Genomic DNA, 57,671 nt, shown 5'->3' with positions numbered 1-57,671 from the left:
GTGGAACAGCATGCCCATGCCGCGCGGGCGGTCGAGCGCGGCACCGCACACCACCATCTTCTCCGCGATCAGGCCCTCGGGGATGTGTACGCGTTGCGATGCGTAGGTGACGCCGACCTGAATCTGATCTTCCCTGGGCCTGCCGAATCCCCACTCCTCCAGCCAGACCGGCAGGCGGCTGCCACGGCCGGAGGCCTCGACCACCAGATCGGCTGCCACGGTTTCACCGTCGTCGAGCACCACGCCCGTCACGCTCCGGGTCGCGGGGTCGAACCGGGGTTGGGACACCACCTGCCGCGCGACGCTGACGTTCGGGATGCTCAGGACGCGGTTGCGGATCTGCCATTCCAGGTGTCCGCGGCTCGGCACGTAGGCGGTGAACTCGCCGAGCATCTGCTGGCCGGTGCCAAGCACATGGCCGGCCGCGGAGAAGTGAATCGACTCGGGCCGGTTCTCGATCACCGGAACGCCGGCGTCGACCATGTCCGCGAGCAACCCGGGGAACACCGATTCGAGCTCCTGGGCCCCGCGGGCCATCAGGAGATGGACATGCAGACCCTGCGGAATCGCACTGCGGTTGACGGGTTCGTCGGGCAGTTCGTCACGTTCGTAAATCGTGACGCGATCAAAGTGATCGGATAGCACCCGGGCGGCGCACAGGCCTGCAATGCTGCCACCGATGACAACTGCATGGTGGGAACGGGACTGAAGATTACGACGCATCGGTGTCGACAGTAATGGATTCAATCCCCAGATCGGGTCAACGATGAGAGGTGGCGTCAATTATGGCCTCACGGTGGCGGACCAAGTCCGTCGAACAGTCGATAGCTGACACCGACGAGCCGTCGACGCGATTACGCAAAGACTTGACCTGGTGGGATCTGACCGTGTTCGGCGTCTCGGTGGTGATCGGGGCAGGCATCTTCACCATCACGGCGTCGACCGCGGGTAGCCTCACGGGTCCGGCGATTTCGATCTCATTCATCATCGCCGCAATCGCATGTGGATTGGCTGCGCTGTGTTACGCCGAGTTCGCATCGACCCTTCCGGTTGCCGGCAGCGCGTACACGTTTTCCTATGCCACCTTCGGTGAATTCATCGCGTGGGTGATCGGCTGGGATCTCATCCTGGAATTCGCGGTGGCCGCGGCGGTGGTAGCCAAAGGCTGGTCCAGTTACCTCGGGACGGTGTTCGGCTTCGGCGGCGGCACGCTGAGCATCGGCGGATTCGAGGTGGACTGGGGCGCCCTGCTGATCGTCGCCGTGGTGACACTGCTGCTGGCACGCGGCACCAAACTGTCGGCGGAAGTGAGTCTGGTGATCACCGTCATCAAGGTGGCGGTGGTGTTGCTGGTGGTCGTCGTCGGAGCGTTCTACATCAAGCCGCAAAATTATTCGCCGTTCATCCCGCCCGCGGAGACCGGTACCGGCGGCAGCGGTGCCGACCAGTCGCTGTTCTCCTTGATCACCGGTGCGACCGGCAGCCACTTCGGCTGGTACGGCGTGCTGGCTGGGGCGTCGATCGTGTTCTTTGCCTTCATCGGCTTCGACATCGTCGCCACCACGGCGGAGGAGACCAAGAATCCGCAGCGCGACGTGCCGCGGGGCATCCTCGGCTCGCTGGGGATCGTGACGGTGCTCTACGTGGCGGTGGCCATCGTGCTCTCGGGGATGGTGTCCTACCGGGAGCTGCGCGGCTCCGACGGCCATTCGGCGAACCTGGCGACGGCGTTCGCGGCCAACGGCGTGCACTGGGCTGCCAAGGTCATCTCGGTCGGGGCGCTGGCCGGACTGACGACGGTGGTGATCGTGCTGATGCTCGGGCAGACCCGGGTGCTGTTCGCGATGTCCCGGGACGGTCTCATGCCGCGCCGGTTGGCCAGGACCAGCCCGCAGGGCACGCCGGTACGGATCACAGTGATCGTCGGCGTGCTGGTCGCCATCGCCGCGACGATCTTCCCGATGGGCAAGCTCGAGGAGATGGTGAACATCGGCACGCTGTTCGCCTTCGTGCTGGTCTCGGCCGGGGTCATCGTGTTGCGGCGGACCCGTCCGGATCTGCCGCGGGGTTTCCGGACGCCGTTGGTGCCGGTGCTGCCCATCGCCGCGATCGCGGCCTGTGGATGGCTGATGCTCAACCTGACCGGGCTGACCTGGATCCGGTTCCTGATCTGGATGGCCATCGGGCTTGTCGTGTACGCGCTGTACGGGCGCAGGCACTCGGTGCTCGGGCAGCGGGAGTCCGCCGCCACGAGGTAGTCCATCGCCGGGCGCCCGGCAGCGACAGAAGGGCGATACCGCGTTGCGGTATCGCCCTTCTGTTTGCGCGTCGACGGCCAGAGTGCTTTACAAAATGACTATGTATGTCTAGACAGGCGACATATAGCCATCTATAGTCAAGTCATTGCAGTGATCGCTCTCACACAAGGAGGTATGACGTGGCGATAGACAGCTCAGCCCTATCCGACGGCGCACAGGTCGCGGAGGTGCAGTGGCGAGACAAGAAGCGGTACCTGTGGTTGATGGGGCTGATCGCCCCCACCGCCCTGTTTGTGATGCTGCCCATCGTCTGGGCGGTCAACCAGGCGGGTTGGCACACGGCGGCACAGCTGCCGTTGTGGATCGGCCCGGTCCTGCTCTACGTGCTGCTACCGGTGCTGGACCTGCGGTTCGGTCCCGACGGGCAGAACCCGCCCGATGAGGTGATGGAGCGGCTGGAGAACGACAAGTACTACCGGTACTGCACCTACGTCTACATCCCGTTCCAGTACGCGAGCGTGATCCTGGGTGCGTACCTGTTCACCGCGTCCAACCTGAGCTGGCTCGGGTTCGAAGGTGGGCTGGGCTGGCTCGGCAAGATCGGCGTGGCGTTGTCGGTGGGTGTGCTCGGAGGGGTGGGCATCAACACCGCACACGAGATGGGGCACAAGCGTGACTCGCTGGAGCGCTGGTTGTCGAAGATCACCCTGGCACAGACCTTCTACGGCCACTTCTACATCGAGCACAACCGTGGTCACCACGTGCGGGTCGCCACCCCGGAGGATCCGGCGTCGGCCCGGTTCGGCGAGACGTTCTGGGAGTTCTTGCCGCGCAGCGTATTCGGCAGCCTGCGGTCCTCGTGGGAGCTCGAGGCGCAGCGACTGCGCCGGATGAACAAGTCGCCGTGGCACTGGTCCAACGATGTGCTCAACGCATGGGCGATGTCGGTGGTGTTCTTCGGCATCCTGATCGCGGTGTTCGGTCCGGCGCTCATCCCGTTCGTCATCGTCCAGGCCATCTACGGGTTCAGCCTGCTGGAGTCGGTCAACTACCTGGAGCACTACGGCCTGCTGCGGCAGAAGACCCCCAGCGGTCGCTACGAGCGCTGCGCCCCGGTGCACAGCTGGAACTCCGACCACATCGTGACCAACCTGTTCCTGTACCACCTGCAGCGTCACAGCGACCACCACGCCAACCCGACCCGGCGGTACCAGACCCTGCGCAGCATCGACGGTGCGCCGAACCTGCCCAGTGGCTACGCGACGCTGATCGGGCTGACCTACCTGCCACCGCTGTGGCGCAAGTTGATGGATCACCGCGTGCTCGAGCACTACGACGGCGACATCACGCGGGTGAACATCCAGCCGCGGTTGCGCGAGAAGGTGTTGGCCCGTTACGGAGTCTCTGACGAGCGCTTGCGCGAGGAACCGAGGGCTGCTGACGAGCGCTTGCGCGAGGAACCGAGGGCTGCTGACGAGCGCTTGCGCGAGGAACCGAGGGCTGCTGACGAGCGCTTGCGCGAGGAACCGAGGGCTGCTGACGAGCGCTTGCGCGAGGAACCGAGGGCTGCTGACGAGCGCTTGCGCGAGGAACCGAGGGCTGCTGACGAGCGCTTGCGCGAGGAACCGAGGGCTGCTGACGAGCGCTTGCGCGAGGAACCGAGGGCTGGAGCGTGAGCGCCTACACATGCCCCGGATGCGGCTACACCTACGACGAGGCCAAGGGCGCGCCGCGGGAAGGATTCCCGGCAGGCACACCGTGGGACCAGGTACCTGATGACTGGTGCTGCCCGGACTGTGCGGTGCGCGAGAAAGTCGATTTCGAGGAAATAGGAGTGACGAAATGACCGACGAGCGCTTGCGCGAGGAGCCGACCAGCACAGAGCCATACAAGCTGTTCGTCTGTGTGCAGTGTGGATTCGAATACGACGAGGAGAAGGGCTGGCCCGAGGACGGTATCGCCCCGGGGACCCGCTGGGACGACATCCCGGACGACTGGAGCTGCCCCGACTGTGGCGCTGCCAAGTCCGACTTCGAGATGATGGAGATCGCCCGACCGTGACCGCAGCGCGGATCAGCACGACGGGAACTGCGGGAAGCCCGATTGCGGCGCCGGGAGCGATTAGAGTCGCGCGTGTGAGTCGACCGAGTGACAGGCGCATCCCGTACGCCGAGGCGTCCAGGGTGCTGCTGCGCGACTCGATTCTCGACGGCATGCGCGAGCTGCTGCTGACGCGGGACTGGTCGGCGATCACGCTGTCGCACGTGGCCACCGCGGCCGGCATCAGCCGTCAGACCATCTACAACGAGTTCGGCTCCCGGCAGGGGCTGGCCGAGGGGTACGCGATGCGGCTCGCCGACAGGCTGGTGGACGCGGTGGACGAGGCCATCAACCACAACGTCGGCGAGGTGCATGCGGCGTTCCTGGAGGGCTTCCGGGCGTTCTTCGCCGAGTCGGCCGCCGATCCGCTGGTGACCTCGTTGCTCACCGGAGCGTCCAAACCCGACCTGCTGCAGATCATCACCACCGGCAGCGGCCCCATCATCAGCCGGTGCTCGGACCGGCTGACGGGGACGTTCCAGAACAGCTGGATGAAGGCGAGCGATCAGGACGCCGGGGTGCTGGCCCGCGCGATCGTGCGACTGGCGATGAGCTACGTGTCCATGCCGCCGGAAGCTGATCATGATGTGGCCGGTGACCTGGCCCGACTCATGACGCCATTCGCTGAGCGCTACGGTGTGATAGATACCCCTTAGCTGTCAGAGCGCCGCCGCAGTAAAACCGCATGAGCGCCTGTCCCGCGAGCCCGCAGGCTAGAGGTATCTGCATGTGGCGTCGCGCCGTGCGCGCACCCGTGTGCTGGCAAGCAATCACGACTGAAAGAGGGCTCTACATGACCGAGTTGAAGGCGGATAGCCTCAACGGGATCGATTTCAAGGTCGCTGACCTGTCGTTGGCTGACTTCGGCCGCAAGGAGATTCGCCTGGCCGAGCACGAGATGCCCGGCCTCATGGCACTGCGCCGCGAGTACGCCGACGTGGCACCGCTCAAGGGGGCACGCATTTCGGGCTCGCTGCACATGACCGTGCAGACCGCGGTGCTGATCGAGACGCTCGTCGCGCTCGGTGCCGAAGTCCGGTGGGCGTCGTGCAACATCTTCTCCACCCAGGACCACGCTGCCGCGGCCGTCGTCGTCGGCCCGCACGGCACCGAAGAGGCACCCAAGGGTGTGCCGGTCTTCGCGTGGAAGGGCGAGTCGCTCGAGGAGTACTGGTGGGCCGCCGAGCAGATGCTCACCTGGGACGGCGAACCCGCCAACATGATTCTCGACGATGGCGGTGACGCCACCATGATGGTGCTGCGCGGTGCGCAGTACGAGAAGGCCGGTGTGGTGCCGCCCGCCGAGGACGACGATCCCGCAGAGTGGAAGGTCTTCCTTTCGGTGCTGCGCAAGACCTTCGAGAACGACAAGACCAAGTGGAGCACGATCGCCGAGGCGGTCAAGGGCGTCACCGAGGAGACCACCACCGGTGTGCTGCGGCTGTACCAGTTCGAGGCTGCCGGCGAGCTGCCGTTCCCGGCGATCAACGTCAACGACTCGGTCACCAAGAGCAAGTTCGACAACAAGTACGGCACGCGGCACTCGCTGATCGACGGCATCAACCGTGGCACCGATGTGCTGATCGGTGGCAAGAAGGTGCTGATCTGCGGCTACGGCGACGTGGGTAAGGGTTGCGCGGAATCGCTTGCGGGCCAGGGCGCCCGGGTGTCGGTCACCGAGATCGACCCCATCAACGCGCTGCAGGCGCTGATGGACGGCTTCGATGTCGTCACGGTCGAAGAGGGAATCTCGCAGGCCGACATCGTCGTCACCGCGACCGGCAATAAGGACATCATCACCCTCGATCACATGAAGGCGATGAAGGACCAGGCCATCCTCGGCAACATCGGCCACTTCGACAACGAGATCGACATGGCCGCCCTGGAGCGCTCGGATGCCAAGCGGCTCAACATCAAACCGCAGGTCGACCAGTGGACGTTCGACAACGGCAAGTCGATCATCGTCCTGTCGGAAGGTCGTCTGCTGAACCTGGGCAACGCCACCGGCCACCCCTCGTTCGTCATGAGCAACAGCTTCTCCAACCAGGTGATCGCCCAGATCGAGCTGTGGACCAAGAACGACGAGTACGACAACGCCGTGTACCGGTTGGCCAAGCATCTTGACGAGAAGGTGGCCCGGATCCACGTCGAGGCACTCGGTGGCACGCTGACCAAGCTCACCAAGGAGCAGGCCGAGTACATCAACGTCGACGTCGAAGGCCCGTACAAGCCGGAGCACTACCGCTACTGAGATAGCCGGAGTCGATACGAAATCGCCCAAACCCCTTCGGGTTTGGGCGATTTTGTCGGTGGTTTCGCGCACCCGCTGGTGCCCCGACGCCGGGGTCGGGCGGTGCCCGATTGCGCAACCCGGGTTCGGCGGATAGAGTGACGCGCGGCACACTTCGAGGTTGAAGTGGCTCACAACTCAAGACGCCGTTGAGGCGTGGCGGGAGAGTCCCACCCCCATCCAGTGGGCGGGCGCCGCAGGAGCAAATCCTCCCCGGGAATCTCTCAGGCAATCGATACCGCCGCGACTAGGCACCTCTGGAAAGCAGTCAACCACTACCGGTTTGGCTCACCGAAGGGGCAAGCGGACCGTCGCACGACTCAGTCGGCGGTTCGTGAAAACTCTCAGGTCCAATGGACAGAGTCGGGGAGGCGCCATAGTCCGCGCTCTCCATCGCGCCTGATCCCTGAGGATGTTGTGACCCAATCCAATGATCTGACTGTTCCAGTAGCGCAACCAAATCTGTCGTCCGGCGAGCCGCAGCTCTCGCGCCAGCTCTCCAACCGCCATATCCAGTTGATCGCCATCGGTGGCGCGATCGGCACCGGGCTGTTCATGGGCTCCGGCAAGACCATCAGCCTGGCGGGCCCGTCGGTGATCTTCGTGTACATGATCATCGGCTTCATGCTCTTCTTCGTCATGCGGGCGATGGGCGAGCTGCTGCTGTCGAACCTGCACTACAAGTCGTTCGCGGATTTCGCCGCTGACCTGCTCGGTCCGTGGGCTGGTTTCTTCACCGGCTGGACGTACTGGTTCTGCTGGATCGTCACCGGGGTCGCCGACGTCGTGGCGATCTCCGGCTACGTGCAGTACTGGTGGCGCGACCTGCCGCTGTGGATCCCGGCGCTGGCCGCGGTGGTCCTGCTCATCGGGTTGAACCTGCCGACTGTGAAGGCGTTCGGGGAAACCGAATTCTGGTTCGCGCTGATCAAGATCGTCGCGATCGGCGCGTTGATCGTGGTCGGTCTGGTGATGGTGCTCAACCACTTCCAGGCTCCCGGTGGAGCCCACGCCAGTTTCGCCAACCTGTGGAATGACGGCGGGTTCTTCCCCACCGGCCCAATGGGATTCGTGGCCGGCTTCCAGATCGCCACGTTCGCGTTCGTCGGCATCGAACTGGTCGGCACCACCGCGGCCGAGGCCAAGAACCCCGAGCGCAACCTGCCGAAGGCCATCAACTCGATCCCGGTGCGCGTGATGCTGTTCTACGTCGCCGCGCTGGCCGTCATCATCTCGGTCACCCCGTGGCGCGAGATCAGCGCCGACCGCAGCCCGTTCGTCGCGATGTTCAGCCTCGCCGGCCTGGGCATCGCGGCCTCGGTGATCAACTTCGTGGTGCTCACCTCGGCGACCTCGTCGGCCAACTCCGGCATCTACTCCACCTCGCGGATGGTCTACGGCCTGGCCCAGGAAGGCGATGCGCCAAGCCGATTCGGCAAGCTGACCTCGCGACGGGTGCCCGCCAACGCACTGTTCCTCTCGGGCGTGTTCCTGCTGGCCGGTGTGGTGATGGTGGCCGTCGGTGACTCGATCATCGAGGCGTTCACCATCGTCACCACCATCTCGTCGCTGTGCTTCATCTTCGTTTGGACGATCATCCTGAGCAGCTACCTGGTGTACCGCCGGAGGCGGCCGCACCTGCACGAGGCGTCGAAGTTCAAGATGCCCGGCGGCATCGCGATGTGCTACGTGGTGCTGGCGTTCTTCGTGTTCCTGGTGTGGGCGTTCACCCAGAAGCCCGACACCCTGCACGCGCTGCTGGTCACCCCGGTGTGGTTCATCGTGCTCGGCATCGCCTGGTCCGTGCTGCGGCGTCGGCCCACGCACGTCGCCCGCGAAGCCAAGTTCCGTGCTGAACTGAACGACACCACGGTCGACTGACGGTGCCGCAGGCCGGCGGTGCCGCACATGGGCGCCGCCGGCCATGCACGGTCATTACATCTGCAGGCTGATCTGTTAACCTTGCCGACCATGCGTCGGCTGTGGGGGGCTTTGTGCGTGCTGCTGCTTTTCGGAAGTGTGGGTGTGATACCGCGAGCGCACGCCGACCCCGACCCGACCCTGCGCAACCATGACCCGATCTTCAACGAAGATCAGTACGCCGAGTTCTACACTCCACCCGACCCGCTGCCACCCGGCGCGCCCGGAGACCTGATTCGCACCGAGCCGTCCCGGTTGGTGCTGGAACCGTCCGGGCAGCTCGGTGCGATCATGGCCGCCGGCACGCGAATCATGTACCGCAGCACCGATTCTCGGGGAAACCCGATGGCCGTGACGGGCACCTACTTCGAGCCCCAGAACGACTGGCCCGGCAAGGGGCCGCGGCCGCTGATCGTCTACGGTCCCGGCACTCAGGGGCAGGGTGACCAGTGTGCGCCGTCGCGGCAGTTCAATCAGGGCATCCACTGGTCGCCGTGGCTGGATATCGCCTTCAACTACGAGGAGCTGTTCGTCGCGACCATGGTGGCCCGCGGTTTCGCCATCGTGATGACGGACTATCAGGGACTGGGAACGCCGGGCCTGCACACCTACGTCAACCGCGTCGCAGAGGGCAACGCCATGCTCGACGCGGGACGCGCAGCTCTCAAACTTCCCGGCACATCGCTGGATCCCCATGGGCCCGTGGCATTTTGGGGCTACTCCCAGGGCGGCGGCGCAGCCGCGTCGGCGGCCGAGCTGGCTGCCTCCTACGCGCCGGACCTCCACGTGGTTGGCACCTACGCGGGCGCGCCACCCGCCGACCTGAAGGAACTGTTCCCCTACGCCGACGGCAGTGCCCTAGTCGGCGTGGTCGGGTACGCCATCAACGGAGTTCTGCAAGCGTATCCCGAAGCAGCGCAGGCGATTCACGACAAGCTCACTCCCCGCGGGGAAGACCTGCTCAACAAGGTGGCCGGACAATGCATCGCCGAGACCATCGCAAAGTTCATGTTCCGGCATCTGCAGCCGTACTTCACCGAAGACATCCACCAACTGGTCAACGAGGAGCCGTTCAGCGGCCTGTTCGACCTGCAGAAGATCGGCCGCTACCGCCCCGACGCTCCGGTGCTGATCAACAGCAACCGCTACGACCCGCTGGTGCCCTGGACGGCGGCCAATCAGTTGGGCCGGGACTGGTGTGACAAGGGTGCCGACGTGGAGTTCCGCACCAACGAGGAACCTCCGTTCCTCAACAAGCTGGTGATCAACCACGCGCTGCCGATGCTGGTCGACGGCGAAGCGGCCATGCAGTGGATCGCCGACCGGTTCAACGGAATACCGACGGCGCCCAACTGCGGGCAGTTCTGAACCGACGCGGCAGCGATACGCTCGCTGGGTGCCCCCCGCGATCCGCGCCGTCATCGCCATCCTGGTCAGCACCGTCCTGGTCGTGACCGGCTGTACGAACGGGCACGACGCGGACATGCAGCGTCCGTTCCCCGCGGCGACCGGACGGGGACCGTGCGATGTGACCACCGAGCACGACGTACCGGCCACCATGCGCGACGGCACCGTGTTGCGCGCCGACGTCTACCGTCCCAAGACCTCCGACGCGGTGCCGGTGATCCTGATGCGCACCCAGTACGGCAAGTCGGCGGCACAGACGGACGTGGACCGCTTCGAGCCGCCCGATTGGTTCGCGTCGCACTGTTATCTGGTTGTGGTGCAGGATATTCGGGGCCAGGGCAACTCGGGCGGCGTGTTCAGCGAGTTCACCCACGACATGGACGACGGCTATGACTCGGTGGAATGGGCGGCCGCCCTGCCGGGCTCGAACGGCAAGGTCGGCATGTACGGGTCGTCCTACGTCGGGGCCACGCAGTGGCTGGCAGCGGTGACCACGCCCCCGCACCTGGCGACCATCGTCCCCGCGAACACCGCATCGGACTACTACGACGGATGGAACTACGAGGGCGGGGAGTTCCGGCTGGGGTTCGTGTTGCCGTGGGCGATCGAGGACATCGCCACCACCGCCGCGATCAACCGGGATGACAAGCAGGCCGTGGCGCAGTTGAAGGCCGCTGCCGCCGATCCGACCCGGTGGCTGAATTACCGCCCGTTCAAAGACCTTCCACCGATGCAGCCCACCAACCCCGTGGTCGCGCCGTGGTATTTCGACTGGATCCGGCACAGCACCCGCGACGACTTCTGGCGCCGGTTCAGCATCAGGGACCGTTACCCCGCGGTGAAGATCCCGGTGCTGCACATCGAAGGCTGGTACGACGCATTCCTGGCCGGTGGTATCGAGAACTTCACCGGGATGACGACCCATGGCGGCAGCGATGTGGCCCGGACCAACCAGCGGCTGGTCATCGGGCCCTGGGACCACGTCGGTTGGGGCAGGCCCGATTCGGTGGCCGCGCCGATGCTCAAGGACATCGGGCCAGTGGCCAACAGTCCCATCAACGAACTCCAACTCGCCTGGTATGACCACTTTCTCAAGGGCGAGGACAACGATGTGGCAGGCCCGCCCCGCGTCGACTACTTTCTCATGGGCGCCAATGTCTGGAAGACCGCACCGAATTGGCCGCTGCCGCAAACACACTGGACCAACTGGTATCTCTCCGGGTCCGGCGGGTTCGCCGACCGGGAGGGGCAACTCACGACCCAGCCGCCGGCTGCGCAACCGCCCGACAGTTATCTCTACGATCCGGCCTTCCCCGCGCCCAGCCTTGGCGGGCACTCCTGCTGCGGGGCGTTGAACGGCCCGCAGGGGCCCTACGACCAGACTCCCGTCGAGCAACGCTCCGATGTGCTGGTGTACAGCTCAGCACCGCTGACCAAGGACACCGAGGTCACCGGCCCGGTCACGGTCACGCTGTGGGCCCAGTCCACCGCCGTCGACACCGACTTCACCGCGAAACTCGTCGTCGTCAAACCCGACGGGCAGGCGATCAACCTCAACAACGGCGTCCTGCGGACACCGTTCCGGGATTCGCTGGCCGATCCGACGCCGACGACTCCCGGGCAGCCCTACCAGTACCGGATCCAGGTCTGGCCCACCAGCTACCTGTTCCGGGCCGGCGACCGCATCAGGTTGGAGGTCTCCAGCAGCGACTACCCGCAGTTCGCGCCCAATCCCAACACCGGGGCACCGTTCGGCCAGGACACCAGGACCGTGCAGGCCACCCAGACCGTGCTGCACGACCCGGCCCACCCGTCCACGATCACCCTGCCGGTCATCGGCTGAGACCCGCGGGGAACAATCAGGCGCCGCTGCGCGACTATAGGGGGGTGAACTGCGAGGTGGCGCGCGAGGCGCTGTCGGCCCGGCTGGACGGTGAGCGTGAGCCCGTGCCGTCGGCGCGCGTCGACGAGCACCTGCGCGAGTGCGCCGACTGCCGCGCCTGGCGCGACGCCGTCACCGATCAGACGCTCGACCTGCGCCGCCTGGCCGAACGCCGGCCCACGCTCACCGCGCTCGAACACTCCGTCGAGCATCCCCGGCGAGCGTGGCTGGGCTGGCGGCGCGGGGCGCTGCTCGCGGTCGGCGTGGTGCAGATCCTGCTCGCGGCCGTCCAGGGCCTCGGGCTGAGCGTCGGGCTGGTCCACGACCACGGCATGGGCGGCGGGCACCTGCTCAACGAGTCGACGGCGTGGTCGGTCGCGCTCGGCGCGGTGATGATCGGCGCGGCGCTGCGGCCCGTCGCGGCCGCCGGCCTGGCAGGAGTGTTGAGCGTGTTCGCCGCGGTGCTGACGGTGTACGTCGCCGTCGACGCGACGATGGGCGCGGTCACGCCGGTGCGGATGGTCACGCATCTACCCGTGTTGCTCGGTGCGGTCCTCGCGGTTCTGGTCTGGCGGGATGCGTCGACATCAGGACCGGAACCCGGACGGCATGCGGCCGAAGCGGATATCACCTTGCCGGACAACGCTTCCCGAGGCCGTCGGCGTGGCCATCTGTGGCCGACCGACGGCGCTGCCTAAAACTCGGTGAATTTCGAGTAGCGGACTACGCGGGACTGCGGTGTGCCCGCAGGCCAAGACTGATCGGTGTCGACGGGTCCGGGCACAGGGACTCGGCTCAATCACCTGCTCGACAACGACGGCTCGGAGGGCGTCATGTCGAAAAAATTTGTCATCACACCGGGTGGCCGGCGCGCCGCGGACGTCGTGCACCAAGTCGCGCCGGACTCGGTGGTCCACGTCGCCGACGGCAGGATGCGCCATGTCACCCGGGCGGGGGAGATGCTCCGCGATGTCGGGCCGGTGCCGCCGCACGAGCCGGGGGTACCGCTGATGCCCGCGAACGTCATGCAACCACCCGAGCAGCTGCCCGACTTCGGAACGGGCTGGATCACTTTCGCCAACTTTCAGAGCGGCACACCGCTGAAGTCGTTCCTCACGACATGGGTGGTGCCCGGTGCGCCGCAGACGCAGAACGGGCAGCTGCTGTACCTGTTCAACGGCCTGCAGAACAGCTCGATGATCCTGCAGCCCGTCCTGCAGTGGGGCGACAACGGCATCTTCGGCGGTGACCACTGGTGCGTCGCGAGCTGGTATGCCGACGGCCAGGACGGCGCGGCCTCCTACACCGCGCCGGTAACAGTCCAGGTCGGTGACACCCTGGTCGGCCGGATGACGCGGGTCACCGGCACCAGCGGCCTACCGCTGGGCGCGGTCTGGACATGCGAGTTCGTCGGGATCGCCGGCAGAGCAAGCTGACCATCCTCACCACCGACGAGCTGCTGGACTGCGTGCAGACGCTCGAGTGCTACTCGATCACCCGGGCTTCGGACTACCCGAGCTCGACCGACACCCGGATGCGGGCGATCGCCATCACCGACAGCGACGGCTCGGCGGCCCCGCTGAGTTGGAGTCCCGTCGACAAGATCACGGACTGCGGCCAGCACACCGTCATCGTCGACAACTCGCCGACCCACGGCGAGGTGCAGCTGTGGTACCGCGACGACATCCTGCCCGGACCCGCAGTGGCACAAGGCCGCTGGAAGACGATCCTGCTCACACACCAGTTGATCCCGATGCATGACGGCAAGGTGCTGGACTGGGTGCCCGGCGACGGGACGTGGCGGCTGTGGAATTACGACGCGACGAGCACGCATGACGTGCTGCCGGGTAACCCGGTGGCGAGCGGGCAGTGGCAGACGATCCGCTCCGGTCATCAGTTGATCCCGATGCATGACGGCAAGGTGCTGGATTGGAAGCCCGCTGACGGGACGTGGCGGCTGTGGAATTACGACGCGACGAGCACGCATGACGTGCTGCCGGGTAACCCGGTGGCGAGCGGGCAGTGGCAGACGATCCGCTCCGGTCATCAGTTGATCCCGATGCATGACGGCAAGGTGCTGGATTGGAAGCCCGCTGACGGCACGTGGCGGCTGTGGCACTACGACGCCACCCACGTCCACGATGTGCTGCCCGGCAATCCGGTGGCCAGCGGCACGTGGAAGACGATCGTCTCGGGGCACACCCTCGTGCCGATGCACGACGGCAAGGTGCTCGACTGGGTGCCCGGCGACGGGACGTGGCGGTTGTGGAATTACGACGCCGCCAGCGTGCACGACGTGCTGCCCGGCTCGCCGGTGGACATCGGCAACTGGTTCAGCATCCAGGTGCCCCAGCAGCTCATCGTCATGCACGACGGCAAGGTGCTCGACTGGGATCCGCTGACCGGCGACTGGCGCCTCTGGCGCTACCAGCCCTAGTTACAGCATCACCCCGAACATCACCGCCATCCCAGCGGCCATCATGGCCTGGCACGCGGTACCGAACTGAGGATGAGCCGGATCAGCCTGGCGCGCAGCGAAATACCGGTACAGCCACCACACGGCAGCGGCCGCGAACACCACAGTGCACAGCCAGTCGACGGCGTCGATCCAGCCGGGATAACCCGGGCCCGACGACGCCCCGGCGGCGGCGGACATGTCCATGCCGGGCATGTCCATCGCCATCGCCGACGCCGGGGCGTCGTGATGCCCCGACATCGGCTGACCCGGCAGCAGTCTGCCGTTCATCACGGCGTACATCCATGCCATCGCCAGCATCATGAACGCGTGATACCCGGCGACGGCGCGGTGCCTTGCCGTCGCGACCGTGATCGCCACGAACCACACCGTGGCCGCGGCGAAGAACACCATCGGGCCCGTGGTCGGCAGCGCCGCGCCGCGCGGCCACGCCATCACCGCCATGGCCACCGCCATGACGAAGTGCAGCAGATGCCCCACCACATGTGTCCAGGCCCGGTGGCCCGTGACGATGGCATACCCGCATTCCAGCGCGCTGACGACGAACAACGCCGTGACGATCCAGCGCAGGAACAAATCCCCGATCACTGCCGCACCTTCCGGGCCTGCCGCCGGCCCAGCGCGGCGTCGACGGCGACGAAGGCCACCAGGGACACCCCGAACAGTGGTGCGAAGTAACCGAAACCGGCCAGCGCGAGGGTTACCAGCACCGCCTCATGAGGCCGTAGCCCCGCCAGCACGCCGCGGCGCGGACCGGTGGGCAGCGCCACCCCCGGCGCACGAGTTGGTCTGCGGCGCCACCACATGCGGTATCCGAGGACGATGGCCACGATCAGCGCGATGGCCACCGCGGCCAGCAGTACCTGGTTGACGATGCCGAACAGGATTCCCATGTGGGCCCCGACGATCCAGTCGGCCAGCTTGGCCATGAACGGCCAGTCGGCGAAATCGACGCGGGCGGTCACCGCCCCAGTCTGCGGGTCGACGGCGATGGCGTCGTAGCGCGTCGGCCAGTCCCGCTTGTTCTCGGCAACCTGCCAGCCCTGGGTCGCCGCCGCCGGCGGATACATCCAGATCGGATTGCTCAGCGCCGCATCGTGTGCGGCGCGCAAGGCCGTGTCAGCACCGCGTAACGCCTGCGAGTCGTCGAATCCGGCTGCAGCTGTTGGCGTTCCGTGATGCGCGACGACCGTGCCCGGTTCGCCACCGGGCAGCGTGGTGTCCACCGATGGCGTCGACCAGGTCACGTGCGAGCGGATCTCGCTCACGTTCGCCCCCGCGAAACGCGACCACGTCATGCCCGACACCGACAACAGTGCCAGGGCGGCGATGATCCAGACGCCCAGTGCGCCATGCCAAGACAGCAGTCTGCGGCGGCCGGTCACACCGGTGTCGGGGGAGGCGATCCGGCGCAGTTTCCCGGTGCCGAGCCGATGCCCGATCCACAGCAGCAGACCGGCAGCGGCGATCACCCACAGCCAGCTGGCCGCGAGCTCACTGTAATTGCGCCCGACCGCCCCGAGATGAAGGTTGCGATGCAGCTCGTCGAACCAGGCCCGCAGCGGCAACCATTGCCCATACGTCGTCAACGCGCCGCGAATCTCGCCGGTGTAGGGGTCGACGAACACCGTTCGGGCGTAATCGGGCGGCACGTCGGCGACGTTGAGCGTGACCCACGTCGTCTCGTCGGCCGCGGCCGGCGGCCGGATGCTGGCCACCGTGCCTTCGGGGTGTGCCAGGCGCACGGCGGCGATCTGATCGGACAACGGGAGCCGGCGATCGCCGACGTGTTCGACGGTCAGTTCGTGCCGGTTCACGAACGTGTCGATCTGTGGGATCAGCGCGTACAGCAGGCCGGTGAACGCCGCGATCAGAATGAAGGGCGCGACGAACAGCCCGGCGTAGAAATGCAGGCGCACCAGGACCGGGCGGAATCTGGCCCATGCCGAGGCGGGCGCCGGATTCGAGTTCGGCGCAACGGGCCCGTCGCGGTCGACGGGATCTTCCAGCGGAGTGTGGCTCACGTGTGCATTGGTCGGTCAGGGTGGGCCGATAGTTCCCGCGGCCGTCAATCTCTACGACGGGCGGTCGTAGACTCGTCGGCGAATACCTGTCTCCGACGGAGGGCGTCACCCCGGTGCAATCAAGCCAGAAGCGCCCGCGGGCGAACAGCGCCGCGGCGGCGATCGTGGCCGCGCTGGCCGGCCTGGCCGCCTACGGCCTGACCGGACGCGCAGGCGTCTACGCGGCCACCGGCGACTCCTATCCCGGGGCGCTGACCGCGGCGGCGCTGCCGGTCGGACAGTTCATCGCCACGCTGTGCGGCGCCGCCTGCCTGGGCGGCCTGCTCTACGTCGTCACCACCGCCCGGCCCGACACCACCGGCGTGATCGATGAAGGAACGTTCCGGGTGCACGTGCTCGTCGAGCGTGCCGCGGCGCTCTGGGCGGTGACGGCGCTGCTCATGATCGCGGTGTCGGCCGCCAGCGCCGCCGGTGCCGACGCCCTACGACTGATGTTGAGCGGCGCCGTGATTCCCGCGGTCGCCGCATCGGAGACCTCACGGGCATGGATCGTGGTGGCCGCTGCGGCAGCTCTCGTGGCGATCGCCGCACGATTGTCGGTCAAGTGGATCACCCACGTGGTGCTGCTGGTGCCCGCCGTCGTGGCGGTGGTGTCCGTCGCGGTCAACGGCAACGCCGGCCAGGGACCCGACCACGACTACGCGACGAGCACCGCGATCGTCTTCGTCGTCGCGCTCGCTGCGCTGGTCGGCTTCAAGCTGGCAGCGCTCGTCGGCCCGCCCGCTCCCGAACTGGCGCGCCGGGTGCTGCTGCTCGAAACGCTCACCGGCGCCGTCGCACTCGGCTACGGCGCGATCCTGCTGGTCCTGCTCGCCGGATCGGCGCTACCGACCGACACCGGCTACGGCCGGGCCGGGCTGGGCGCCGGTGTGCTCCTGCTCGCGGTCTGGCTGGGTGACGCCATCACCGTGTGGCGTCGTGACCTGACGCGCGCGAAGGACATGATCGACGCGGTCGCCCTGATCGGGATGATGGCCCTGGTGGCCGCGATGGCCACCCAACCAGCGCCGCGCCTGCTGGCGCACCGGTTCACCGCCTGGGACGTGTTTCTCGGCTACGAACTGCCCGAACCGCCGAGCGTGCTGACGCTGCTGACCGCGTGGCGGTTCGACACGTTCATCGGCGTGGGTGCCATCGTCCTGGCCGGGCTGTACCTCGCCGGATACCTGCGGCTGCGCCGGCGCGGCGACAGCTGGCCGGCCGGACGGCTCGTGGCGTGGCTGGCCGGATGTGCCCTGCTGGTCTTCACCACCGGTTCGGGGGTGCGGGCCTACGGGTCGGCGATGTTCAGCGTGCACATGGCCGAACACATGATCCTGAACATGTTCATCCCCGTGCTGCTCGTCCTCGGCGGTCCGGTGACGCTGGCGCTGCGGGCACTTCCCGCCGCCGGTGACAGTCGGCCACCCGGCCCCCGCGAATGGCTGCTGTGGCTGGTGCATTCGAAAGTCACGGCGTTCCTGGCGAATCCGATGATCGCGTTCATCCTGTTCGTCGCGTCGCTGTACGTCGTGTACTTCACGCCGATCTTCAACACCCTGGCCCGGTATCACTGGGGCCACGAGCTGATGAGCCTGCACTTCCTGCTGGTCGGTTATCTCTTCTACTGGGGCATCATCGGCATCGACCCGGGGCCGCGCAAGCTGCCGTTCCTGGGCCGGCTGGGACTGTTGTTCGCGGCGATGCCGTTCCACGCCTTCTTCGGCATCGCGACCATGACCATGACCTCGGTGATGGGTGGACCGTTCTACCGCAACGTGGGCCTGCCGTGGTTGGCCAGCATCGAGGACGACCAGCATCTCGGCGGCGCGATCGCCTGGGGCTCAAGCGAACTGCCTGTCATCATCGTGGTCGTCGCCTTGGTGGCACAGTGGGCCCGCCAGGACCGCCGCGCCGCGTCCCGCTCCGATCGCCACGCCGACTCCTCGTACGCCGACGACGAATTGGACGCCTACAACGCGATGCTGCGTGAGCTGTCCCGCGATCGGCGTTGACATCTAGGGCCCGGGAACCACAGGCGGCTTCGGTGCGACCAGATATGCGGACGACGAAATCGGCTGAGGGGGAAGGAGGATCAGCAGTGGCGGGCGACGCATTCATGGACACCCTGCGGACGATCGAAGGCCGTGTGCTCGACGAGGTGTGGATGGGGCGGTGGCGGTTTGCCGCCGGTGTCCTGGCTGTGCTGGTGCTCGTGGTCGGCGCGGTGACGTGGTGGTGTGTCGCGGAAAGCGGTGCGGCGCACAGCGTTCCCATGGTCGGCCTGGTGATGTTCGCACTCGCAGGTGCCGCATCCTCGGTGGCGCTGGCTCGGCGACGCTACCGCTGGTGCTGCGCCGCGGCGTATTTGAGCGGGTTGGCCACCGTCGTCGGCGTCGGCGCACTGTGGTGGCTGCGCACCGGACACCACGCCACCGGGCTGGGATGGCTTGTCGCTGCCGACCTGGCCGTCATGGCATTGGCGGGCCACTGGTTGGCGCTCGTCTTCACGCCCATCGAACAATCCCAGCCGGACATGCGCACTGGCGGTCGGTAAGGGGCCAAGCGCTATCGCGTGTGTGAATCCTCTGCGATTGCGCGGCCGATTTTTCGCAGAGAATGCACGCTCGCGGCGGGAGTGGCCGATTGCTAGTCGATGCACGGCATAGGAGCCGTGCCGTGGAGTGACTATCGACCGAAGTTGCGCAACCGCAAGCTGTTCGACACCACGAAGAACGACGAGAACGCCATCGCCGCCCCGGCGATCAGCGGGTTGAGCAGCCCGGCCGCGGCGATGGGGATGGCCGCCACGTTGTAGCCGAACGCCCACACCATGTTGACCCTGATGGTGCGCATGGTGGACGCGGCCAGATCCAGCGCCAGCGGGACGACGTCGAGATTGTCACGGACCAGGATGATGTCGGCCGCGCCGATCGCCACGTCGGTGCCGCGGCCGATGGCCATGCCGAGATCGGCGCAGGCCAGGGCGGGCCCGTCGTTGATGCCGTCGCCGACCATCGCCACGACGCGGCCGCGGTCGCGCAGTTGCTCGATGACGTCGACCTTGCCTTCGGGCAGCACGTCGGCGATCACCTCGTCGATGCCGACGCGGTCGGCGACCGCGGCGGCCGACGCCGGGTTGTCCCCGGTGAGCAACACCGTGCGCAGGCCCCGTCGGTGCAGCGCGGCGACAGCGTCGGCGGCCGAGTCCTTGACGGCGTCGGACACCGCGATGACCCCGCACGCCTCACCGTCGACCTCGACGTACACCACGGTGTCACCGCGTGATTCGGCGTTGCGGCGGCCCGCGGTGAGGGTCGGCGAATCACACTGCGGGGCGATCCAGGACGGTTTGCCCACCCGCACGGCCCGGCCGGTCACAGTACCGCTCACGCCGCGGCCCGCGACCGCCCGGAAGTCGTCCACCGGTTCGCCGCGGCCGCCGGCGGTGGCGATGGCCAGCCCCACGGCGTGTTCGGATGCCGACTCCACGGCCGCGGCCAGCGCGAGCACGTCCTCGGGCCGCCACCCCGACACCGCGACGACCGTGTTGACGCTGAGCCGTCCCGTCGTCAGGGTTCCCGTCTTGTCGAAGACGACGGTGTCCACCGCCCGGGTGGCCTCCAGCGACTGGTGGCCCTTGAGGAAGATGCCCAGTTGGGCGCCGCGACCGGACGCCACCATCATCGCCGTCGGCGTCGCCAGACCCAGCGCGCACGGGCACGCGATGACCAGCACCGCCAGCGCCGCCGAGAACGCACGGTCGGGCCCGCCGCCGGCGAGCAGCCACGCGACTGCGGTCAGCGTGGCGAGCACGAACACCGCGGGCACGAACACCGACGCGACCCGGTCGGCGAGGCGTTGCGCGTTGGCCTTCTGCGTCTGGGCGTCCTCGACGAGCCGGACCATCCCGGCGAAGCGGGTGTCGGCGCCCACCGCGGCGGCCTCCACGATCAGTCGACCGTCGAGCACCACCGTGCCGCCGATGACGTTCGAGCCGGCGTCGGCCCGCACCGGCCTGGCCTCACCGGTCATCGCGCTCATGTCGACCGCGGCAGAACCCTCGATCACCAGCCCGTCGGCGGCGATGGTCTGCCCCGGGCGCACTACGAACCGCTGCTGCTCCTTGAGCTCGTCGGCCGGGATCAGCATCTCCGAACCGTCGGCGAGCAGCACGGTGACGTCCTTGGCCGACAACGCGGCCAGCGCGCGCAGCGCTCCGCCCGCCTTCGATTTGGCCCGCGCCTCGAAATACCGCCCGGCCAGCACGAACACCGTCACCCCGGCGGCGACCTCGAAGTAGATGGCGTCACTGCCCAGCAGCGCCTGCCAGATGCCTCGGCGGTCGGTGGTGTGGTGGGTGCCGAACAGGGTGTAGAGCGACCAGACGGTGGCTGCGGTGATGCCGACGGAGATGAGCGTCTCCATCGAGGCGCTGCGATGACGCGCGTTGCGCAGCGCGACGCGGTGGAACGGCCACGCCGCCCACGTCACCACGGGCAGCGCCAGCGCGGTGAGCACCCACGTCCAGCCGGCGAAGCGCGTGCTGGGCACCACGGCGAACATCACCGAGAGATCGGCCAGCGGCACGAACAACACCGCCGCCACGGCCAACCGGATCAGCAGACTGTGCGCGTGATCGGCGTCGGGATCCCCGCCATCGTCGACGCCGGCCTTGCGGGGTTCGGCTTCATATCCCGTCCGTTGCACAACCGCGCACAGCTCCTGCGGGCCGGTCTGCTCATCGGCGTCGATGGTTGCGACCCGGGTGGCGAAGTTCACCGAGGCCCGCACACCGGGCAGCTTGTTGAGCGCTTTTTCCACGCGGTTGGCGCACGCGGCGCAGGACATCCCGCTGACATCCAGTTGGATCCGCTGCACGCCGACCACGTCGTCGCATACCGGTGCCGAGCTCGACATCGTGTCCGTTACCTCCTTGAACCCCCGAGCCGACTCCGAGAAACCTGGGCCGCCGGACTCTGCCCATGCGCCTACTGGTCGGTGCAACGCGGCGAAAAGTTCCCGGGCGCGATGGCCTAGGGTGACTAGCCGTGGCGACAGGTGACGACGACCAAATTACCCACCTCGCCAAATCCGCGGGCCGCGGCGACCAGGCCGCACTGTCCCAGTTCATCGAGGCCACCCAGCGGGACGTCTGGCGCACGGTGGCCTACCTCGCGGACCCCGGCAGCGCCGACGATCTGACCCAGGAGACGTTCCTGCGGGCCATCCGCTCGCTGCCGAGATTCAGCGGCCGGTCCAGCGCCCGCACGTGGCTGCTGTCGATCGCCCGGCGGGTGGTGGTGGATCAGATTCGGTACAACACGAGCCGGCCGCGCACCGTGCACGTGATCGATCTCGACGACGTCACCGGGGCCGGCGGACGTGGCGCGCGCATCGAGAACATGGTCGAGATCCGGATGCTGCTGGCAGACCTGGATGCCGACCGCCGCGAAGCGCTGATCCTGACGCAGGTGATCGGGATGTCCTACGCCGAGGCCGCCGAGGTGTGTGGCTGCCCGGTCGGCACGATCCGGTCGCGGGTGGCGCGCGCACGCGACGACCTGATGCGCGCCGCGAACGCCGACGACCGCGCCGGATAGTTAGGCTCGCGGCGTGCTGATCGCGATCGAGGGCGTCGACGGCGCCGGCAAACGCACTTTGACCAACGGGCTGCGGGCGGCGTTCGAGTCCGCGCACAAGTCCGTCGGCACCCTGGCGTTCCCGCGCTACCACCATTCCGTGCCCGCCGACCTGGCCGCCGAGGCGCTGCACGGCGCGCACGGCGACCTCGCCGAGTCGGTGCATGCCATGGCGGTGCTGTTCGCGTTGGACCGCGCCGGTGCGCGCGAGGAGATCGAGCATCTGTGCGCCGCCTACGACGTCGTCATCCTCGACCGGTACGTGGCCTCCAACGCCGCCTACAGCGCGGCGCGGCTGCATCAGGGCGCCGACGGTGAGGTGGTGTCCTGGGTGCGTGAGCTCGAGTACGACCGGTTGAAACTGCCGAGGCCGGACTGGCAGGTGTTGCTCGATGTGCCCACCGAGCTGGCCGCCGAGCGCGCCGAGCACCGGGCCAACACCGAGGTCGACCGGGCCAAGGATGCCTATGAGCGCGACGGCGGGCTGCAGCGCCGCACCGGTGAGGTGTACGCGGCGCTTGCCGCCGCCGACTGGTGCGGGCGGTGGGCGCTCGCGGGCCCCGACGTGGACCCGGCGGCGCTGGCTCTGCGGTTCGGCTGACCCGGTCGCTCGTCGAGCACGACGCGCGAGGGTGAATCCGCTGCGAAAAGTGGCCCGAACTGTCGCAGCCTTTTCACGTTCGCAACAGGGCCGGATCGGGTACACGCAGACCAACCCAAGATCACCGCGTGTGGTACCCGAGTTTTATCGCATTCTGGTGACACCATGGACTCCATGAGGCAAAGGATCCTTGTCGTAGACGACGACCCATCGCTGGCCGAGATGCTCACCATCGTGTTGCGTGGTGAGGGTTTCGACACCGCGGTCATCGGCGACGGCAGCCAGGCGCTCACCGCCGTCCGCGAGCTGCGACCGGATCTGGTTCTGCTGGACCTGATGTTGCCCGGTATGAACGGCATCGACGTCTGCCGCGTGTTGCGCGCCGATTCCGGTGTGCCGATCGTGATGCTGACCGCCAAGACCGACACCGTCGACGTGGTCCTCGGGCTGGAGTCCGGTGCCGACGACTACGTGATGAAGCCGTTCAAGCCGAAGGAATTGGTGGCCCGGGTGCGGGCGCGTTTGCGCCGCAACGAAGATGAACCCGCCGAGCTGCTGTCGATCAGCGACGTCGAGATCGACGTTCCGGCCCACAAGGTGACCCGGCAGGGTGAGCAGATTTCGCTGACACCGCTGGAGTTCGACCTGCTGGTGGCCTTGGCGCGCAAACCGCGGCAGGTGTTTACTCGTGATGTGCTGCTCGAACAGGTGTGGGGATATCGCCACCCCGCTGACACCCGTTTGGTGAACGTGCATGTCCAGCGGTTGCGGGCCAAGGTCGAGAAAGACCCGGAGAACCCGCAGGTGGTGCTGACCGTTCGAGGAGTGGGATACAAGGCCGGACCCCCGTGATCTTTGGTTCCAGACGGCGCATTCGTGGGCGCTGGGGAGGTTCCGGCCCACTATTGCGCGGATTGGGGACGCTGGGCAGGGCTGTCGGTCTGATTTGGCGCCGCTCGCTGCAGTTGCGGGTGGTGACGCTGACGCTTGGGCTCTCGCTTGCCGTCATCCTGGTGCTGGGATTCGTGCTGACCAGTCAGATCACCGACCGGATCCTGGAAGTCAAGGTCAAGGCCGCCACCGAAGAGGTCGAGCGTGCCCGAAACACCGTGAGCGGCATCGTCGGTGGGGAAGAGTCGCGGTCCCTGGACAGCAGCCTGCAGTTGGCGCGCAACACCCTCGTCGACCGTAAGGCCGATGTCCGCGGTGATCTCGCCGGAGCGTTCGACGCGGTACTGGTGGTCCCGGGCGACGGACCCCGCGCGGCCACCGCGGCGGGCCCGGTCACCCAGGTGCCCAACGCATTACGTGACTTCGTTAAGGCCGGGCAGGTCAGCTATCAGTACGCCACGGTGCGCACCGAAGGGTTTTCCGGGCCGGCCCTGGTCGTCGGCACCCCGGCGTCGTCGTCGGTGCCCAATCTTGAGCTGTACCTGATCTTTCCGCTGAACAACGAGGAAAGCACCATCTCGCTGGTGCGCGGCACCATGGCCACCGGCGGCATCGTGCTGCTCGGTCTGTTGGCGGCCATCGCGTTGCTGGTGGCCCGTCAGATCGTGCAGCCCGTGCGGTCGGCATCGCGGATCGCGGAACGGTTCGCCGAGGGCCACCTCACCGAGCGGATGCCGGTGCGCGGTGAAGACGACATGGCGCGCCTGGCGGTGTCGTTCAACGACATGGCCGAGAGCCTGTCCCGGCAGATCCAGCAGCTCGAGGAGTTCGGTAACCTGCAGCGCCGCTTCACCTCTGACGTGAGCCACGAGCTGCGTACCCCGCTCACCACGGTGCGGATGGCGGCCGATCTGATCTATGACCACAGCGACGATCTCGATCCGGCCCTGCGCCGCTCCACCGAGTTGATGGTCAACGAACTCGACCGGTTCGAGACGCTGCTGGCCGACCTGTTGGAGATCTCGCGGCACGACGCGGGTGTGGCCGAACTGTCGGTCGAGTCGGTGGATCTGCGCGGCACCGTGCGCAACGCGTTGGAAAACGTCGGGCACCTGGCCGCCGATGCCGCCATCGAACTGGATGTCGACATGCCGGGCGCGGAAGTGATCGCCGAGGTGGATCCCCGTCGGGTGGAGCGCATTCTGCGCAATCTCATCGCCAACGCGATCGACCACGCCGAACACAAGCCGGTGCGGATCCGGATGGCGGCCGACGAGGACACCGTCGCCGTCACCGTCCGGGACTTCGGCGTCGGGCTGCGCCCCGGCGAAGAGAAGCTGGTGTTCAGCAGGTTCTGGCGGTCCGACCCGTCGCGCGTGCGGCGTTCCGGCGGCACCGGTCTCGGCCTGGCCATCAGCATCGAGGATGCCCGGCTGCACCAGGGCAGGCTCGAGGCCTGGGGCGAGCCGGGCAAGGGCGCCTGCTTCCGGTTGACCCTGCCGCTGGTCCGTGGGCACAAGGTGACCGCGAGCCCGCTGCCGCTCAAACCGATTGAACCGCAACATAACCCACGCCGTCCGGTCAGGGAAGAGGAGAACGTGTGAAGCGCCTGCTGGCCGCGGCGGTCGCAGGCCTGGTGGTGCTCACGTCCGGCTGCGCCGGGATTCCCAACACGTCCTCACCGCAGGCGATCGGGACCGTCGACCGCCCCGCTCCGCAGAACCTGCCCAAGCCGTCGCCCGAGATGGACCCCGACGTGTTGCTGCGGGAATTCCTCAAGGCCACCGCCGATCCCGCCAACCGCCATCTCGCGGCGCGGCAGTTCCTCACCGAATCGGCGTCGAGCTCATGGGACGACGCGGGCAGCGCCCTGCTGATCGACCGCGTGGTGTTCGTCGAAACCCGTAGCTCCGACCGGGTTTCGGTGACCATGCACGCCGACATCCTGGGATCGTTCTCGGATCTCGGCGTGTTCGAGACGGGGGAGGGCGCGCTGCCCGACCCGGGCCCGATCGAACTGGTCAAGACCAGCGGCGGGTGGCGCATCGACCGGCTGCCCAACGGGGTTTTCCTTGACTGGCAACAGTTTCAGTCGACCTACAAACGCAACAACCTGTACTTCGTCGACCCGACCGGCAACACCGTCGTGCCGGATCCGCGCTACGTCGCGGTGTCCGACCCCGACCAGCTGGCCACCGAACTGGTCTCCAAGCTGATCGCAGGCCCGCGCCCCGAGATGGCCAAGTCGGTGCACAACCTGCTGGGCGCCCAGCTCAAACTGCGCGGGCCGGTCACCCGCGCAGACGGCGGCAAGACCGGTGTGGGCCGCGGATACGGGGGCGCCCGCGTCGATCTGGAGAACCTCTCGGCCCGAGACCCGCACAGCAGGCAACTGCTGGCCGCGCAGATCATCTGGACGCTGGCGCGGGCCGGCATCAGCGGGCCGTACGTGATCAACGCCGACGGCGCGCCGCTGGACGACCGGTTCGCCGACGGCTGGGAAACCTCCGACGTCGCCGCCACCGATCCGGGGGCCGCCCCGGGCGCAGCAGCGGGCCTGCACGCGCTGGTGAGCGGATCACTGGTGTCACTGGAGGGCCAGGAGGCGCCGCGGGTCGCGGGTTCCTTCGGACTGGCCCCCAACCAGGTCTCGGCCTCGGTGTCGCGCAACGGCCAGGAGGCCGCTTCGGTGGTGGTCCTGCCGCCGGGCGCACCCAACGCCCCCGCCACCCTGTGGATCGGCCCGCTGGGCGGCGCCGCGGCGCAGGCCATGGAAGGCCGGACGTTGTCGCGCCCGAGCTGGGCCTTGGACCAGGCGGTCTGGGTGGTGGTCGACGGCATCAACGTGGTGCGCGCGATCCAGGACGCTTCCGGCGCCCCGGGCCGGATCCCGGTCGACACGACCGCGGTGGCCACCCGCTATCCCGGTCCGATCACCGACCTGCAGCTGTCCCGGGACGGCACCCGGGCAGCCTTGGTCATCAACGGCCAGGTGATCCTGGCCGGTGTCGAGCAGAACCAGGACGGCCAATTCCAGCTGACCTATCCGCGCCGGCTCGGCTTCGGGATGGGCAACACCGTGGTGTCGCTGGCCTGGCGGACCGGCGACGACATCGTGGTCTCCCGCACCGATCCGCAGCATCCGGTGTCCTACGTCAACATCGACGGAGTCAACTCCGACGGCCCGAGCCGCAACCTGGTGATGCCGGTGACCACCGTCGCGGCCAACCCGTCGACGGTGTATGTGGCCGATCAGCGTGGCGTGCTGCAACTTTCGGCGTCGGCGAGCAGCGACAACCCCGGCTGGTCGGAGGTGCGCCCGTTGATGGTGCCGGGCGCGATACCGGTGCTGCCGGGCTGAGCCGGCCGGGCTGTCGGTGCCGCCGCGCACACTGCGGACATGCTCGACCTGATCCTGCCGCTGGAGTGCGGCGGCTGCGGTGCCCCGTCGACGCGGTGGTGCCCGGCGTGTGCGTCGGCGCTGGCGGTGCGCGCCGACGAACCGCACCTCGTCACCCCGCGCACCGATCCCGGCGTGCCGGTGTTCGCCCTGGGCCGGTACGCGGGCACCCGGCGCCGGGCCATCGTGGCCGCCAAGGAGCAGGGCCGCACGGACCTGCTGGTGCCGCTGGCGGCTGCGCTGCGGGCGGGTCTGGGCAGGCTGCTGGCGTGGGGTGTGGTCGACGCGCCGCTGACCGTGGTGCCTGCCCCCACCCGCAGGCTGGCCGCTCGCCGCCGTGGTGGCGACCCTGTCACCGCGATGGCCGTCGCGGCGTGCGCGGGCCGCCCCGGGGTGCGGACCGTGCCGGCGTTGCGGCTGCGGCCGTGGGTCCGCGATTCCGTCGGCCTGTCGGGCCCCGCCCGGCAACGCAACATCGCCGGACGGGTCCGGGTGGTGGCGGGTGTGACCGGTGAGGTCCTGCTCGTCGACGACATCGTGACGACCGGTGCCACAGCTGCCGAGTCGGTGCGCGTACTGCGAAGTGCCGGGGCGGATGTGGCCGGTGTGTTGGTTGTCGCGCACGCCTGACACGGGTGGCAATTACCCCGCAATCAAACAGAAATGAAGAACTGCAAACATGTCGTCGAAATTGGTGGCACGAACCGGTGAACACGGACTACCGTCGGCACCAACCACCCGTGAACACCTCACGGCGACGCTCCATCACAGCGTCACTTCACCGCGCACCGGTAGGAGGTGAGTACTCGACACCTTGCGCCGATGGGGAGAGCAACAAAACCCTGACCCATCGCCGCGATTCGTTAGAGCCCGGCACGCAAATCGCGTGCAACGAGTGAGAGAAACGAGTTGCCAAGTATGTCAACCAATTCCCTGGATTCAGGCCCCGCGATGGTGGTCGAGGATCATGACACAGGCGCCAACCCTGAGCCCAACGCAGAAGTTGTGGTCAAGGGGCGCAATGTGGAGGTCCCCGACCATTTCCGAATCTACGTCTCGGAGAAGCTGTCACGCCTGGAGCGATTCGACCGGACCATCTACCTCTTCGACGTCGAACTTGACCACGAACGCAACCGACGACAACGCAAGAACTGCCAGCACGTCGAAATCACTGCCCGTGGCCGCGGCCCCGTTGTCCGCGGTGAGGCGTGTGCAGACAGTTTCTATGCGGCCCTCGAATCCGCAGCCGGAAAGCTTGAGGCCAGGCTGCGCCGCAGCAAGGACCGCCGCAAGATCCACTATGGCGACAAGACCCCGGTGTCACTGCACCAGGCGACCACCCCCGACCACCTGACCGGGGAGACCGCCGCCGAGCAGGTGGTCGACGCCACCGAACCCGCGGGCCTCGACGATCACGAACCCGGCCGGGTGGTCCGCACCAAGGAGCACGAGGCCAGGCCCATGACCGTGGACGACGCCCTCTATGAGATGGAACTGGTCGGCCACGACTTCTTCCTCTTCCATGACAAGGAGAGCGACAAACCGTCGGTGGTATACCGACGGCACGCCTACGACTACGGCCTCATCCGACTCGCCTGATTCGTCGGAGCGGCCAAAAACGCACCCCGGAGCGATCCGGGGTGCGTTTTCGTCTTCGCTCAGTGAGTACAAGCAGGTATTTCGACGGGTCACCTACGATGGACCACGATCAACACCGAAAGATCCATCGATACCCACAGGGGAAATAGCGTGCTGTCGAAGTTGCTCCGTCTCGGTGAAGGCCGCATGGTCAAGCGCCTCAAGAAGGTGGCTGAGTATGTCAACACCTTGTCCGACGACGTCGAGAAGCTCTCTGACGCCGAGCTGCGAGCCAAGACCGACGAGTTCAAGAAGCGGGTCGCCGACGGCGAGGAGCTCGACGACCTGCTGCCCGAGGCGTTCGCGGTGGCCCGCGAGGCGGCTTGGCGCGTGCTCAGTCAGCGGCACTTCGACGTCCAGGTGATGGGCGGCGCGGCGCTGCACTTCGGCAACGTCGCCGAGATGAAGACCGGTGAGGGCAAGACCCTGACCGCGGTGCTGCCCGCCTACCTCAACGCGCTGAGCGGCGATGGTGTGCACGTCGTCACCGTCAACGACTACCTGGCCAAACGCGACAGCGAGTGGATGGGCCGGGTGCATCGCTTCCTCGGCCTGGACGTAGGCGTCATCCTGTCCGGACTTACCCCCGAGGAGCGCCGGGTCGCCTACGCCGCCGACATCACCTACGGCACCAACAACGAGTTCGGCTTCGACTACCTGCGTGACAACATGGCGCACTCCACCGAGGACATGGTGCAGCGTGGCCACAACTTCGCCATCGTCGACGAGGTCGACTCGATCCTCATCGACGAGGCCCGGACGCCGTTGATCATCTCCGGCCCGGCCGACGGCGCCTCGAACTGGTACACCGAGTTCGCCCGCCTGGCGCCGTTGATGAAGAAGGACGTCCACTACGAGGTGGACATCAAGAAGCGCACCATCGGCGTGCACGAGCTGGGTGTCGAGTTCGTCGAGGACCAGCTCGGTATCGACAACCTGTACGAGGCCGCCAACTCGCCGCTGGTCAGCTACCTCAACAATGCGCTCAAGGCCAAGGAGCTCTTCGAGCGTGACAAGGAGTACATCGTCCGCGACGGCGAGGTGCTCATCGTCGACGAGTTCACCGGCCGTGTGCTGCTGGGCCGTCGCTACAACGAGGGCATGCACCAGGCCATCGAGGCCAAGGAGCACGTCGAGATCAAGGCCGAGAACCAGACGCTGGCCACCATCACGCTGCAGAACTACTTCCGTCTGTACGACAAGCTGTCGGGCATGACCGGTACGGCCGAGACCGAGGCCGCCGAGCTGCACGAGATCTACAAGCTGGGCGTGGTGCCGATCCCGACCAACAAGCCGATGGTCCGCGCCGATCAGTCCGACCTGATCTACAAGACCGAGGAAGCCAAGTACATCGCTGTCGTCGACGACGTCTCGGAGCGCTACGAGAAGGGCCAGCCGGTCCTCATCGGCACCACCAGCGTCGAGCGCTCCGAGTACCTGTCGCGGCAGTTCACCAAGCGCAAGATCCCGCACAACGTGCTCAACGCGAAGTACCACGAGCAGGAAGCCGGCATCATCGCCGAGGCGGGCCGGCTCGGCGCGATCACCGTGGCCACCAACATGGCCGGTCGCGGTACCGACATCGTGCTCGGTGGCAACGTCGACTTCCTGGCCGACCAGCGGCTGCGCCAGCAGGGGCTGGACCCGGTCGAGACTCCCGAGGAGTACGAGGCCGCCTGGGACGACACCCTCAAGAAGATCAAGGAAGAGGCCAACGAAGAGGCTGAGAAGGTCGTGGCAGCCGGTGGCCTCTACGTGCTGGGCACCGAGCGTCACGAGTCGCGGCGCATCGACAACCAGCTGCGCGGCCGCTCCGGTCGTCAGGGTGACCCCGGCGAGTCCCGGTTCTACCTGTCGCTGGGTGACGAACTCATGCGGCGGTTCAACGGTGCGACGCTGGAATCGCTGCTGACCAGGCTCAACCTGCCCGACGACGTGCCGATCGAGGCCAAGATGGTGACCCGCGCCATCAAGAGCGCGCAGACCCAGGTCGAGCAGCAGAACTTCGAGGTCCGCAAGAACGTCCTCAAGTACGACGAGGTGATGAACCAGCAGCGCAAGGTCATCTATGAAGAGCGCCGCATGATTCTCGAGGGTGAGAACCTGCAGAAGCAGGCCCACGACATGCTGGTCGACGTCATCACCGCCTACGTCGACGGCGCCACCGCCGAGGGCTACGCCGAGGACTGGGACCTGGAAACCCTGTGGACGGCGCTGAAGACCCTGTACCCCGTCGGCATCGATCACCACGATCTGGTGGATTCCAGCGCCGTGGGTGAAGCCGGTGAGCTGACGCGCGACGAGTTGCGGGACACCCTGATCAAAGATGCCGAGCGGGCCTACGCCGAGCGTGAGAAGGAGCTGGAGGCGATCGCGGGCGAGGGCGCCATGCGTCAACTGGAACGCAACGTGCTCCTCAACGTGATCGACCGCAAGTGGCGTGAGCACCTCTACGAGATGGACTACCTCAAGGAGGGCATCGGCCTGCGCGCGATGGCGCAGCGCGACCCCCTGGTGGAATACCAACGCGAGGGCTACGACATGTTCGTCGGCATGCTCGACGCGCTCAAGGAGGAGTCGGTCGGCTTCCTGTTCAACGTTCAGGTCGAGGCGGCCCCGGCTCCGCCCAGCGCCGCGGTGGCCCCGGTGGCCGCTCCGCAGGGCCTCGCGGAGTTCGCCGCGGCGGCTGCGGCCAAGGCGTCGGAGTCCTCGGAACCCGCCGCCGAGCCTGCCGCGGTGGCCACCAAGGAGCGTCCGGCCGCACTGCGGGCCAAGGGCATCGAGGACAGCGCTCCGCCGCTCACGTACAGCGGGCCGTCGGAGGACGGCTCGGTCGAGGTGCAGCGCTCGGGTAACGGTGGCGGCCGCCATGCCGCGCCGACCGGCGGCAGCCGTCGGGAGCGTCGGGAGGCGGCGCGCCGGCAGGCCAAGACCGGCAAGCCGACGCGCTCGCACCGCAAGGGCTAACCCACCTGCAGGGCAGTCAGTTGCCAACGGCCGCTGTGTAATTCGACCCTGGCGGCGATGGCGTGCACCCGTGGCCCGCGAGTGAAGGTGGCGAACACCTCCGCGGCGCCGGGCCCGGGTGCGGCGCGTAGCCGCACCCGTTTCAGGGTGGCTGCCGCGGCCTGCCGGGCCGGCGGGAGTGCCAGCACCGTATCGAACACCTGCGGGCTGATCAGCGGGCGTAATTGCGCGGGTGGCCTGCGCCGGTCGACGACCTCGAGCACCCGGCGCAGCACCGCCTCGGCGAACCGGGTGGCCTCGGTGTGCGGCGGATGATCGGCATGCTCGACCAACCGCAACCGGCGCGGGCCCGGCCGGTGCAACGCGGTGGGTGTCGGGCAGGTCTTTGCCCTGGACACGGCTGCGGATGGCGGGGCAAGTAGGTACGCGGGCGGCTCGCAGTCGATCACCGGCGACGTCAACGACGGCGGGGCCGGGGTGGTTTCGGGAACGGGCACGGCAATCTCCAGCGGTGGTCAGGTACAGGACACATCTGCTGGAGAGGTGCAGACCCGTTCATCATCGCATGCCGAATCGGTGCCCCGAGCGCCCAGTTTCGCCGGATACCGTTGCGGTGTCCGACGGACGGGGGCAGAGATGGTTCAACCCAGCATCGATTGGCCCGGCGAGCCGCTGCGTTCGCTGGTGTGGACACTGCAGGCGTGGGTGATCACCTTCGTGGTGTTCCTCGCGGTGGCGGTCGTCGTGGCCCGGTGCACCCGGTGGGGACAACAGTTCTGGCGGGTCAACGCCCCGTTCTTCACCGGCAGTTGGCGCACCTGGGCGCTGCTGGCATTCATGCTGTGGCACACGGTGTATTCGGCGCGGGTGGTGGTGATCTTCACCTACCAGTACGCGGACCTGATGAACGCCGTACAGGTCGGTGCGGAGGCGCTGGCCACCCATGACGCGGACAAGCTCGATGCCGCGCGTCATGCGTTCATGACGTCCTTTGCGATCAGCGGGATTCTGGTGCTGCTGACCGTGATCTACACCGTGGTGGACCTGTTCCTGCGCCGGGTCTTCGCGATCCACTGGCGCGTCTGGCTCAACACCCGCCTGGTCGACGACTGGATGGCCGAGGATGCGTTCTACCGCAACCGTTTTCTGCACCCACCGGTGGAGAACCCGGATCAGCGGATCCAGACCGACGTCGAGACCGTCACCACCAAGTCGGTGGACATGAGCGTCGGCGCGGTGAACAAGTCGTTGCTGATCGTGATGTTCACGGGCGTGCTGTGGCAACTGTCCGGCCCATTGCAGTTGGGGGGCTGGGTGATTCCGCGGGCCATGGTGTTCGTGGCATTCGTCTTCTCGATCACGGTGACGCTCATCGCGTTCTGGATCGGCCGCCCGCTGGTGCGGCTGAACTTCCTCAACGAACGGTTCAGCGCGAGTTTCCGCTATGCGCTGGTGCGCTTGCGGGACAACGCCGAACGTGTCGCGTTCTACCGGGGTGGGGAACGTGAGCGGCAGCTGCTGCACTCCCGGTTCGCCGAGATCATCGCCAACATGTGGCGCATCGTGTTCGCCCAACTGCGGCTGGGTGGCTGGAACCGCGGCGTCGGCGACGTCACGACCGGCATGATTCCCTACCTCGTGCAGGCGCCCCGGTTCTTCGCCGGGCAGCTCACCCTCGGTGGCCTGCTGCAGACCGTTGCCGCGTTCGGAAACGTCTGTGGCGCAATGTCGTTCTTCCGGGACAGCTATGACGAATTCACCGTCTACCGGGCCGCCCTGATGCGCATCGACCAGATGCTCGCTCATGATCACCGCGCGCGGGAGCTGCCCCGGATCAGCGTCGGCACCGCACCGGATTCGCTGGCGCTCACCGACGTCGGGGTCAGCGATCTGCAGGGCAATCCGCTGATCGCCGATCTGACGATGGTGTTGACCGCCGGTGACAGCGTGGTGGTGAAGGGGCCGTCCGGGTGCGGGAAGACCACACTGCTGCGCAGCCTGGCCGAATTGTGGCCGCAGGCAACGGGTCTGGCCCGTTATCCAGCCGGATGGGCGACGCTGTTCCTGCCCCAGTTGCCGTACCTGCCGCTGGGGGATCTGCGGGCCGCGGTGGTGTACCCACTTCCGATTGCCGACGTCACCGATGGCGAACTGCGGGACACGCTGCGCGCGGTGGCCCTCGGGCATCTGACCGAACGCCTCGACGAGGAGGCGGACTGGGCGTCGGTGCTGTCGCTGGGTGAGCAGCAGCGGGTCTCGTTCGCGCGGGTGCTGTTGGTGCGGCCCCGGGTGGTGTTCCTCGACGAGTCGACGTCGGCTCTGGACGAGGGGTTGGAGGACGCCATGTACACGCTGCTTCGCGAGCGGCTGCCCGACTGCGTGGTGGTCAGCGTGGGCCACCGGTCCACGATCGACCGCCATCACCGCTCTCGGCTGCAGTTGACCGGTGGCGGGCGCTGGGAGCTCTCGGCGCTGAGCAGGGCCGCAGCACCCGTGATGCGCGCTGCCAGAAGGGCCGGTTACCGTGACGGGGATCATGGCGACTGAAGGGGAGGTTGGCGCCGCATGGTGAGCAGGCTGTCGGCGTCCGACGCAACGTTCTTCCACTTGGAGAACACCTCGACCCCGATGTATGTGGGGTCGCTGGCGATCTTGCGCAAACCCCGTGCCGGACTGAGCTATGAAACGCTGCTGGCGACCGTCGAACAGCGGCTGCCGCAGATTCCGCGCTACCGGCAGAAGGTGCGTGAGGTGACGTTGGGGCTGGCCCGGCCGGTCTGGGTCGACGATCGTGATTTCGACATCACCTATCACATCCGCCGCTCGGCGCTGCCGTCGCCGGGCAGCGATGCGCAGCTGCACGACCTGGTCGCCCGGCTGGGCTCGCGTCCGCTGGACAAGACCCGTCCCCTGTGGGAGATGTACCTGGTCGAGGGGCTCACCAAGAACCGCATCGCCATCTACACCAAGACCCACCAGGCGTTGGTCAACGGGATGACGGCCCTGGAGATCGGCCATGTGATCGCCGACCGTACCCAGAAGCCGCCGGAGTTCGGCGAGGACATCTGGATTCCGGCCCGCGAACCCAGCGACCGGCAGTTGGTGCTTGGCGCCATCGGGGAGTGGATCGCCCGGCCGACCAGCCAGCTGGCCGCCGTCCGGGAAGCGGTCTTCGATCTGGCCACCAACAGCGGTGAGCTGGCGGCAGTCGGTCGGCGGGTGGCCGATGTGGTGCGCACCGTGGCCCGCGGTACCGCGCCGAACAGTCCGTTGAACACCACGGTTTCGCGCAACCGCCGGTTCTCGGTGGCCGAGCACCGGCTGGAGGACTACCGGTCGGTGCGCGCCCGCTACGACTGCGACATCAACGACGTGGTGCTCGCGGTGGTGGCCGGGGCGCTGCGCAACTGGCTGCTGTCCCGCGGAGAGCCGGTCACGCCCACCACCACGGTGCGGGCGATGGCGCCGATGTCGGTGTATCCCGACGCCGAACTGGATTCGACCGCGCCCGGGCAGGCGATCAGCGAGGTGTCGCCGTTCCTGGTCGACCTGCCGGTAGGGGAGGGCAACCCCGTCGTGCGGCTCTCCCAGATCGCCCACGCCACCGAATCGCATTCCACCGCGGCCAGCCTGGTCGACGCGCGCACCATCGTCACGTTGTCGGGGTTCGCCCCGCCGACGTTGCACGCCATGGGAATCCGCGTGGCCACGGGTTTCTCGGCCCGGTTGTTCAACCTGCTGATCACCAATGTTCCCGGCGCGCAGAAGCAGATGTACGTGGCCGGGACCAAGCTGCTGGAGACCTATGCGGTACCGCCGCTGCTGCAGAATCAGGTGCTGGCCATCGGCGTGACGTCCTACAACGGCATGCTGTATTTCGGGATCAACGCCGACCGGGACGCCATGAGCGATGTCGACGTACTGCCCAGCCTGCTGCGCGAATCGCTGGAGGAATTGCTCGACGCAGCCAGATGAGCGCCGACATCCGCCCACGGCGCGGTCCGCGCAGCAACGGCACTGCGCGCACCTAGAATTCGCGCATGAGTGCAGCGTCGAATGACGGACCGGCCGGCGGGCAGAAGCGCAACGGCAAGCCGAAGCTCTCGAACAAGGTCTATGAGGCCGAGTTGTTCCGGTTGCAAACAGAGTTCGTCAAGATGCAGGAGTGGGTGCGGCACACCGGCGCCCGCATCGTGGTGGTGTTCGAGGGCCGCGACGCCGCGGGCAAGGGCGGCACCATCAAGCGGATCACCGAATACCTCAGTCCGCGTATCGCCCGGGTGGCGGCGCTGCCCGCGCCCACCGAACGCGAACGCGGGCAATGGTATTACCAGCGCTACATCGCGCATCTACCCGCCAAGGGGGAGATCGTGTTGTTCGACCGGTCCTGGTACAACCGGGCCGGTGTGGAACAGGTGATGGGTTTCTGCACGCCCCACGAGCATCAGCTGTTCCTGCGGCAGACACCGATCTTCGAGCAGATGCTGCTCGAAGACGGGATCCTGTTGCGCAAGTATTGGTTCTCGGTATCCGACGATGAGCAGCTGCGCCGATTCCGGTCGCGCAAGGACGATCCGGTCCGGCAGTGGAAGCTTTCGCCGATGGATCTGGAATCGGTGTACCGCTGGGAGGACTACTCGCGGGCCAAGGATCAGATGATGGTGCACACCGACACGCCGCAAAGTCCTTGGTACATCGTCGAATCCGACATCAAGAAGCATGCCCGGCTCAACATGATGGCGCATCTGCTGTCCACCATCGACTACCACGACGTCGAGCGGCCGGATGTGACACTGCCCGATCGACCCGTGCTGACGGGCGACTACCGGCGCCCGTCGCGGGATCTGGCGCGATACGTCGACGACCATGTCGCGACCCTGATCGGGGACCGCGAGTAGAACACCGCTCCCGACGGCTAGTCTCGCGGGGTGCGCGTGTACATCCCGGCGACTCTGGCCGGCCTGCAGCAGCTCGTCGCCGACCGGTTCCTGCTCGTGACGAACGGGACCGCGTTCGCGGTCACGCCGACACTGCGGGAGGCCTACGCCGAGGGCGACGACGACGAGCTCGCCGAGGTGGCGCTGCAGGAGGCGGCATTGGCCTCGCTGCGCCTGCTGGCCTCCGGCGGTGATACCGGGCTGCCGCCGCGACGGGCGGTGGTGGTCGCCGAGGTGGCGTCGGCGACGCCGCGGCCCGATCTCGACGACGCGGTGGTGCGGCTGTCGGGGCCCGTGCCCATCGACGACATCATCGCGGTCTACGTCGACAACGCCGCCGCCGAATCCGCTGTGCTCGCGGCAGTGGAGGTGATCGATGACGCCGACCTGGGCGACGAGGATGCCGAGCTCACCGTCGGAGACGCCCAGGATCACGACCTGGCCTGGTATGCGTCGCAGGAACTGCCGTTTCTGCTCGAACTGCTGTAGCTACGGCGGAGCAGCCGGGAAGAGGGGAAGCCGAATGCGACATCTGCGCCTGGCTGTTGTGCTGTCCGTCGTTCTCGCGGGTGTCGCGTGCTCGTCGGGCGGCGGACAGTCGGCTTCGAGCAGCGCGCCCCCGCCTGCGGGACCGCCACCGGCCCAGCCGCGCCCGGCGCCGACGCCCGGGCAGAAGGCCCCCACCCAGGTGGAGTTTCGCAACGTCCGGATCTTCGACGGGCACAGCGACAAGCTCTCGGCACCGTCGAACGTGCTCGTGACGGGCAACCGCGTCCAGAAGATCTCGACGGAGGCGCTGCCTGCCGGACCGGACACCACGGTGATCGAGGGTGGCGGCCGGACCTTGATGCCGGGTCTGATCGACAACCACTGGCACACGATGCTCGTGCGGCCGCCGGTGACACAGTTGACGACCGCGGATCCGGGGTACCTGAACCTGTTGGCGGGTGCCGAGGCGAACGACACTCTGATGCGTGGGTTCACCACGGTCCGTGATCTGGGCGGTCCGAGTTTCGGTCTCAAGCGGGCCATCGACGAGGGTGTCGTCAACGGTCCGCGGATCTTCCCGTCTGGCGCCATCATCACGGTGACCAGCGGCCACGGTGACTTCCGCACACCCGCCGACCTGCCGCGCACTGCGGGCGGTCCGGTGTCGCGTCAGGAGGAACTCGGTGCCTCCGTGGTCGCCGACAGCCCCGACGAGGTGCGGATGCGCACCCGTGAGCAGCTGTTCCAAGGTGCATCGCAGATCAAGCTGACGGCCGGGGGTGGCGTGTCCTCGCCGCACAGCCCGATCGACGTGATCACCTTCACCGAACCCGAGGTGCGCGCGGCGGTCGAGGCGGCCACCAACTGGGGAACCTATGTCACCGTGCACGCCTACACACCGGCCACCATCACGCAGGCGATCCGCGCCGGGGTCACCTGCATCGAGCACGCCCACCTGATGGATGACGCGACCGCCAAGGAGATGGCCGACAAGGGCGTCTGGTTGAGCACCCAGCCGCTGCCGGAGGAGATGATCCGCGCGTTTCCGCCCGGCTCGGAGGAGGCTGCCAAGGCCAAGGAAGTGATCGACGGCGTGGTCAACGTCTATCAGCTGGCCCGCAAGTATCACCTCAAGACGGCGTTCGGCACGGACATCCTGTTTTCCCCGCAGCTGGCGCCGCAGCAGGGTGCGCTGCTGGCGAAACTGGGCACGTGGTTCTCCCCGGCCGAAGTTCTCACGATGGCCACGGGTACCAACGCCGAATTGTTGGCGATGTCCGGCAAGCGCAGTCCGTACAGCGGCAAACTGGGTGTGGTGGAGCCGGGCGCGCTCGCCGATCTGCTGCTGGTCGACGGTGATCCGCTGAGCAATCTGCAGTTGGTTGCCGATCCAGGCCGCAATTTCAAGGTCATCATGAAGGACGGCAAGGTCTACAAGAACTCCCTGGTCTCGTAGTCGCCGAACCGGTTGATGTGGAGGAGAATCAAACCCATGATTTATGCCGCTCGCCGGATGCTACGACTAGCTACGGCACCGTAAGTTACGGTACCGTAGGTTGTCATGGCCAAGAACTCCATCAAAGTCTCGGCCAATGTGGCCGACACCATCCGTCCCACTGTCGCGGGTGCCAAGGAGCGTCCCGGCTGGCATGCTCTGCGCACCATCGCGGGCCGGATCACCACACCGCTGCTGCCCGATGACTACCTGAAGTTGGCCAACCCGCTGTGGTCGGCCCGCGAGCTGCGCGGACGGGTCGTCGAGGTACGGCAGGAGACGCCCGACTCGGCGACGCTCGTGGTCAAGCCGGGCTGGGGATTCTCGTTCGACTACGAGCCCGGACAGTACATCGGCATCGGCGTCCTGATGGATGGCCGGTGGCGCTGGCGCTCCTACTCGCTGACCTCCGTGCCGGACAAGCATCCGATCGCCGGTCAGCGGACCATCGCCATCACGGTCAAGGCAATGCCCGAGGGCTTCCTGTCCAGCCACCTGGTCAACGGACTCGCGCCCGGCACCGTGGTGCGGCTGGCCGCCCCGCAGGGTAACTTCGTCATGCCCGATCCGGCGCCGGCATCGGTGCTGTTCCTCACCGCCGGTTCCGGCATCACTCCGGTGATGTCGATGCTGCGCACGCTGGTGCGTCGCGATCAGATCACCGACATCATCCATGTGCACTCCGCACCGACGGAGGCGGATGTGCTGTTCGGGAGCGAGCTCGCCCAGCTGCACGACGCGCATCCCGGTTACCGGCTGCATCTGCGCAGCACCCGCACCGAGGGGCGGCTCGATCTGTCCCGGCTCGCCGAGGTGGTGCCCGACTGGCAAGAACGCCAGGCTTGGGCGTGTGGGCCGGAAGGCATGCTCAACGACGCCGAAAAGGTCTGGGCGGCGGCCGGGATTCCCGAACATCTGCACCAGGAACGGTTCGCGGTGTCGCGGGCCGCGGTGCATGGTGTAGGTGGCACCGTGACGTTCGAGCGCAGCGGCAAGTCTGTCGAAGTCGACAGTGCGACGCCGTTGATGGACGCGGGCGAACAGGTCGGCATCCGGATGCCCTTCGGGTGCCGGATGGGTATCTGCCAGTCCTGTGTCGTGGGTCTGGTCGGCGGACATGTCCGCGACCTGCGTACGGGTGTCGAATATGAGCCCGGCAACCGGATTCAGACCTGTGTTTCGGCGGCTTCCGGCGATTGTGTACTCGACGTTTAAGCTTTACTGACTGGTAACCTACGGCATCGTAGGTTACGCTACCGTAGGTAAGAGAGAGGAGGCTGACGATGGCTATCACCGACGTTCCCGCGTTCGCGCATCTGACCGATGCCGATATCGAGAACCTGGGCATCGAGCTCGATGCGATCCGTCAGGACATCGAAGACTCCCGTGGTGAGCGCGACGCGCGCTATATCCGCCGCACCATCGCCGCCCAGCGCGCCCTCGAGGTGTCGGGCCGGTTGATGCTGGCGGCGAGTTCGCGCCGTTCCGCCTGGTGGGCAGGTACCGCAACTTTGGGCGTGGCCAAGATCATCGAGAACATGGAGATCGGCCACAACGTCATGCACGGCCAGTGGGACTGGATGAACGATCCCGAGATCCACTCCTCGTCGTGGGAGTGGGACATGAGCGGGGCGTCCAAGCACTGGCGGTTCACCCACAACTTCATGCACCACAAGTACACCAACATCCTGGGCATGGACGACGATGTGGGCTACGGCCTCATCCGGGTCACCCGCGATCAGAAGTGGAAGCCGTTCAACCTGCTCAACCTGTTCTACAACACCATGTTGTGCACGTTGTTCGAGTGGGGTGTGGGGCTGCAGCACCTGGAGCTCGGCAAGATCTTCAAGGGCCGCGACAACCGCAACGCCACGTTGATCAGGGTCAAGGAATTCGGCATCAAGGCCGGCCATCAGGTGGCCAAGGACTATGTCGTCTGGCCGGCGCTGACGGCACTGTCGCCCGGTGCGACGTTCAAGTCCACCCTGAAGGCCAACGCCGTGGCCAACATCATCCGCAATGTGTGGGCCAACGCCGTGATCTTCTGCGGCCATTTCCCCGACGGCGCGGAGAAATTCACCAAGACCGACATGGTCGGTGAGAGCCGTGGCCAGTGGTATCTGCGGCAGATGCTGGGCAGCGCCAACTTCGAGAACGGCCCGGTGCTGCGGTTCATGAGCGGCAACCTGTGCCACCAGATCGAGCATCACCTGTACCCGGACCTGCCCAGCAACCGGCTCTACGAGATCTCGATCCGGGTCCGGGCGCTGTGCGACAAGTACGACCTGCCCTACACCACGGGTTCGTTCCTGGTGCAGTACGCCAAGTCGTGGCGCACCATCGCCAAACTGTCTCTGCCGGACCGGTTCCTGCGGGACACCGCCGACGATGCGCCGGAGACTCACAGCGAGCGGATGTTCCTCGAGCTCGACGCCGTGGATGGCGGATTCGGCCAGACCGATCCCGTCACCGGGCGCCGTCGCGGCCTCAAGACCGCGTTCGAGACGGCACGCGAGTGGCGTCGTGAGCGCCGGGCGGCCAAGCGCGCCGCGTAGCTGAGACGTCGACACTGCGGTGAGATCGCGGTCCCTCCGGACCGACGGTCTCACCGCAGTTGTCGTTTCCGGTTGAAGTGGACCGAACTGTCCGGTTTACAGTTGGGTGGTGTCCGAACAGCAGCCGGTGGCGCGCCGACGGTTGACTGCCCGCGGCGCCGCCACCCGCGGCAGGATTGTGGCGGCGGCCGCGGAGTTGATGTACGTCAAAGGCGTCGCGGCCACCACCATCGACGAGGTGCTCGCGGCCAGTGCGGCCAGCAAGTCGCAGTTCTACCAGCACTTCGAGGACAAGTCGGAGCTCGTCTACGAAGTCATCACGCTGCAGGCCGGTGAGGTGCTGTCCTGGCAGCGGCCGCGGCTGGAGAAGGTGGACACGCTGCGGGGTCTGGACCTGTGGCGGGACGCCATGGTCCAACGGTGCGCGCTGCGCCGGGGATTGTGGGGCTGCGAGTTGGGGTCGCTGGCCGCCGAACTCTCGGACAGCGACGACCGTGCCCGCGTGGCCTTGGCGCAACACTTCGCCCAGTGGCGGGATCTGCTTGCCGACGCGCTGGGACGTATCCGCGACACCGGGGTCCTGCGCGCCGACATCGACACGAAAGACTTGGCCACCGGCTTGCTCGCCGCGGTCGAGGGTGGCTACCTGCTGTCGCAGACCGCGCACGACCCCCGCTTGATGCAGTCGGCGCTCAACCTGGCCATTGCCCAGATCAAGTCGTATCAGACTGGCGCGCAGGCGGTTTAGTGGCCGCCCTTGCCGCCGCCGGTCGGAGGTGCCGGGGTCACGACGTGCGTCGGGGTGAACAGGTTCCCGCCGCCGGGGCTGATGCTCTTCTCGGTGGGCTCCACGCTCGGTGCCGTTGTCGTCGTCGTGGTGGTCGTCGTGGTCGTCGGCGTACTCGGGGCCTTCTCGCCTGACGTGCCGCAGGCCGCGGTGAGTCCGCCCAGGGTGACCAGGGCTGCCAGGCCTGCGGTTGCGGCGAGTCGGCGGGGGAATCGGCCTGTGGTCATCTCGATGTCCTGTCTCTTGGCGAGCTCAACGAAATTGAACTTTATCGTCCAGTTTGCCTGTGGTCAACGTGACTAGCAGCTGGTATGCGGATGATCACGCGAACGCGCGGACGAAGGAGTCCAAGCTGTGAGGATTCCAAGCAACCGTGCGACGTATTCCCAGAGTCTTGACAGCTATCCCACATAACCTCAGTCCCTCACTGTGAAACGTCTTGGAGGATGGGATGAAGAAGCTGGTTGGTATGGCTGCCATAGCAATCGGTACGTCGGTCATTCCGGTGGGAATCCTGGCGACCGGCGTGGCATCCGCCGATGACTACGCGGGCAAGACCTACGCCGACGCGCAGTCGGCACTGTCCGATGCCGGGATGAAGGGCGTCATCGCCACCCGCTCCGGGGACACGCAGCCCGACGACAAGTGCGTGGTGACCAGCTCGGAGAAGGCGCCGTGGATCAAGGGCGACAGCTTCGCGCCGGTCACCGATACCGTGCTGCTCAACCTGAACTGCAGCGCCAGTGTTGCCACGGCGACCCAGCCCGGTAACTCCGCGGCCAGCCCCGAGGGGCGCGCGGCGATCGAGGCGGCGCAGCAGCAGGCAGCCCAGGACCAGGCGCAGGCGGCTGAGGACACCACCAAGAAGCACTGACCGGTACCTGACAGCGCCGGCTGCGTCACGGCCATTCGACAGGCGAAATTCAGGTTTCCTTCAGTACGGCCAGCAGGCGCCGCGCCGCGGCGACGCGGTTCGCGGCCGGGCCGGACAGCTGATCCAGCGCGCACTCGGGATCCGCGGGCGGGCCCATGTGCCCGCAGCCGCGAGGACAGTCGACGATGGTCTCGGCCAGGTCGGAGAACGCGAGCAGCACGTCGTCGGGTTCGATGTGGGCGAGTCCGAACGAGCGGATCCCCGGGGTGTCGATCACCCAGCCCTCGCCGTCGAGCGGCAAGGCCACCGACTGGGTCGACGTGTGCTTGCCCTTGCCGACACCCGACACCTCGCCGGTCGCGCGATCTGCCTCGGGCACAAGGCGATTGACCAAGGTGGACTTACCTACCCCGGAATGGCCGAGGAACACCGTCACCTGGTCACCGAGCAGCGGAGCGACCGCGTCGAGCGGATCGTCGCGTCCGGCGTTGACGATGGTCAGATCCAGGTCTTCGAACTGGGCGGCGAACGGCTCCGGCGGCGCCAGGTCCGACTTGGTCAGGCACAGAATCGGTTTGAGCCCGCCCGCATAGGCCGCGATCAGTGAGCGCTCGACGAAGCCCGTGCGCGGCGGCGGGTCGGCCAGCGCCACCACGATGAGCAGTTGATCGGCGTTGGCGACCACCACCCGCTCGGTGGGGTCCGTGTCATCGGCCGTGCGGCGCAACACCGTTCGTCGTTCACCGCGCCGCACGATGCGGGCCAGGGTGTCGGGGCGCCCGGACAGGTCGCCGACGACGTCCACGTCGTCGCCGACCACGATCGGGGTGCGGCCCAGTTCGCGGGCCCGCATGGCCGTGACGACGCGATCCGGATCCCGGTCCAGGGCGCAGCCCCACCTGCCGCGGTCGACGGTGACCACCATCGCCGAGCGGGCGTCGGCATGTTCGGGTCTGGTCTTGGTGCGCGGGCGGGTGCCCCGACCCGGCCTGATGCGCACGTCGGATTCGTCGTAGTCCCGAAAATTGCCGCCCCGTGGGCTCAAATCAGTTGTTCCCCCCGTGAACCCGCCAACATGGCGGCCCACATCCCCGGAAAGTCCGGCAGGGTCTTCGCGGTGGTCTCGATGTTCTCCACCTCGACACCTGGCACCCGCAACCCGATGATCGCGCCTGCGGTCGCCATCCGGTGATCGGCGTAGGACCGCCACACCCCACCGTGCAGCGGCCTCGCGGTGATGAGCAGGCCGTCCTCGGTCTCGGTGCACTCACCGCCCAGCCCGTTGATCTCGGTGCTCAGTGCCGCGAGCCGATCGGTTTCGTGCCCGCGCAGATGGGCGATACCGCTGAGCCGGGAGACCGATCCCGCCGCGGCGAGCGCGGCCAGGGCGGCCACCGTGGGTGCCAGCTCGCCGACATCGTGCAGATCGGCCTCGAACCCGCCGTAGCTTTCGGCGCCGGTGACTTCCAGGCCCGAATCACCTTGGCGCACAGTCGCATTTACCTTTGCCAGCAGGGCCAGGATGGTGTCGGCCGGCTGGATGCTGACCTGCGGCCAACCGGCGATGCGAACCGTGCCGCCGGTCACCAACGCCGCCGCCAGGAACGGGGTGGCGTTGGACAGGTCGGGTTCGATGTGCCAGGCGCGGGGCGCGACCGGGCCGGGCTCGACCCGCCACTGGTTGGTCACGCTGTCGTCCACCGTGACGCCGGCGTCGCGCAGCATCGTCACGGTCATGCTCACGTGAGGGGCCGAGGGCACCGATGTGCCCGTATGCACGATGGCGAGGCCATCGGTGAACGCCGCACCTGAGAGCAGCAGGCCCGACACGAACTGCGAGGACCCGGAGGCGTCGATCCGGACGGTGCCGCCGGCCACCGCGCCGCGACCCCGGACAACGAACGGCAGGCTGTCGCCGTCGATGTGGACGCCAAGCTCACCCAGCCCGTTGAGCAGCGGCGAAATCGGGCGAGCGCGGGCCTGCTCGTCGCCGTCGAAGGTCACGCTCGCGGTGCTCACGGCCGCCAGCGGAGGAACAAACCGCAACACGGTGCCCGCCAGCCCGCAGTCGACGTGGGCGTTGTCGGCGGGGGAGATGCGCCCGCTGACGGTGAGGCTGGTGCCGTCGCCCGCGCTGTCGTCGACCGTAACGCCGAGCGAGCGGATGGCCTCGATCATCAGGTCGGTGTCGCGGCTGCGCAGTGCGCCGGCGATGGTCGACGGTCCCTGCGCGGTGGCCAGCGCGGCCAGCACCAGCGCCCGGTTGGTCAGCGACTTGGAGCCGGGAACCGTCACGGTGGCATCGACCGGGCTCGTTGTCGCGGGGGCAGGCCAGTTCGTCTTCTGCTCCTCGCGTCCGCGTGTTTGCACAGCTACATCCTGCCTTGTCCGCGAGTTCTGCAACCATGGGCTCCATGTGTGGACGTTTCGCGGTGACCACCGATCCGGCGCTGTTGGCGCAGAAAATCCAGGCCCTCGATGAAAGCGCGGCAAGTGCGGCGGCCTCCGGTGACAAGGATCTGGCGGGTCCCAACTACAACGTGGCGCCGACCACGACCATCAGCAGCGTGGTCAAGCGGCACACCGAGCCCGACGACGAATCGACCCGTCGAGTGCGGTCCATGCGCTGGGGATTGATCCCGCCGTGGGTCAAGACCGCCGAGGACGGTGGACCGGACAACAAGGGGCCGCTGCTGATCAACGCGCGCGCCGACAAGGTGACCAGCTCACCGGCGTTCCGGAACTCGGCGAAGAACAAGCGCTGCCTGATCCCCATGGACGGCTGGTATGAGTGGCGGCCCAATGCCGCCGAGGCCGGCAAAAAGGTGAGCAAGACCCCGTTCTACATGTACGGGGCCGACGGCGAGCCGTTGTTCATGGCAGGCCTGTGGTCGACGTGGCGCCCGCACGGCGCACCCAAGGACGCGCCGCCCCTGCTGAGCTGCACCATCATCACCACCGACGCCGCCGGGCCACTGGCCGAGATCCACGACCGGATGCCGCTCTCCGTGAGCGCATCGGATTGGGACCGCTGGTTGGATCCGGACGCGCCGATCGACGAGGGCCTGCTGCGCGGCCATGGCGACCTGGACCGGATCGCCATCCGGGAGGTGTCTCGGCTGGTCAACAGCGTGCGCAACAACGGCCCCGAGCTCATCGAGCCGGCCAAGCCGGAACCTGAAGAGGCGGGATTGTTTTGACCGGGTCGATCGACCCCGGCCCGCTCGAGCCCGCAGTGGTCGACGCGATCGGGGCTGACCTGCGCGAGGCCGGCTACACGATCGACGGGGTGGCCGAGCTGCTGGGCGAGCAGGCCAACGCGGCGCTCGGGCGTGGCGTGTGGTGGCCGGTGTTGCGGGCGACGCGTGCCGCCCCCGCCGCCCGGCGGCGGCTGGCGGTGTTGATCCGGCTGTTCCTGCTGGGTGCCGACGAGCCGCACGAGCAGGTGCAGGCAGCGCTGCCGTCGACCCCATTGGCGACGCTTGCCGCCAACGGGGTGCTGGAGATGGCCGGCCGCGGCGCGGTCCGGGCGGCACTCGACATCCGCCCGCACAGCGACGGCGTTCGTGAGTTCTACGTCGTGTCCGATCAGGACGCGGCCCTGCGCAGCGGGGCGCTGCGCCACGATCACGTGCTCGGCATCGGTGGAGCGTCGCTGTCGCTGGCCCGCGCGGTCGTCCGCAGGCCGGTGGGCCGGGCACTGGATCTGGGGACGGGGTGCGGCATCCAGGCGCTGCACCTCGACGCACACTGCGCCGAAATCGTCGCCACCGACACCAACGACCGTGCGCTCGCCCTCGCGGCGGCCACGGCCAGGATCAATGGCATGGCCTGGAACCTGCGCAGCGGCAGCCTGTTCGAGCCGGTGGCAGGGGAGCGGTTCGACCTGATCGTCTCCAATCCGCCGTTCGTGGTGGGCTCCGGTGCCCGCGACTACATCTACCGTGACTCGGGAATCGCCGGAGATGCGTTGTGCCGGAGCATTATCGAACAGGTGCCCGATCATCTGACACCCGGCGGCACCGCTCATATCATGGCCAATTGGATTGTGCGCGACGATGACTGGCGCGATCGGGTCCGCGGCTGGTTGGCGGGCACCGGGCTGCACGCGTGGGTGGTGCAACGGGAGCTCGCAGATCCGGTCAGTTACGTATCGCTGTGGCTGGCCGATGCCGGTGAGACCCCGGAGCAGGCGGCGCAGCGGGGCGGGCAGTGGCTGGATTGGTTTGCCGAACAGGAGATTACGGGGATCGGCGTGGGGATGATCTCGCTGCGGGTGCCCCGCATCGGCGAAGCTCCCGAGCAGATTCTGGAGGAGATCACCGGCGCCGACGAGCTGGTGACGGGTTCGGAAGTGGAGGCGTTCTTCGCCCGCCGGGCGTATCTGCACGGCACCCGCGACGACGAGCTGCTGGCCGCCCGGCTCTCGACGGCGCCGGTGTTCCTGGAGGAGCAGTTTCTGCCGGGCCCCGAGGGCTGGCAGTCGCTCGGGGCCGCGGTGCGCCGTCCTGGCGGCCCCGGCGCCGTCATCGGTGTGGACGAGGTGCTGCGGGCGCTGATGGCAGGCTGCCGGGGTGAGGTACCGCTCGGAGCCCTCATAGAACTGCTCGCGGCGCATCACGGGGTCGACGCCGAGGCGCTGGCCCAAGCGGCGTTGCCCGAGGTCCGCGAGGCGATCGGACGGGGCATCCTCTACCAGGCGGACTGACGCGGGTCACCGTCAAACCGGCGTGACCGAGGATTTCTCGGTACTGATAGAGTTTTCCTCATGGCTGGGTCTGATACCCCGTCGCTGCGCTCGCGGACATCGCGGGCGGGCAGTGTGGACGCGCGCGGCCGGCTGTTGGCGGTGGCCCGGCGGCGGTTCGCGGCCGACGGCGCGCTCGGTCCGACGCTCGACGAGGTACGGCGCGAGGCGCAGGTCAGCGTCGGCGCCCTCTACCACCACTTCCCGGACAAGCCCGCGCTCGCGGCGGCGGTGTACGCGCAGGTGATGGCCGAATACCAGGCCGCATTCCTCGGCGCACTGCGGGAGCAGGACAGTGCCGAGGAGGGCATCCGCGCAGGTGTCCGGCAGCATCTGGAATGGGTTGCCGCACATCGCGGTGAGGTGCGCCTGCTCCTCGGCGACCGGTTGGACAGCGCTGAGCTGCAGGAGGCCAACCGGGCCTTCTTCGCTGCGATCCGCGACTGGTGGCGTCCCCATCACACGTACGGAGCGCTCCTGGCCATGCAGCCGGGGGTGACGGCCGCGTTGTGGCTTGGCCCGGCCCAGGAGTACGCCCGCTACTGGATCGACGGCGAGGAGGCCGAGATCGAGGCCGGGATCATCGAGACGTTCGCCGATGCGGCGTGGGCCGCGTTGCGCGCCAAGCCGATCGAGGAGGATGACCAGTGAGTCTGTACCGGGACATGATCGCCGACGGAGATGCACTTCAGGCACCACCGCGGGTGCGCGTCGAGCGCCGCGACGACCGCGCGGTGGTCACTCTCGACGAGCCGGGCAGACTCAACGTGCTGTCCGCCCCGCTGGTTCGGCAGCTGCGGCGGGTGCTGGAAGATCTGGTGTCCGACAACGATATTCGATCCGTCGTGCTGACCGGCACCGATCCAGGCTTCAGCGCGGGTGGCGACCTGCGGATGATGCGCGCGGCCGTGCAACGCCAGAACGAGGCCGAGGGCACCGCGGACGTCTGGCGGTGGATTCGCCGGGAATTCGGCGGCATCGCGCGGCTCATCGCCGGGTCCGACACGATCTTCGTGGCCGCTCTCAACGGTCCGGCGGCCGGGGTCGGCCTGGCCTGGGCGCTGACCTGTGATCTGGCCATCGCCAGCGAGCGGGCCGTGATCGTGCCGGCGTTCGGACGCCTTGGCCTGATTCCGGAGGTGGGCACCAGCTGGGCGTTGACGCGTCGGCTCGGGTACCAGGGGGCGCTCGCCTATTATCTGCGCGGCGACCACATCGATGCGCAGACGGCGCAGCGCCTCGGGCTGGTCCACGAGGTCGTGCCCCACGAGCAGTTGCTCGCGGTGGCCGATGAATGGTGTTCGCGCGTCGCGGCACTGCCGCCGCACGCGGTGGCGATGACCAAGCCGCTGCTGCGTGCCGCCGCCGATACCGGCTGGAACGACGCCCTCACGCTGGAGGAGTTCGCCGAGCCGACGTGCTTTACCACGGGCGCCTTCGCCGACAGCGTCGAAACCCTGCTGTCCGGCCGGGCCCCTTCGGACTAGCCCCGCCGCACCGCCGCCACGCCCCGCCGCGCGCGCTCGCGAGTGGCCACTTGTGCACGGATTCCGCCGGATCAGCGTGCAATAACTGGCCGCTCGACGTCGGGTGAAGGCGGCGCTACCCGCGTCGACGCGCCGTGGCGATCAGGTACGGGCTGTCGAACACCACCTGGCCGGTGTCCTTGACATGGCGACCGAACGCGGACTCGAAGGCGCCCAGCAGCGCACTGCGCTGCGCGTCGTCCAGGCGGCTCAGCATGTTGACGTGCATCGGTGACTCGTTGGTCAGAAAAGCCATTGCGGCGGGCAGTGATTCGAACAGCCAGGTATGGCTGCCGGCTCCGATCGTGATGTCGTCGAAGCTGTCGGCGAGCCGCGTCCGCAGCACGTCGACCCGGCCCCATTGATCCGGGGAGTGGCCTGAATCCGGCGGCGGCCCCAGCGTTTCGACGATCGGGGTGAAAAATGGGCTGTCCGCGTCGGGGATCCACGACGAGAAACCGAAGATGCCGCCGGGCCGCAGCAGTCGAGCCACCTCGGCGACCAGGCTATCCGGCTCGACGAAGATGATGCCCATGTTCGACACCACCACATCGAACTCGGCTGTGGGCAAGCCGGTGTGCGCGGCATCGGCCACCACCCAGTCAACGGTGTCCGCGCCGGGTTTGTCCTGCGCGATCGCGATCAGTTCGGCGGTGAGGTCCACCCCGGTGGCGAGGCCTCCGGCAGCGGCCGCCGCGAGAGCCGCGCTGCCGGTGCCGCAGGCAAGGTCGACCACTGTCGCGTCGCGCAGCGGGCGGGTGCGATCCACGGTGGCGACCACCTGGGCCGCGATACCTGCGATGCGTTCACCGACAGCCTCGTAGCGGCCGGCTGCCCAGTCTGTGGAAGTGGGATCTGGCATGCCATGAGCGTACCCGGCGTCGAATGGCCAGTTGTGGCACGGATTTTCGTGCTGGGCGTGCCGGAACTGGCCAGTCGGCGGCGACAATCAGGGCTGGACGTAGCCCGGAGGGTTGGGCGTGTCGACCCACAGGTCCACTCCGAGGTCGGAGCCGGGAACACAGTCGTACACCGAGAGGTCGGTGACGCCGCTGGCGAGCAGCACGTCTTCACACAGCAGGCTCTGCCCGGTGTATTCGCGGGCGTCCTGGGTGAAGACCGTGTAGGCGGCATCGGCGTAGACGGCGGGTTTGCGGGCCCGCGCCATCGCCTCGTCCCCGCCGAGCAGGTTCTGCACCGCGGCGGTGGCCACCAGGGTGCGCGGCCACAGCGTGTTCGAGGCGATGCCGGCTTCCCGCATCTCTTCGGCAATACCCAACGCGCACAACGTCATCCCGAACTTGGCCATCATGTAGGCGGTGGGCTTGAGCCACTCCGATTCCAGGCGGACGGGCGGCGAGAGAGTGAGGATGTGCGGGTTCTCCCGGCCCTTCATGTGCGGGATGCACGCTTGTGACACGGCGTAGGTGCCGCGGATCTGGATACCGTTCATCAGGTCGAAGCGCTTGAGCGGCACATCTTCGATCGAGCCGAGGTTGATGGCCGAGGCGTTGTTGACGCAGAGATCGATGCCGCCGAACTGTTCGACGGCGGCGGCGACCGCGGCGGCCACCGAGTCACCGTCGCGAACATCTCCGACGATCGGCAGGGCTTGGCCACCGGCCTCCTCGATCTCCTTGGCAGCGGTGTAGATCGTGCCTTCGAGCTTGGGGTGAGGTTCGGCGGTCTTGGCGACCAGCGCGATATTGGCGCCGTCGGCGGCGGCCCGCTTGGCGATCGCCAGGCCGATACCGCGGCTGGCGCCGGAGATGAACATGGTTTTTCCAGACAACGAGGTGTTTGCCATGGGGCCACGATATGCGCCGGGTGGTCCCGGGCGGTCACACTTGCCGATCAGCGGTGAGCCCGTGCAGCGCCGCCAGAACGTTGGTGATCACCGCTGACTCGTTGCCCGCCAGTCGCGCGGCCACCAGATCGACCCCAAGGGTGTCCGGTCCCAGCGGCACGTAGGTGACTCCGGCGATGTCCAGCGCCGCGGTCGGGGCGGGCACGATCGCGACTCCGAGCCCGGCAGCGACCAGGGTGATCAGGGTCGAGGTCTCGGATACCTCCTGGCGGATGGTGGGGGTGTACCCGGCGTCGGCGCACACCGCCGCGACCAGGCTGCTCATCACCGACCGGCCGTGTCCCACATGCCCGACGAAGGTGTCGTTGCGCAGGTCGCCGACGGTCAGTTCGTCGCGCCCGGCCAGCGGATGATCGGCAGGCAGCGCGACCAGCAGCCGGTCCCGACGCACGGTCTCGGTGGCCAGCCCCTCACCGTCCACGGGTGGGCGCAGCAGCGCCAGGTCGATGTCGCCGGCACGCACGGCGCTGAGCTGGGCGGGGGCCAGCATCTCGCCGCGCACGCTGACTTCGACACCGGGCAGGGACTCGCCCAGCGTGCGCACCAGGCGGGGGAGCAGTGAGTAGGTGGCCGAGCCGACGCAGCCGATCGCCACCCGGCCCTCGACTCCCGCGGCGATGCGCCGGGCCTGGGTACCGGCCTCGTCGACGGCGTCGAGGATCTCGACGGTGCGTTGCAGATAGGCCCGCCCGGCCGGGGTGAGCTCGACGATGCGGGTGGTGCGGGTCAGCAGCGGGACGCCGAGTTCGCGTTCGAGCTGACGGATCTGTTGGGACAGCGGCGGCTGGGCGATGTGCAGGCGTTCGGCGGCTCGCCCGAAGTGCAGCTCCTCGCCGACGGCGCGGAAGTACCGGAGGTGACGCAGCTCCACAGATTAGGAGGCTACACATATTAATAGCCCGAATCTAGGTATTTCAGAATATCGGTCCAGGTGCCTACCGTCGAAGTATGAGTTCCGCGACCGATGTGGTGATCTGCAACCCTCTCCGCACGCCGGTGGGCCGGATGGGCGGCGCGCTGGCGGCCCTCACCGCCGCCGAGCTGGCCACCCTGACCCTGCAGGAGCTCGCGGGGCGCACCGGACTCGGCGAGAACGACGTCGACGACGTCATCCTGGGCAACGGCTACGCCAACGGCGAGGCCCCGGCCATCGGGCGGATCGCCGCGCTGGATGCCGGTCTGGGCACCGGGGTTCCCGGTCTGCAGATCGACCGGCGCTGCGGTTCGGGCCTGCAGGCCGTGCTCTACGCCGCGGGACAGGTCGCCACCGGCGCTGCCCGGCTGGTGGTTGCCGGTGGTGCCGAATCCATGTCCAACGTCGAGCACTACGCCCTCGGGCTGCGCACCGGCGTGCGCCAAGGTGGCATCGAACTGCGCGACCGCCTCGATCGCGCCCGCGAAACAGCAGGCGGCACAAGCCATCCGATCGCAGGCGGAATGATCGAGACCGCCGAGAACCTGCGCCGGGAATACCGCATCACCCGCGAGGAACAGGACGCGCTGGCGGCCCGCTCCCATCACCGCGCCGTGGCCGCTCACGACGCAGGCCGGTTCGCCGACGAACTCGTCGCCGTCACCGTCCCGGGTAAACGCGGCAGGCCCGACACCGTGGTCGACCGCGACGAGCATCCGCGGGCCGACATCAGTGCGGAGAGCCTCGCGTCGCTGCGCGCGATCCGCGGCAAGCTCGACGCTGACGCCACTGTGACCGCGGGCAACGCTTCCGGTCAGAACGACGGGGCGGCCATGTGCCTGGTCACCACGCGCGCCGAGGCCGAAAAGCGGGGGCTGACAACCCTGTTGGCGTTGCGCGCCTGGGCGGTCAGCGGCTGCGCCCCCGAGAAGATGGGTATCGGCCCGGTCGCCGCCACCGCCGCAGCGCTCGACCGCGCCGGGCTGACCCTCGACGACATCGATCTCATCGAACTCAACGAGGCCTTCGCCGCGCAGGTGCTGGCCGTGTTGGCCGAGTGGAAGGTCGACCCGCTCGACGACCGGCTCAACCCCAACGGCTCCGGAATCTCGCTCGGACATCCGATCGGCGCGACGGGCGCCCGCATCCTGGCCACCGCGGCGTATGAGGCCCGTCGGCGCGACGCGCGGTACATGCTGGAGACCATGTGCATCGGTGGCGGACAGGGCCTGGCGGCGGTGTTCGAGGTGACCAAATGAGCAGCCGGCGAGGAGCGAAGGCGGATCGCGCATGAGCACTGTTGACGTCCACGCCGTGGTGACCGGTTCCGGCCCCGCGGTGGTGCTGTCCAACTCGCTGGGTTCGACCCACCGCATGTGGGACGCCCAGCTTGCGGAACTGGAACAGCATTTCACCGTGGTGCGGTATGACACCCGCGGGCACGGCGCGTCGCCGGTGCCCGACGGTCCGTACACCATCGACGATCTCGCCGACGATGTCGTCGCCCTGCTGGACCGGCTCGGAATCGAACGCGCGCACATCGTCGGACTGTCACTCGGTGGCATGACCGCGATGCGGCTGGCTGCCCGCAACCCCGAGCGCGTGGCCCGAATGGTGTTGCTGTGCACCGGTGCTCAGCTTCCCCCGGCCCACGCCTGGACCGATCGGGCCGCCACGGTGCGGTCCGAGGGCAGCCACGCGGTCGCCGCAGCTGTGGTGGACCGCTGGTTCACTGCCGGCTACTCCGGCGACCGCGCCCCCTGGGAGGCCATGGTCGCCGCCACGCCCGCCGAGGGGTACGCGGGATGCTGCGAAGTCATCGCGCAACTCGATCTGCGGCAACAGCTTTCGTCGATCACAGCGCTGACGCTGGCCATCGCAGGCGCCGACGACCCGGCCACTCCGCCGGCCAAGCTCGAAGAGATCACCAACGCCATTCCCGACGCCAAGCTGCTCGTCGTCGAGCACGCTGCCCACCTGGCCAATGCCGAACAACCCGGCACCATCACCCCCGCCCTCATCGCACACCTGGAGCAGTCATGACCCTCAACAAAGTGGTCGGCTCGGCCGCCGAAGCGGTCGCCGACATCCCTGACGGCGCCAGCCTGGCTGTCGGCGGGTTCGGCCTCGCGGGGATCCCGTGGTTTCTCATCGAGGCGCTGCTGCAGCAGGGCGCCGGGGACCTGACCATCGTGTCCAACAACTGCGGTGTCGACGGCGCCGGGCTGGGCCTGCTGCTGGAGGCCCGTCGGATCAGCCGCGTCATCGCGTCCTATGTCGGGGAGAACAAGGAGTTCGCCCGTCAGTACCTGGCCGGTGAACTGACCGTCGAACTCACCCCTCAGGGCACGCTCGCCGAGCGAATGCGCGCCGGCGGCAGCGGAATCGGCGCGTTCTTCACGCCGACGGGCGTCGGCACGATGGTCGCCGACGGTGGCCTGCCGTGGCGGTACCACACCGACGGCAGCGTGGCGCTGGCCTCACCGCCCAAGGAGGTGCGCACCTTCGGCGGTACCGAGATGGTGCTGGAGGAAGGCATCGTCACCGACTACGCCCTGATCCGCGCGGCGGTCGTGGACAAGGCCGGCAACTGCAAATTCCACGCCGCCGCACGCAATTTCAACCCGCCCGCCGCGATGTCGGGCCGGGTCACCGTGGTCGAGGCCGAGCGCGTCGTCGAGGTCGGCGAACTGCACCCCGACGAGGTGCACCTGCCCGGGATCTTCGTCAAGCGGATCGTCGAGCTGACCTCGCAACAGGCCGCCCACAAGGACATCGAAAAGCGCACCACCCGCACCCGAGGAGCCGAGCGATGAGCTGGAACCACGATCAGATGGCCGCCCGCGCCGCACTTGAGCTGCACGACGGGGACTACGTCAACCTGGGCATCGGCCTGCCCACCCTGATCCCTGACCACCTGCCCGACGGCTCCGATGTCACCCTGCACGCCGAGAACGGCATCCTGGGAGTCGGACCGTTCCCGTACGACGACGATGTGGACCCTGACCTGATCAACGCGGGCAAGCAGACCGTGTCGGTGGTGGCAGGCGCGTCATACTTCGACTCCGCAACAAGTTTCGCGATGATCCGTGGCGGCCATGTCGACGTCGCGGTGCTGGGCGGCATGCAGGTGGCCGGCAACGGCGACCTGGCCAACTGGATGGTGCCCGGCGCCATGGTCAAGGGCATGGGCGGGGCGATGGACCTGGTCAACGGCGCCGGCCGCGTGATCGTGCTGATGGACCACGTCACCAAGAAGGGTGCGGCCAAGCTGGTTTCGGCCTGTGATCTGCCGCTGACCGGCAAGGCCGTGGTCAGCCGCGTGATCACCGACCTGGCGGTGCTCGACGTCACCGGCAACGGATTCGCGGTCGTGGAGTTGGCTCCCGGCGTCACCTTCGACGAGGTGGTCGAAAAAACCGCGGCGCCCGTTGCCGATCAGCGCCGCAGTGCGACGAGCTCGGCACGCGAACGCACACCCAGCTTGGCGTAGATCCTGGTCAGGTGGTACTGCACGGTTTTCGGTGAGACATAGAGCTCGGCCGCCACCTCACGGTTTGACAGGCCTTGGGCGACAAGTGAACTCACTGCATCCTCCTGAGGGGTGAGCTCGACGCTGTCGCGGGAGCCGCGCATCAGGTGCAGGCCGCCGGCCTTGAGTTCACGCTCGCAGCGCTGCACATAGGTCTCGGCGCCGAGGGCCAGGTAGATATCGCGGGCCGTACTGATGACCGCGTCCGCCTCGCGGCGCTTGCCGGCGCGGCGCAGCGTCTGCCCGTAGGCGAAGTTCACCCGTGCGGTGTCGTAGCGCAACGGCAACCCGTCCAGCAGCTGCAGGGCCCGCTCGAACGCGGCCCGGGCCGCGGGCAGATCCCCACGGGCCCCGAGCAGCCGGCCGCGCGCGTAGCCCAGCCGCGCCATCGCCGACCGGTGCTCACGCTCGACGGCACGCTGTTCGTGTGGCCGCAGAAACTCATCGGCGGCATCGAGGTCACCGCCGAGCACCATGGCGTTGGCCAGCATGTCCGGCCAGGGCCAGTACCCCGGTTCGGTCAGCGACGTGCCGGCGGCCATCGCCGTCAACGGCTCGAGCACCCGGCGCACCTTGGCATAGTCCGCGTCGGCTTCGGCGACGTAGGCGCGGGCCAACAGCACCGGGATCTTCATCATCTCGTAGTCCTGGGTGACCACGTCGGCGGCCCGCACCGCGGCATCCGCATCGGCCCAATCTCCGCGCAGCGCATGGATTTGCGTGGCCGTCCATTCCAGCAGCGGGGTGACGATCGCGATGCCGCTGGTCTGCGCGAGCGTGCGCCCGGACTCGACACTGGCCAGGGCTTCGTCCCAGTCGCCGCACACGAACTGGACGCGGGCCAGCCAACCCAACGCCCACAACGTGATCCGGGTAGAACCACCCAAAGCGGCTGTCGCGACGGCAGTCTCAAGGTTGCTGCGGGCCGTCTCGACGTCATCGCGGATGAACTGTAACCAGCCGCGCCCCATCGTCACCCGCTGAGCCTGAGCGCCGTGCGGCAACCGCGCGGCCACCTCGTCGTAGGCCGCCGTCGCCTGCGCCGGATGTCCGGCAGCGGCCAGGCCGAGCCCGCGGATCGCGGCCGATTCGATTCCGGCGGGCGAATCGGGATGGGCCAACCGCAGCGCGGTGTCGGCCCATTCGACCACCTCGTCGCCGCGGCACCGCACCAAAGTGTGCAACACGTACCGCTGCGCGATGAGCGCCGCGGTCTCGGGGTCACGGTCGACGTTGACGATGTCCCACGCCCGGCGCAACCGCACCTCGGCTTCGGTGGCGCGGCCCCGCAGTATCGCCAGATACGCCAAAACCGCATTGCGCAAAGGTGTTTCGCGCAGACTTTCCACCGCGGGCACCAGGGCCGCCGCGGCGCCGCAGTCGCCCGCCGCGACCAGGGCGTCTACTGCGAGAGTCAGCCGCTCGTCGCGCACCAGCCGGTCCGGGGTGAGCCGGCTGGCCTCCCGGAACAGGGTCGCCGCCGACGCCCAGGATCCCGCCGCGCCGCGTTCGCGCGCCAACCGATCGACGTCGGCTGCCAACTCGGCGTCGAGTGTGGGAGTGGCCGCCACCAGATGCTGCAACCGGGCCACCGGATCCCCGACGATGTCCGCCGCGTGCCGGTGGGCTGCGCCGGCCGCGCGCACCCCCATGATGTCGAGCAGCGCCGCGCGGGTCATGGGATCACGCAGCCGCGGTTCCAGCGGCGACACCCGGTCGAGCAGCCCCGCGCCGGCCGCGTCGTCGATGGCGCCGCGTGGATCGGTCAGCCCCGCCAGCTCAGCGGTCTCGCCGAGCGCGACACCGGCGTCCTGGACCGTTTCGAGGACGGCCAGGGCATCGACCAGCGCCCGGGCCTCGGGTCCGCACCGGGCCAGCATGTCCGCCACCTGGGCCGTCACATGCGCCGGGGCCGGCAACGACGCGTCGGGCCGAGCCCAGATCGACCCCGGCAGCTCATCGAGCAGTGCCAGCACGTCACGGGGATTGCCCGCGGTGTGTTCGGTGAGCACCTGAGCCATCGCCGGGTGCAGGGCCCGGCCCCGGTCGGCGGCCAGCTCGGCGACCGCATGCCGACTCAGTCCTTGCAACCGGAAGCGGTCGGCAGCCAGATCGGCGATCGGCTGCGGTGGAGCGTCGGCTCCGGTGGCGATCACCACCAGCACGGGAAGCTCGCGCTGGTGCCGCACCAGCGTGGAAATCGCTTGCAGGGACAGTGAATCGGAGTGTTCGGCGTCGTCGATGAGCAGTAGCGTGGGCTCCGGGCCGCGCAGCAGGTCCACCAGATGCGCGGCGGCGTCCACGGGATCGTCGGGGAAGTCGTCCTGCATCAGCTGGGCCAGTACACCGCCGGGCAGATCGGATTCCCACGCCGCCGCGCCCGCCCACCTGGCCCGCTCGTGCCGCGTAGCCAG

50 protein-coding genes, 1 pseudogene and 1 riboswitch (2 of these 52 running past the window's edge) are annotated in these 57,671 nt (G+C 67.8%); of the genes and pseudogenes, 39 read left to right on the top strand and 12 right to left on the bottom strand.

The window, feature by feature from the left end:
- A protein-coding gene (locus BTO20_RS26095) for an FAD-dependent oxidoreductase (protein WP_232490850.1) crosses the window boundary here: on the bottom strand, positions 1-723 show its 5' portion. The gene continues 714 nt to the left of window position 1, outside the view; the window shows 723 of its 1,437 coding nt (coding positions 1-723); the start codon lies at positions 721-723; its stop codon lies off the left edge, out of view.
- 62 nt (positions 724-785) lie between these two features.
- Between BTO20_RS26095 and BTO20_RS26090 the strand changes: the two genes are divergently transcribed.
- The 12 genes and pseudogenes from BTO20_RS26090 to BTO20_RS26035 all read left to right on the top strand — a co-directional run bounded on the left by BTO20_RS26090 (position 786) and on the right by BTO20_RS26035 (position 14,294).
- Positions 786-2,258 (top strand): amino acid permease, encoded by a 1,473-nt coding sequence (locus tag BTO20_RS26090; RefSeq protein ID WP_087078914.1) that lies wholly within the window; start codon positions 786-788, stop codon positions 2,256-2,258.
- A gap of 263 nt (positions 2,259-2,521) precedes the next feature.
- Positions 2,522-3,664, top strand: a pseudogene (locus tag BTO20_RS26085) (alkane 1-monooxygenase); the annotation flags it as partial.
- Positions 3,665-3,930: 266 nt separating this feature from the next.
- Positions 3,931-4,104 (top strand): rubredoxin, encoded by a 174-nt coding sequence (locus BTO20_RS26080; protein ID WP_087078913.1) that lies wholly within the window; start codon positions 3,931-3,933, stop codon positions 4,102-4,104.
- Positions 4,101-4,319 (top strand): rubredoxin, encoded by a 219-nt coding sequence (locus BTO20_RS26075; RefSeq protein WP_087078912.1) that lies wholly within the window; start codon positions 4,101-4,103, stop codon positions 4,317-4,319. The genes BTO20_RS26080 and BTO20_RS26075 overlap by 4 nt, the downstream gene beginning before the upstream one ends.
- A gap of 74 nt (positions 4,320-4,393) precedes the next feature.
- Positions 4,394-5,014 (top strand): TetR family transcriptional regulator AlkX, encoded by a 621-nt coding sequence (gene alkX, locus BTO20_RS26070; RefSeq protein WP_157680327.1) that lies wholly within the window; start codon positions 4,394-4,396, stop codon positions 5,012-5,014.
- 137 nt (positions 5,015-5,151) lie between these two features.
- The gene (ahcY, locus tag BTO20_RS26065) at positions 5,152-6,609 is read left to right on the top strand and encodes an adenosylhomocysteinase (protein WP_087078911.1); all 1,458 of its coding nucleotides are present in this window, start codon (positions 5,152-5,154) and stop codon (positions 6,607-6,609) included.
- A gap of 189 nt (positions 6,610-6,798) precedes the next feature.
- A riboswitch (glycine riboswitch) is annotated at positions 6,799-6,899 on the top strand.
- A gap of 184 nt (positions 6,900-7,083) precedes the next feature.
- Positions 7,084-8,529 (top strand): D-serine/D-alanine/glycine transporter, encoded by a 1,446-nt coding sequence (gene cycA / locus BTO20_RS26060; protein ID WP_198344572.1) that lies wholly within the window; start codon positions 7,084-7,086, stop codon positions 8,527-8,529.
- Between the two features lie 90 nt (positions 8,530-8,619).
- Entirely contained in the window at positions 8,620-9,936 is a 1,317-nt protein-coding gene (locus BTO20_RS26055; protein WP_087082682.1) for a lipase family protein, read from the top strand.
- A 115-nt stretch (positions 9,937-10,051) separates the two neighbouring features.
- Positions 10,052-11,818: a CocE/NonD family hydrolase gene (locus tag BTO20_RS26050; protein WP_232491271.1), complete on the top strand. Its 1,767-nt coding sequence runs from the start codon at positions 10,052-10,054 to the stop codon at positions 11,816-11,818.
- Positions 11,819-11,862: 44 nt separating this feature from the next.
- Entirely contained in the window at positions 11,863-12,555 is a 693-nt protein-coding gene (locus BTO20_RS26045) for a zf-HC2 domain-containing protein (RefSeq protein ID WP_087078909.1), read from the top strand.
- Positions 12,556-12,690: 135 nt separating this feature from the next.
- Positions 12,691-13,293 (top strand): hypothetical protein, encoded by a 603-nt coding sequence (locus BTO20_RS26040; protein WP_157680326.1) that lies wholly within the window; start codon positions 12,691-12,693, stop codon positions 13,291-13,293.
- Positions 13,257-14,294, top strand: a complete 1,038-nt coding sequence (locus BTO20_RS26035) for a hypothetical protein (protein ID WP_087078907.1) — start codon at positions 13,257-13,259, stop codon at positions 14,292-14,294. The genes BTO20_RS26040 and BTO20_RS26035 overlap by 37 nt, the downstream gene beginning before the upstream one ends.
- Here the strand turns inward: BTO20_RS26035 and BTO20_RS26030 are convergent, their stop codons facing one another.
- On the bottom strand, positions 14,295-14,921 hold the full coding sequence (locus BTO20_RS26030; protein WP_087078906.1) for a DUF5134 domain-containing protein: 627 nt from the start codon (positions 14,919-14,921) through the stop codon (positions 14,295-14,297).
- A complete protein-coding gene (locus BTO20_RS26025) occupies positions 14,918-16,357 on the bottom strand; it encodes a PepSY-associated TM helix domain-containing protein (RefSeq protein WP_087078905.1) in 1,440 nt (479 codons plus the stop codon). Before BTO20_RS26025 ends, BTO20_RS26030 begins: the two co-directional genes overlap by 4 nt.
- A gap of 113 nt (positions 16,358-16,470) precedes the next feature.
- On the opposite strand from BTO20_RS26025, the gene BTO20_RS26020 reads away from it, so the two are divergent.
- Positions 16,471-18,411, top strand: a complete 1,941-nt coding sequence (locus BTO20_RS26020) for a cytochrome c oxidase assembly protein (protein ID WP_087078904.1) — start codon at positions 16,471-16,473, stop codon at positions 18,409-18,411.
- Between the two features lie 86 nt (positions 18,412-18,497).
- Entirely contained in the window at positions 18,498-18,953 is a 456-nt protein-coding gene (locus BTO20_RS26015) for a hypothetical protein (RefSeq protein WP_087078903.1), read from the top strand.
- Positions 18,954-19,084: 131 nt separating this feature from the next.
- Here the strand turns inward: BTO20_RS26015 and BTO20_RS26010 are convergent, their stop codons facing one another.
- Positions 19,085-21,316, bottom strand: a complete 2,232-nt coding sequence (locus BTO20_RS26010; RefSeq protein WP_087078902.1) for a heavy metal translocating P-type ATPase — start codon at positions 21,314-21,316, stop codon at positions 19,085-19,087.
- A gap of 131 nt (positions 21,317-21,447) precedes the next feature.
- On the opposite strand from BTO20_RS26010, the gene sigC reads away from it, so the two are divergent.
- The 8 genes from sigC to secA all read left to right on the top strand — a co-directional run bounded on the left by sigC (position 21,448) and on the right by secA (position 31,535).
- Positions 21,448-21,999 (top strand): RNA polymerase sigma factor SigC, encoded by a 552-nt coding sequence (gene sigC / locus BTO20_RS26005; protein WP_087078901.1) that lies wholly within the window; start codon positions 21,448-21,450, stop codon positions 21,997-21,999.
- A gap of 13 nt (positions 22,000-22,012) precedes the next feature.
- Complete coding sequence (locus tag BTO20_RS26000; RefSeq protein WP_087078900.1) at positions 22,013-22,639, top strand: dTMP kinase; 627 nt, start codon at positions 22,013-22,015, stop codon at positions 22,637-22,639.
- A 165-nt stretch (positions 22,640-22,804) separates the two neighbouring features.
- The gene (gene mtrA / locus BTO20_RS25995) at positions 22,805-23,491 is read left to right on the top strand and encodes a two-component system response regulator MtrA (RefSeq protein ID WP_029373661.1); all 687 of its coding nucleotides are present in this window, start codon (positions 22,805-22,807) and stop codon (positions 23,489-23,491) included.
- Entirely contained in the window at positions 23,488-25,134 is a 1,647-nt protein-coding gene (gene mtrB, locus BTO20_RS25990; RefSeq protein WP_198344068.1) for an MtrAB system histidine kinase MtrB, read from the top strand. Before mtrA ends, mtrB begins: the two co-directional genes overlap by 4 nt.
- The gene (lpqB, locus tag BTO20_RS25985; protein ID WP_087078899.1) at positions 25,131-26,891 is read left to right on the top strand and encodes an MtrAB system accessory lipoprotein LpqB; all 1,761 of its coding nucleotides are present in this window, start codon (positions 25,131-25,133) and stop codon (positions 26,889-26,891) included. Before mtrB ends, lpqB begins: the two co-directional genes overlap by 4 nt.
- A 39-nt stretch (positions 26,892-26,930) precedes the next feature.
- On the top strand, positions 26,931-27,560 hold the full coding sequence (locus BTO20_RS25980; RefSeq protein WP_087078898.1) for a ComF family protein: 630 nt from the start codon (positions 26,931-26,933) through the stop codon (positions 27,558-27,560).
- A 303-nt stretch (positions 27,561-27,863) separates the two neighbouring features.
- A complete protein-coding gene (gene hpf, locus BTO20_RS25975; RefSeq protein ID WP_408632208.1) occupies positions 27,864-28,529 on the top strand; it encodes a ribosome hibernation-promoting factor, HPF/YfiA family in 666 nt (221 codons plus the stop codon).
- 150 nt (positions 28,530-28,679) lie between these two features.
- Complete coding sequence (gene secA, locus BTO20_RS25970) at positions 28,680-31,535, top strand: preprotein translocase subunit SecA (RefSeq protein ID WP_087078896.1); 2,856 nt, start codon at positions 28,680-28,682, stop codon at positions 31,533-31,535.
- On the opposite strand, the gene BTO20_RS25965 is transcribed toward secA, so the two are convergent.
- Positions 31,532-32,032, bottom strand: coding sequence for an Rv3235 family protein (locus BTO20_RS25965; protein ID WP_087078895.1), 501 nt, complete (start codon positions 32,030-32,032; stop codon positions 31,532-31,534). The genes secA and BTO20_RS25965 overlap by 4 nt on opposite strands.
- Before the next feature lie 139 nt (positions 32,033-32,171).
- Here BTO20_RS25965 and BTO20_RS25960 point away from each other — a divergent pair, with 139 nt between their 5' ends.
- From BTO20_RS25960 to BTO20_RS25925, 8 genes are all read left to right on the top strand, one after another.
- A complete protein-coding gene (locus BTO20_RS25960) occupies positions 32,172-34,082 on the top strand; it encodes an ABC transporter ATP-binding protein/permease (protein WP_087078894.1) in 1,911 nt (636 codons plus the stop codon).
- Positions 34,083-34,100: 18 nt separating this feature from the next.
- Positions 34,101-35,510, top strand: a complete 1,410-nt coding sequence (locus tag BTO20_RS25955) for a WS/DGAT/MGAT family O-acyltransferase (RefSeq protein ID WP_087078893.1) — start codon at positions 34,101-34,103, stop codon at positions 35,508-35,510.
- Between the two features lie 65 nt (positions 35,511-35,575).
- Positions 35,576-36,433, top strand: a complete 858-nt coding sequence (ppk2, locus tag BTO20_RS25950; protein WP_087078892.1) for a polyphosphate kinase 2 — start codon at positions 35,576-35,578, stop codon at positions 36,431-36,433.
- A gap of 30 nt (positions 36,434-36,463) precedes the next feature.
- Positions 36,464-36,961 (top strand): DUF6912 family protein, encoded by a 498-nt coding sequence (locus BTO20_RS25945; protein ID WP_087078891.1) that lies wholly within the window; start codon positions 36,464-36,466, stop codon positions 36,959-36,961.
- Between the two features lie 34 nt (positions 36,962-36,995).
- Entirely contained in the window at positions 36,996-38,417 is a 1,422-nt protein-coding gene (locus BTO20_RS25940) for a metal-dependent hydrolase family protein (RefSeq protein ID WP_087078890.1), read from the top strand.
- 105 nt (positions 38,418-38,522) lie between these two features.
- A complete protein-coding gene (locus BTO20_RS25935; protein ID WP_087078889.1) occupies positions 38,523-39,671 on the top strand; it encodes a ferredoxin reductase in 1,149 nt (382 codons plus the stop codon).
- 68 nt (positions 39,672-39,739) lie between these two features.
- Positions 39,740-41,011: a fatty acid desaturase family protein gene (locus tag BTO20_RS25930; protein ID WP_087078888.1), complete on the top strand. Its 1,272-nt coding sequence runs from the start codon at positions 39,740-39,742 to the stop codon at positions 41,009-41,011.
- Between the two features lie 109 nt (positions 41,012-41,120).
- Positions 41,121-41,759 (top strand): TetR/AcrR family transcriptional regulator, encoded by a 639-nt coding sequence (locus BTO20_RS25925; protein ID WP_087082678.1) that lies wholly within the window; start codon positions 41,121-41,123, stop codon positions 41,757-41,759.
- Here the strand turns inward: BTO20_RS25925 and BTO20_RS25920 are convergent.
- Positions 41,756-42,025 carry a hypothetical protein gene (locus BTO20_RS25920; RefSeq protein WP_087078887.1) on the bottom strand — a complete coding sequence of 90 codons (270 nt, stop codon included), beginning with the start codon at positions 42,023-42,025 and terminating at the stop codon, positions 41,756-41,758. The genes BTO20_RS25925 and BTO20_RS25920 overlap by 4 nt on opposite strands.
- Before the next feature lie 224 nt (positions 42,026-42,249).
- Here BTO20_RS25920 and BTO20_RS25915 point away from each other — a divergent pair, with 224 nt between their 5' ends.
- Entirely contained in the window at positions 42,250-42,672 is a 423-nt protein-coding gene (locus BTO20_RS25915; RefSeq protein WP_087078886.1) for a PASTA domain-containing protein, read from the top strand.
- A 49-nt stretch (positions 42,673-42,721) separates the two neighbouring features.
- Here the strand turns inward: BTO20_RS25915 and rsgA are convergent, their stop codons facing one another.
- Both rsgA and aroA read right to left on the bottom strand, forming a co-directional pair.
- On the bottom strand, positions 42,722-43,717 hold the full coding sequence (gene rsgA / locus BTO20_RS25910) for a ribosome small subunit-dependent GTPase A (protein WP_087078885.1): 996 nt from the start codon (positions 43,715-43,717) through the stop codon (positions 42,722-42,724).
- Positions 43,714-45,042 (bottom strand): 3-phosphoshikimate 1-carboxyvinyltransferase, encoded by a 1,329-nt coding sequence (gene aroA, locus BTO20_RS25905; protein WP_087078884.1) that lies wholly within the window; start codon positions 45,040-45,042, stop codon positions 43,714-43,716. The genes rsgA and aroA overlap by 4 nt, the downstream gene beginning before the upstream one ends.
- Positions 45,043-45,086: 44 nt before the next feature.
- Here aroA and BTO20_RS25900 point away from each other — a divergent pair, with 44 nt between their 5' ends.
- From BTO20_RS25900 to BTO20_RS25885, 4 genes are read left to right on the top strand one after another with little or no spacing between them, the layout of a single operon-like run.
- Entirely contained in the window at positions 45,087-45,872 is a 786-nt protein-coding gene (locus BTO20_RS25900) for an SOS response-associated peptidase (protein WP_198344067.1), read from the top strand.
- Complete coding sequence (locus BTO20_RS25895; protein WP_087078882.1) at positions 45,869-47,380, top strand: DUF7059 domain-containing protein; 1,512 nt, start codon at positions 45,869-45,871, stop codon at positions 47,378-47,380. Before BTO20_RS25900 ends, BTO20_RS25895 begins: the two co-directional genes overlap by 4 nt.
- A 60-nt stretch (positions 47,381-47,440) precedes the next feature.
- Positions 47,441-48,070: a TetR/AcrR family transcriptional regulator gene (locus BTO20_RS25890; RefSeq protein WP_087078881.1), complete on the top strand. Its 630-nt coding sequence runs from the start codon at positions 47,441-47,443 to the stop codon at positions 48,068-48,070.
- Between the two features lie 14 nt (positions 48,071-48,084).
- The gene (locus BTO20_RS25885) at positions 48,085-48,906 is read left to right on the top strand and encodes an enoyl-CoA hydratase/isomerase family protein (RefSeq protein ID WP_087082676.1); all 822 of its coding nucleotides are present in this window, start codon (positions 48,085-48,087) and stop codon (positions 48,904-48,906) included.
- A 115-nt stretch (positions 48,907-49,021) separates the two neighbouring features.
- On the opposite strand, the gene BTO20_RS25880 is transcribed toward BTO20_RS25885, so the two are convergent.
- The 3 genes from BTO20_RS25880 to BTO20_RS25870 form a co-directional block, all read right to left on the bottom strand.
- On the bottom strand, positions 49,022-49,807 hold the full coding sequence (locus BTO20_RS25880; RefSeq protein ID WP_087078880.1) for a class I SAM-dependent methyltransferase: 786 nt from the start codon (positions 49,805-49,807) through the stop codon (positions 49,022-49,024).
- An 87-nt stretch (positions 49,808-49,894) separates the two neighbouring features.
- Positions 49,895-50,752, bottom strand: a complete 858-nt coding sequence (locus BTO20_RS25875; protein ID WP_087078879.1) for an SDR family oxidoreductase — start codon at positions 50,750-50,752, stop codon at positions 49,895-49,897.
- Between the two features lie 34 nt (positions 50,753-50,786).
- The gene (locus BTO20_RS25870) at positions 50,787-51,683 is read right to left on the bottom strand and encodes a LysR substrate-binding domain-containing protein (RefSeq protein WP_087078878.1); all 897 of its coding nucleotides are present in this window, start codon (positions 51,681-51,683) and stop codon (positions 50,787-50,789) included.
- A 77-nt stretch (positions 51,684-51,760) separates the two neighbouring features.
- On the opposite strand from BTO20_RS25870, the gene BTO20_RS25865 reads away from it, so the two are divergent.
- From BTO20_RS25865 to BTO20_RS25850, 4 genes are read left to right on the top strand one after another with little or no spacing between them, the layout of a single operon-like run.
- Positions 51,761-52,984: an acetyl-CoA C-acetyltransferase gene (locus BTO20_RS25865; protein WP_087078877.1), complete on the top strand. Its 1,224-nt coding sequence runs from the start codon at positions 51,761-51,763 to the stop codon at positions 52,982-52,984.
- Positions 52,985-53,015: 31 nt separating this feature from the next.
- Complete coding sequence (pcaD, locus tag BTO20_RS25860) at positions 53,016-53,768, top strand: 3-oxoadipate enol-lactonase (RefSeq protein WP_087078876.1); 753 nt, start codon at positions 53,016-53,018, stop codon at positions 53,766-53,768.
- A complete protein-coding gene (locus BTO20_RS25855; RefSeq protein WP_087078875.1) occupies positions 53,765-54,541 on the top strand; it encodes a CoA transferase subunit A in 777 nt (258 codons plus the stop codon). Before pcaD ends, BTO20_RS25855 begins: the two co-directional genes overlap by 4 nt.
- Positions 54,538-55,218, top strand: coding sequence for a CoA transferase subunit B (locus tag BTO20_RS25850; RefSeq protein ID WP_087078874.1), 681 nt, complete (start codon positions 54,538-54,540; stop codon positions 55,216-55,218). Before BTO20_RS25855 ends, BTO20_RS25850 begins: the two co-directional genes overlap by 4 nt.
- On the opposite strand, the gene BTO20_RS25845 is transcribed toward BTO20_RS25850, so the two are convergent.
- Positions 55,164-57,671, bottom strand: partial view of a helix-turn-helix transcriptional regulator gene (locus BTO20_RS25845; protein ID WP_087082674.1) — the 3' portion only. Its footprint extends 147 nt past the window's final position; the window shows 2,508 of its 2,655 coding nt (coding positions 148-2,655); its start codon lies off the right edge, out of view — the gene reads right to left on this strand; the stop codon is at positions 55,164-55,166. The genes BTO20_RS25850 and BTO20_RS25845 overlap by 55 nt on opposite strands.

The organism is Mycobacterium dioxanotrophicus (assembly GCF_002157835.1).
GTDB lineage: Bacteria > Actinomycetota > Actinomycetes > Mycobacteriales > Mycobacteriaceae > Mycobacterium > Mycobacterium dioxanotrophicus.
Note: the sequence above shows the minus strand (reverse complement) of the source record. Positions and strands in the feature narration are given on the sequence as shown.

Bases quoted from the DNA above. Each gene is read 5' to 3' on its own strand.
- BTO20_RS26090 (WP_087078914.1), top strand. From the start codon at position 786: ATGGCCTCACGGTGGCGGACCAAGTCCGTCGAACAGTCGATAGCTGAC.
- BTO20_RS26075 (WP_087078912.1), top strand. From the start codon at position 4,101: ATGACCGACGAGCGCTTGCGCGAGGAGCCGACCAGCACAGAGCCATAC.
- ahcY (WP_087078911.1), top strand. From the start codon at position 5,152: ATGACCGAGTTGAAGGCGGATAGCCTCAACGGGATCGATTTCAAGGTC.
- BTO20_RS26055 (WP_087082682.1), top strand. From the start codon at position 8,620: ATGCGTCGGCTGTGGGGGGCTTTGTGCGTGCTGCTGCTTTTCGGAAGT.
- BTO20_RS26050 (WP_232491271.1), top strand. From the start codon at position 10,052: ATGCAGCGTCCGTTCCCCGCGGCGACCGGACGGGGACCGTGCGATGTG.
- BTO20_RS26040 (WP_157680326.1), top strand. From the start codon at position 12,691: ATGTCGAAAAAATTTGTCATCACACCGGGTGGCCGGCGCGCCGCGGAC.
- BTO20_RS26035 (WP_087078907.1), top strand. From the start codon at position 13,257: ATGCGAGTTCGTCGGGATCGCCGGCAGAGCAAGCTGACCATCCTCACC.
- BTO20_RS26010 (WP_087078902.1), bottom strand. From the start codon at position 21,316: ATGTCGAGCTCGGCACCGGTATGCGACGACGTGGTCGGCGTGCAGCGG.
- mtrA (WP_029373661.1), top strand. From the start codon at position 22,805: ATGGACTCCATGAGGCAAAGGATCCTTGTCGTAGACGACGACCCATCG.
- BTO20_RS25980 (WP_087078898.1), top strand. From the start codon at position 26,931: ATGCTCGACCTGATCCTGCCGCTGGAGTGCGGCGGCTGCGGTGCCCCG.
- BTO20_RS25960 (WP_087078894.1), top strand. From the start codon at position 32,172: ATGGTTCAACCCAGCATCGATTGGCCCGGCGAGCCGCTGCGTTCGCTG.
- BTO20_RS25955 (WP_087078893.1), top strand. From the start codon at position 34,101: ATGGTGAGCAGGCTGTCGGCGTCCGACGCAACGTTCTTCCACTTGGAG.
- ppk2 (WP_087078892.1), top strand. From the start codon at position 35,576: ATGAGTGCAGCGTCGAATGACGGACCGGCCGGCGGGCAGAAGCGCAAC.
- BTO20_RS25940 (WP_087078890.1), top strand. From the start codon at position 36,996: ATGCGACATCTGCGCCTGGCTGTTGTGCTGTCCGTCGTTCTCGCGGGT.
- BTO20_RS25935 (WP_087078889.1), top strand. From the start codon at position 38,523: ATGGCCAAGAACTCCATCAAAGTCTCGGCCAATGTGGCCGACACCATC.
- BTO20_RS25930 (WP_087078888.1), top strand. From the start codon at position 39,740: ATGGCTATCACCGACGTTCCCGCGTTCGCGCATCTGACCGATGCCGAT.
- BTO20_RS25920 (WP_087078887.1), bottom strand. From the start codon at position 42,025: ATGACCACAGGCCGATTCCCCCGCCGACTCGCCGCAACCGCAGGCCTG.
- BTO20_RS25915 (WP_087078886.1), top strand. From the start codon at position 42,250: ATGAAGAAGCTGGTTGGTATGGCTGCCATAGCAATCGGTACGTCGGTC.
- BTO20_RS25900 (WP_198344067.1), top strand. From the start codon at position 45,087: ATGTGTGGACGTTTCGCGGTGACCACCGATCCGGCGCTGTTGGCGCAG.
- BTO20_RS25890 (WP_087078881.1), top strand. From the start codon at position 47,441: ATGGCTGGGTCTGATACCCCGTCGCTGCGCTCGCGGACATCGCGGGCG.
- BTO20_RS25885 (WP_087082676.1), top strand. From the start codon at position 48,085: ATGATCGCCGACGGAGATGCACTTCAGGCACCACCGCGGGTGCGCGTC.
- BTO20_RS25880 (WP_087078880.1), bottom strand. From the start codon at position 49,807: ATGCCAGATCCCACTTCCACAGACTGGGCAGCCGGCCGCTACGAGGCT.
- BTO20_RS25875 (WP_087078879.1), bottom strand. From the start codon at position 50,752: ATGGCAAACACCTCGTTGTCTGGAAAAACCATGTTCATCTCCGGCGCC.
- BTO20_RS25865 (WP_087078877.1), top strand. From the start codon at position 51,761: ATGAGTTCCGCGACCGATGTGGTGATCTGCAACCCTCTCCGCACGCCG.
- pcaD (WP_087078876.1), top strand. From the start codon at position 53,016: ATGAGCACTGTTGACGTCCACGCCGTGGTGACCGGTTCCGGCCCCGCG.
- BTO20_RS25855 (WP_087078875.1), top strand. From the start codon at position 53,765: ATGACCCTCAACAAAGTGGTCGGCTCGGCCGCCGAAGCGGTCGCCGAC.
- BTO20_RS25850 (WP_087078874.1), top strand. From the start codon at position 54,538: ATGAGCTGGAACCACGATCAGATGGCCGCCCGCGCCGCACTTGAGCTG.